This is a genomic window from Collinsella aerofaciens (assembly GCF_028209625.1).
In the GTDB taxonomy this organism is placed as follows: domain Bacteria; phylum Actinomycetota; class Coriobacteriia; order Coriobacteriales; family Coriobacteriaceae; genus Collinsella; species Collinsella aerofaciens_AM.
Window position 1 is genome coordinate 1 of sequence record NZ_JAQLDU010000015.1, and the last position, 57671, is coordinate 57671.

The 57671-nt window shown below is 56.3% G+C and carries 43 protein-coding genes and 3 tRNA genes (1 of these 46 running past the window's edge); 27 read left to right on the forward strand and 19 right to left on the reverse strand.

Going from position 1 to position 57671, the window contains the following annotated elements:
- Positions 1 to 190: 190 nt before the first annotated feature.
- Both PMW70_RS07930 and PMW70_RS07935 read right to left on the reverse strand, forming a co-directional pair.
- Positions 191 to 790, reverse strand: a complete 600-nt coding sequence (locus PMW70_RS07930; RefSeq protein ID WP_055252329.1) for an HD domain-containing protein — start codon at positions 788 to 790, stop codon at positions 191 to 193.
- A gap of 117 nt (positions 791 to 907) precedes the next feature.
- Positions 908 to 1393: a CarD family transcriptional regulator gene (locus tag PMW70_RS07935; protein WP_089572030.1), complete on the reverse strand. Its 486-nt coding sequence runs from the start codon at positions 1391 to 1393 to the stop codon at positions 908 to 910.
- Between the two features lie 342 nt (positions 1394 to 1735).
- Between PMW70_RS07935 and argS the strand changes: the two genes are divergently transcribed.
- The 6 genes from argS to PMW70_RS07965 all read left to right on the forward strand — a co-directional run bounded on the left by argS (position 1736) and on the right by PMW70_RS07965 (position 10547).
- Entirely contained in the window at positions 1736 to 3589 is a 1854-nt protein-coding gene (argS, locus tag PMW70_RS07940) for an arginine--tRNA ligase (RefSeq protein ID WP_117563961.1), read from the forward strand.
- A 111-nt stretch (positions 3590 to 3700) separates the two neighbouring features.
- Positions 3701 to 4192, forward strand: a complete 492-nt coding sequence (locus PMW70_RS07945; RefSeq protein ID WP_117736974.1) for a helix-turn-helix domain-containing protein — start codon at positions 3701 to 3703, stop codon at positions 4190 to 4192.
- A 29-nt stretch (positions 4193 to 4221) separates the two neighbouring features.
- Entirely contained in the window at positions 4222 to 5064 is an 843-nt protein-coding gene (locus tag PMW70_RS07950) for an IS3 family transposase (protein ID WP_271744557.1), read from the forward strand.
- 765 nt (positions 5065 to 5829) lie between these two features.
- Positions 5830 to 8376, forward strand: coding sequence for a transcription termination factor Rho (gene rho / locus PMW70_RS07955; protein WP_271744510.1), 2547 nt, complete (start codon positions 5830 to 5832; stop codon positions 8374 to 8376).
- A gap of 313 nt (positions 8377 to 8689) precedes the next feature.
- Positions 8690 to 10090, forward strand: a complete 1401-nt coding sequence (locus PMW70_RS07960; protein ID WP_117583743.1) for a hypothetical protein — start codon at positions 8690 to 8692, stop codon at positions 10088 to 10090.
- A 7-nt stretch (positions 10091 to 10097) separates the two neighbouring features.
- The gene (locus PMW70_RS07965; protein WP_117583742.1) at positions 10098 to 10547 is read left to right on the forward strand and encodes a VanZ family protein; all 450 of its coding nucleotides are present in this window, start codon (positions 10098 to 10100) and stop codon (positions 10545 to 10547) included.
- 115 nt (positions 10548 to 10662) lie between these two features.
- Here PMW70_RS07965 and PMW70_RS07970 read toward each other — a convergent pair whose 3' ends face one another.
- On the reverse strand, positions 10663 to 11550 hold the full coding sequence (locus tag PMW70_RS07970) for an ROK family protein (RefSeq protein WP_271744511.1): 888 nt from the start codon (positions 11548 to 11550) through the stop codon (positions 10663 to 10665).
- A gap of 137 nt (positions 11551 to 11687) precedes the next feature.
- Entirely contained in the window at positions 11688 to 12869 is a 1182-nt protein-coding gene (locus tag PMW70_RS07975; RefSeq protein ID WP_271744513.1) for a pyridoxal phosphate-dependent aminotransferase, read from the reverse strand.
- Between the two features lie 166 nt (positions 12870 to 13035).
- Between PMW70_RS07975 and PMW70_RS07980 the strand changes: the two genes are divergently transcribed.
- The 3 genes from PMW70_RS07980 to PMW70_RS07990 all read left to right on the forward strand — a co-directional run bounded on the left by PMW70_RS07980 (position 13036) and on the right by PMW70_RS07990 (position 13326).
- A tRNA-His gene (locus PMW70_RS07980) sits at positions 13036 to 13112 on the forward strand.
- A gap of 22 nt (positions 13113 to 13134) precedes the next feature.
- Positions 13135 to 13210, forward strand: a tRNA-Lys gene (locus PMW70_RS07985).
- Between the two features lie 43 nt (positions 13211 to 13253).
- Positions 13254 to 13326: transfer RNA gene (locus PMW70_RS07990), tRNA-Lys, on the forward strand.
- Between the two features lie 291 nt (positions 13327 to 13617).
- Here PMW70_RS07990 and PMW70_RS07995 read toward each other — a convergent pair.
- The 4 genes from PMW70_RS07995 to PMW70_RS08010 all read right to left on the reverse strand — a co-directional run bounded on the left by PMW70_RS07995 (position 13618) and on the right by PMW70_RS08010 (position 17682).
- Positions 13618 to 13980: a BRO family protein gene (locus PMW70_RS07995; protein ID WP_271744515.1), complete on the reverse strand. Its 363-nt coding sequence runs from the start codon at positions 13978 to 13980 to the stop codon at positions 13618 to 13620.
- Between the two features lie 161 nt (positions 13981 to 14141).
- The gene (locus PMW70_RS08000; RefSeq protein ID WP_271744517.1) at positions 14142 to 15668 is read right to left on the reverse strand and encodes an FAD-binding protein; all 1527 of its coding nucleotides are present in this window, start codon (positions 15666 to 15668) and stop codon (positions 14142 to 14144) included.
- A 256-nt stretch (positions 15669 to 15924) separates the two neighbouring features.
- Positions 15925 to 16929 (reverse strand): GGGtGRT protein, encoded by a 1005-nt coding sequence (locus PMW70_RS08005; protein ID WP_055252290.1) that lies wholly within the window; start codon positions 16927 to 16929, stop codon positions 15925 to 15927.
- 18 nt (positions 16930 to 16947) lie between these two features.
- On the reverse strand, positions 16948 to 17682 hold the full coding sequence (locus tag PMW70_RS08010) for an iron-sulfur cluster assembly scaffold protein (protein WP_006235554.1): 735 nt from the start codon (positions 17680 to 17682) through the stop codon (positions 16948 to 16950).
- Between the two features lie 403 nt (positions 17683 to 18085).
- Here PMW70_RS08010 and PMW70_RS08015 point away from each other — a divergent pair, with 403 nt between their 5' ends.
- Entirely contained in the window at positions 18086 to 18886 is an 801-nt protein-coding gene (locus tag PMW70_RS08015) for a transposase (protein ID WP_117583739.1), read from the forward strand.
- 65 nt (positions 18887 to 18951) lie between these two features.
- Here the strand turns inward: PMW70_RS08015 and sufU are convergent, their stop codons facing one another.
- The 5 genes from sufU to sufC are packed head-to-tail and all read right to left on the reverse strand — an operon-like array spanning position 18952 to position 24197.
- Positions 18952 to 19386 carry a Fe-S cluster assembly sulfur transfer protein SufU gene (gene sufU, locus PMW70_RS08020; RefSeq protein WP_271744519.1) on the reverse strand — a complete coding sequence of 145 codons (435 nt, stop codon included), beginning with the start codon at positions 19384 to 19386 and terminating at the stop codon, positions 18952 to 18954.
- On the reverse strand, positions 19379 to 20704 hold the full coding sequence (locus PMW70_RS08025) for an aminotransferase class V-fold PLP-dependent enzyme (RefSeq protein WP_197032756.1): 1326 nt from the start codon (positions 20702 to 20704) through the stop codon (positions 19379 to 19381). The genes sufU and PMW70_RS08025 overlap by 8 nt, the downstream gene beginning before the upstream one ends.
- The gene (locus PMW70_RS08030) at positions 20701 to 21972 is read right to left on the reverse strand and encodes a SufB/SufD family protein (RefSeq protein ID WP_271744522.1); all 1272 of its coding nucleotides are present in this window, start codon (positions 21970 to 21972) and stop codon (positions 20701 to 20703) included. The genes PMW70_RS08025 and PMW70_RS08030 overlap by 4 nt, the downstream gene beginning before the upstream one ends.
- A complete protein-coding gene (gene sufB, locus PMW70_RS08035; RefSeq protein ID WP_022094821.1) occupies positions 21972 to 23384 on the reverse strand; it encodes a Fe-S cluster assembly protein SufB in 1413 nt (470 codons plus the stop codon). Before sufB ends, PMW70_RS08030 begins: the two co-directional genes overlap by 1 nt.
- Before the next feature lie 12 nt (positions 23385 to 23396).
- Positions 23397 to 24197, reverse strand: a complete 801-nt coding sequence (gene sufC / locus PMW70_RS08040; protein ID WP_006235561.1) for a Fe-S cluster assembly ATPase SufC — start codon at positions 24195 to 24197, stop codon at positions 23397 to 23399.
- Positions 24198 to 24417: 220 nt separating this feature from the next.
- Between sufC and PMW70_RS08045 the strand changes: the two genes are divergently transcribed.
- The 5 genes from PMW70_RS08045 to PMW70_RS08065 all read left to right on the forward strand — a co-directional run bounded on the left by PMW70_RS08045 (position 24418) and on the right by PMW70_RS08065 (position 29313).
- Entirely contained in the window at positions 24418 to 24861 is a 444-nt protein-coding gene (locus PMW70_RS08045; RefSeq protein ID WP_271744524.1) for an RrF2 family transcriptional regulator, read from the forward strand.
- Positions 24858 to 25145, forward strand: coding sequence for a nucleotidyltransferase family protein (locus PMW70_RS08050; RefSeq protein ID WP_271744526.1), 288 nt, complete (start codon positions 24858 to 24860; stop codon positions 25143 to 25145). The genes PMW70_RS08045 and PMW70_RS08050 overlap by 4 nt, the downstream gene beginning before the upstream one ends.
- Positions 25132 to 25551, forward strand: a complete 420-nt coding sequence (locus PMW70_RS08055) for an HI0074 family nucleotidyltransferase substrate-binding subunit (protein ID WP_271744528.1) — start codon at positions 25132 to 25134, stop codon at positions 25549 to 25551. Before PMW70_RS08050 ends, PMW70_RS08055 begins: the two co-directional genes overlap by 14 nt.
- A gap of 126 nt (positions 25552 to 25677) precedes the next feature.
- Positions 25678 to 27303 (forward strand): VgrG-related protein, encoded by a 1626-nt coding sequence (locus PMW70_RS08060; protein ID WP_271744531.1) that lies wholly within the window; start codon positions 25678 to 25680, stop codon positions 27301 to 27303.
- Between the two features lie 201 nt (positions 27304 to 27504).
- Positions 27505 to 29313, forward strand: coding sequence for an AAA family ATPase (locus PMW70_RS08065; protein WP_158555302.1), 1809 nt, complete (start codon positions 27505 to 27507; stop codon positions 29311 to 29313).
- A gap of 748 nt (positions 29314 to 30061) precedes the next feature.
- Here PMW70_RS08065 and PMW70_RS08070 read toward each other — a convergent pair.
- From PMW70_RS08070 to PMW70_RS08085, 4 genes are all read right to left on the reverse strand, one after another.
- Positions 30062 to 30292: a hypothetical protein gene (locus PMW70_RS08070; RefSeq protein WP_271744534.1), complete on the reverse strand. Its 231-nt coding sequence runs from the start codon at positions 30290 to 30292 to the stop codon at positions 30062 to 30064.
- 2 nt (positions 30293 to 30294) lie between these two features.
- Positions 30295 to 31305, reverse strand: a complete 1011-nt coding sequence (locus PMW70_RS08075; RefSeq protein ID WP_271744536.1) for a zinc ribbon domain-containing protein — start codon at positions 31303 to 31305, stop codon at positions 30295 to 30297.
- Positions 31306 to 31611: 306 nt separating this feature from the next.
- Complete coding sequence (locus PMW70_RS08080) at positions 31612 to 32304, reverse strand: hypothetical protein (RefSeq protein ID WP_271744538.1); 693 nt, start codon at positions 32302 to 32304, stop codon at positions 31612 to 31614.
- Complete coding sequence (locus PMW70_RS08085) at positions 32294 to 33727, reverse strand: AAA family ATPase (protein ID WP_271744539.1); 1434 nt, start codon at positions 33725 to 33727, stop codon at positions 32294 to 32296. The genes PMW70_RS08080 and PMW70_RS08085 overlap by 11 nt, the downstream gene beginning before the upstream one ends.
- 350 nt (positions 33728 to 34077) lie before the next feature.
- Between PMW70_RS08085 and PMW70_RS08090 the strand changes: the two genes are divergently transcribed.
- The 6 genes from PMW70_RS08090 to PMW70_RS08115 all read left to right on the forward strand — a co-directional run bounded on the left by PMW70_RS08090 (position 34078) and on the right by PMW70_RS08115 (position 46955).
- Complete coding sequence (locus tag PMW70_RS08090) at positions 34078 to 34278, forward strand: hypothetical protein (protein ID WP_199411019.1); 201 nt, start codon at positions 34078 to 34080, stop codon at positions 34276 to 34278.
- Between the two features lie 357 nt (positions 34279 to 34635).
- Positions 34636 to 35391 (forward strand): dTDP-glucose 4,6-dehydratase, encoded by a 756-nt coding sequence (locus tag PMW70_RS08095; RefSeq protein WP_334203917.1) that lies wholly within the window; start codon positions 34636 to 34638, stop codon positions 35389 to 35391.
- Positions 35392 to 35703: 312 nt separating this feature from the next.
- Complete coding sequence (locus PMW70_RS08100) at positions 35704 to 39102, forward strand: RICIN domain-containing protein (RefSeq protein WP_271744542.1); 3399 nt, start codon at positions 35704 to 35706, stop codon at positions 39100 to 39102.
- A 544-nt stretch (positions 39103 to 39646) separates the two neighbouring features.
- Positions 39647 to 41029, forward strand: a complete 1383-nt coding sequence (locus PMW70_RS08105; protein WP_334203916.1) for an RICIN domain-containing protein — start codon at positions 39647 to 39649, stop codon at positions 41027 to 41029.
- 45 nt (positions 41030 to 41074) lie between these two features.
- Complete coding sequence (locus PMW70_RS08110; protein ID WP_271744544.1) at positions 41075 to 41611, forward strand: C39 family peptidase; 537 nt, start codon at positions 41075 to 41077, stop codon at positions 41609 to 41611.
- Positions 41612 to 41981: 370 nt separating this feature from the next.
- Positions 41982 to 46955: an RICIN domain-containing protein gene (locus tag PMW70_RS08115; protein WP_271744547.1), complete on the forward strand. Its 4974-nt coding sequence runs from the start codon at positions 41982 to 41984 to the stop codon at positions 46953 to 46955.
- 187 nt (positions 46956 to 47142) lie between these two features.
- Here the strand turns inward: PMW70_RS08115 and PMW70_RS08120 are convergent, their stop codons facing one another.
- On the reverse strand, positions 47143 to 48096 hold the full coding sequence (locus PMW70_RS08120) for a glycosyltransferase family 2 protein (RefSeq protein WP_233504181.1): 954 nt from the start codon (positions 48094 to 48096) through the stop codon (positions 47143 to 47145).
- A gap of 222 nt (positions 48097 to 48318) precedes the next feature.
- Here PMW70_RS08120 and PMW70_RS08125 point away from each other — a divergent pair, with 222 nt between their 5' ends.
- The 6 genes from PMW70_RS08125 (at position 48319) to PMW70_RS08150 (ending at position 56996) form a co-directional block, all read left to right on the forward strand.
- Positions 48319 to 50148 (forward strand): DUF6020 family protein, encoded by a 1830-nt coding sequence (locus tag PMW70_RS08125; RefSeq protein ID WP_117736709.1) that lies wholly within the window; start codon positions 48319 to 48321, stop codon positions 50146 to 50148.
- A 1-nt stretch (position 50149) separates the two neighbouring features.
- On the forward strand, positions 50150 to 51172 hold the full coding sequence (locus tag PMW70_RS08130) for an acyltransferase family protein (protein WP_117736708.1): 1023 nt from the start codon (positions 50150 to 50152) through the stop codon (positions 51170 to 51172).
- 18 nt (positions 51173 to 51190) lie between these two features.
- The gene (locus PMW70_RS08135; protein WP_271744551.1) at positions 51191 to 53335 is read left to right on the forward strand and encodes a hypothetical protein; all 2145 of its coding nucleotides are present in this window, start codon (positions 51191 to 51193) and stop codon (positions 53333 to 53335) included.
- A 66-nt stretch (positions 53336 to 53401) separates the two neighbouring features.
- Positions 53402 to 54421 (forward strand): dTDP-glucose 4,6-dehydratase, encoded by a 1020-nt coding sequence (rfbB, locus tag PMW70_RS08140; protein WP_271744554.1) that lies wholly within the window; start codon positions 53402 to 53404, stop codon positions 54419 to 54421.
- Between the two features lie 265 nt (positions 54422 to 54686).
- Positions 54687 to 55757, forward strand: coding sequence for a glycosyltransferase family 2 protein (locus PMW70_RS08145; protein WP_117736705.1), 1071 nt, complete (start codon positions 54687 to 54689; stop codon positions 55755 to 55757).
- 18 nt (positions 55758 to 55775) lie between these two features.
- Complete coding sequence (locus tag PMW70_RS08150; RefSeq protein WP_117736704.1) at positions 55776 to 56996, forward strand: glycosyltransferase family 2 protein; 1221 nt, start codon at positions 55776 to 55778, stop codon at positions 56994 to 56996.
- 133 nt (positions 56997 to 57129) lie between these two features.
- Here PMW70_RS08150 and PMW70_RS08155 read toward each other — a convergent pair whose 3' ends face one another.
- Positions 57130 to 57671 carry the final stretch of a LicD family protein gene (locus tag PMW70_RS08155; RefSeq protein ID WP_117736703.1) on the reverse strand. 589 nt of this gene lie beyond the right edge of the window, so the window shows 542 of its 1131 coding nt (coding positions 590-1131); the start codon falls outside the window, past its right edge; it ends in the stop codon at positions 57130 to 57132.

Sequence of the window (57671 nt, forward strand, 5' to 3'; positions counted from 1 at the left end):
ACGGACAGGGCCTCGGCCGCCGGCTTGCAGCCGACGCCGGCGTCGAAGAGCTCGACGGCCCGCCTCCTGGACTCCAGGTCGTGCTTCACCCTGAGGTCTATACTCATGGAAAACCTCCCATTTCCCGATGTCCAAGAAATGGGAGGCAGTTCACTGTCCCCTTTGTGGCGGTTTTAGGTGGCGTGGGCGGTTAGGCCTGGAAGGTATCGCGGTCGGGGGCGAAGGACTGCATGGCCGCTATGGTGCGGTCAAAGAGCTCGGGGAGCTCCCAGCCCAGCATCTCGGCACCCTGCGTAATCACGTCGCGCGAGCAGCCGGCGGCAAAGCGCTTGTCCTTGAACTTTTTCTTGAGCGACTTGGTCGTAAAGTCCATGACGCTCTTACTCGGACGCATGATGACGGCAGCACCGATCAAGCCGGTGAGCTCGTCGCAGGCAAACAGGATCTTTTCCATCTGCAGCTCGGGCTTGGGCAGCGAGGTGTTGAAGTCCGACGTGTGCGTCTGAATGGCGCGAATGAGATCGGGAGAGGCGCCCTCGCCTTCAAGGATCTCGGCCGCATAGATGGTGTGGTTCATGGGGTCGTCCTCATGCTCCTCCCAATCTAGGTCGTGCAGCAGACCGACGATGCCCCAAAACTCCTCGTTCTCGGGGTCGAACTCGCGCGCAAAGTAGCGCATGGTGCCCTCGACCGTTTCGCCGTGGGTGATGTGGAACGGGTCCTTATTGTGCTCGTTGAGCAATTCGAACGCACGGTCGCGGGTGATTCCGGCGGAAAGTGGCTCTGCCATAAAAGACTCCTTGTGCTCGCAGGTATCGCTAAGAATGAATACTACTAGAACGACTAGAACGAAAAAACCACCACAAAGGTGCCTGTCCCCTTTGTGGTGGTTTTTGGCGCGGATGGGTTAGTTGAGGGCGGCTTGGGCTAGGCGGGCTTCGGCGGCCTCCTCGGTGACGCCCAATGCCACGGCGAACTCCTCGATGGAGCGGCGCTTGGCTTCCTTGAGTACACGCATATAGTAAGAGCTGGGCTTTTTATCGGCTTCCTCGGCCTGGCGAATGCGGTGCATCATGGTCTTTGCCACGCGGACCGTCTCGGGCGCGCCCAGCTTGAGCTGCTGCTTAAAGTGTGTCTCTTCAAGCGAGCTGTTGCGCTCGGTAAAGGTGTCGCACTCCAGCTCGTCATAGTGGCTCAGCAGATGCTCGGCATCTTGCTGAGAGATGGCGGCATGCAGACGGTCGGCCTGCGCCACGGGGTACATAAGGATCGTCTGCGCATGCCCCTGCTTGGCCTCGAGCAACAACATGGGCTGCGGCGTGTCGTCCCTAAAACCGACGACGGTGCAGACTCCCTGACCCGGATGAATGACGTGTTGACCGATTGAGAACATGCTACCTCCAACTTATACGAATTTACGTATGTCTAGAATAACACGCTGACGTGCGCAAATCCTCGCTTTATGCAGGAAAAGCACACAACTCTGATAGGTAAGAGTATTCGATAAAAGACACAGCTCATTCACACCTTTATGCATTTTCAACGCGTGCATAATCTGCAGGCAGACCGGCATCTTTGAGTGACTCCATACAAGCTGTAGTCAATTTTGTGCATATGCAATTTCGATTGGCTTTACCCTGCGACAGTGCCCCTCGCTTGTGATAGAGTGCTACAAACTCTGGCTTTTGCCCTACGAGTGACCAAGAGCTCGGGGGCTTTAACACAAGGAGGATCTATGCCCGAGAAGATTGAAGAGCTGGTACGCGCTGCGCTTGCTGCGGCCCAGGAGGCCGGCGACCTTTCCGCATTTGAACTTGACGATTGCGCTATCGAGCGACCGGCTGACACTTCTCATGGCGAGTGGACCTCTACCATGGCCCTGAAGTCCGCCAAGCTGGCCCACTGCGCCCCGCGCAAGATCGCCGAGGCCATCGTTGCCCATATGCCCGAGGATCCCGCGATCGAGAAGGTTGAGATCGCAGGCCCCGGTTTCATCAACTTCTACCTCTCCGTTGCCGTCAAGAATGCCATCTTTGGCGAGGCTCGCGAGAAGGGCATGGACTTCGCTAAGTCCAACGTCGGTGGTGGCCTGAAGACCCAGGTCGAGTTCGTTTCCGCCAACCCCGTCGGCCCCATGCACATCGGCCACGGCCGCTGGGCCGCGCTGGGCGATTCGCTCTGCCGCGTTATGGACCACGCCGGCTATGAGATCCAGCGTGAGTTCTACATCAATGACCACGGCTCTCAGATGAACACCTTCGGCAACTCCATCAGCACGCGCTATATGCAGCTTGCCGACATCATCGCCAAGCAGGGCGTTGATATCGACGAGGCTCACAAGCTGCTGATCGCCGACCGTGACGCCTTTGTTGCCGACGAGAACGACGAGCACCCCGAGACCCATCCGTATCAGGACAACTTTGCCGAGACCTTGGGCAAGGACTCTTACGGCGGCGACTACATCATCGACGAGGCCGCCGAGTTCTGGCGCACCGACGGCGATAAGTGGGTCAACGCCGATCCTCAGGAGCGCATGGAGAGCTTCCGCGAGCGCGGCTATGTAAAGATGGTCGATAACATGCGCGACCTCTGCCACGCCGTCAACTGCGACTTCGATCGTTGGTACTCCGAGCGCTCGCTGTATGTGAAGGACACCGAGGGCGAGACCGCCGGCACCTCCGCCGTCGACCGCGCTTTTGAGAAGCTCGACAAGATGGGCTACCTCTACACCAAGGACGGCGCCCTGTGGTTCCGCTCCACCGATCTGGGCGACGACAAGGACCGCGTCCTGATCAAGTCCGACGGCGAGTACACCTACTTCGCCTCCGACGTCGCCTATCACTGGGATAAGTTCCAGCGCGTCGATCACGTCATCGACATCTGGGGCGCCGACCACCACGGTTACATCGAGCGCGTACGCTGCGTCTGCGACGCTCTGGGTTACCCCGGCAAGTTTGAGGTTCTGCTGGGCCAGCTCGTCAACCTGCTGCGTAACGGCAAGCCCGTCCGTATGTCCAAGCGCAAGGGCACCATGGTGACCCTGCAGGAGCTCGTCGACGAGGTCGGCTCCGATGCCGCTCGCTACACGCTCATCTCCAAGAGCTCCAACCAGATGGTCGACTTCGACATCGAGGCCGTTAAGAAGCGCGACAACTCCAACCCGGTCTATTACGTGCAGTATGCTCACGCCCGCGTGTGCTCCATCCTGCGCCGTGCCGCCGACGTTACCGCCGAGCAGGCCGACGAGATGGGCATGAAGGCCGTTGCCGCCAAGGCCATCGGTGAGAACGTCGATTACTCGCTGCTGACCGACCCGACCGAGCTCGCCCTTTCGCGCAAGCTCAACGAGCTCACCGACCTGATCGCCAGCTGTGCTCGCGATCGCGCTCCGTTCCGTCTGACCCACTTTGCCGAGGAGCTCGCCGGCGACTTCCACAGCTTCTACGCTGCCTGCCAGGTTCTGCCGAGCGAGGGCCGTCCCGTCGACCCCGAGCTTTCGCGCGCCCGTCTGGCAGCTTGCGACGCTGTCCGCGTGACGCTCGCCCTGGTGCTCACCCTCGTTGGTGTCTCCGCTCCCGAGCAGATGTAAGCTACGGGTCATTTGACCGCGCAGGTTTGGTTTAACTGAGCCTTGAAAGCCCGATCTCCCATATTGAACTGCCTCCCATTTCTTGGACATGAGAAATGGGAGGCTTTCTTTATGCGCGTTGATTTGAGAGTGAAGCATGATATCGAGGCCAGGAAGGCGGCCATAGGGCTCTTCGAGCTCGGGCACGGGTATAAATCTGCCGCGATTGCCCTTTCGCTTCCCGTGGAAGCCGTGAGAAGATGGCAGGAGATATACCGCGCATTCGGGAGCGAGGTGCTGCTGCGCATGGACGGAAAGCAGGGCAGGTACACATACGAGCAGAAGGTCGCCGCCGCCTCCGCCGTCGTCGACGGCGGCATGACGAAGACCGAGGCGATGGCGGCGTTCGGCATAATGTCGATGTCGCCGCTCAAGAAGTGGTGCGCGCTATACCGCCGGGGCGGCGCGGAGGCCCTGCGCCCGAGGCCCAAGGGCCGGCCGAAGGGTTCCAAGGCGAGGCCGCGGACCCGCGAGGAGGAGCTCGAGGAGCGGTGCCGTAGGCTCGAGGCCGAGGTGGCCTACCTAAAAAAATTACGCGCCCTGGTCGAGAGGGACGGGCTCTGACCAGGGCGAAGGCCGAAGCGGTCGCGGCCCTGCGCGCCGAGGGGCACGCGCTCGGGCACCTGCTCGCATGCGCCGAGCTCAAGCGGTCGACCTACTACTACGCCCTCGCGCACCCGCCGAGGCCCACGCGCCCCGAGCTCCGGGAGGCGGCCGCCGAGATCTTCTCGCGCACCGCCAACGGCTGCGGGCACCGGCAGATAGCGATGTGCCTCAGGGCGGAAGAGGGGGCCGTGATAGCCGACAAGACCGTGCTCAAGATGATGCGCGAGATGGGGATTCGCTGCGGTATCAGACGCGAGACGGCCTACCACAGGTACAACTCGTACAGGGGCGTCGTCGGCAGGACGTTCGAGAACGTGATCGCGAGGGATTTCGACGCCGGGGCCCCGTGGCGGAAGCTGGGAACGGACGTCACCGAGTTCAAGGTGGCGGGCGGCAAGGCCTACTGGGCCCCGACGCTGGACTTCTGCACCAAGGAGATCGTGGCGAGCGACATATCGACCACGCCCGACATGGCCCAGCAGGTCAGGATGCTCGACGAGCTGCTGTCCAAGATCCCCGAGGGCGCCGCCCCGACCATGCACTCGGACCGGGGCTGGCAGTACCAGCACGCCTCGTACACATCCAGGCTCGAGGCCGCCGGCATCGTCCAGAGCATGTCCAGGAAGGCGAACTGCATCGACAACGCCGCCACCGAGCAGCTCTTCGGCCACGTCAAGGACGAGTTCTACCGGGGCCGCGAGTGGGAGACGTTCGAGGATTTCAAACGCGACCCGGAGGAATACATAGTCCACTGGAACACGAGCCGGAGGCAGGTAAGATTGAAGGGCCTGACCCCGGAGGAGTTCCGGAATCAGGCCCTCGCGGCCTAGTCGCTATTTAGGGCGTCCAAGATTTGGGACGCAGTTCATATGGAGGTCGGGCTTTTTGCGTTTGGTGAGACTATTTGGTTTGCTGGGAAATGCTACCAAATCGCAACTATACCGGTTTACGGGGCTGAATCGCCAACTGGCGACCATGGTGCCAATGGCAAAATTAAACCCGCAGGTAGATGGCTTATTGTTTCTAGAAAATGCAGGGCATGGTTGGCTTGCAGCATTCTGGCCCCGTAATCCGGCGTAGTTTTGAAAATTGTCCCTTGGGGACGGAGGAAAATGGATCATTTTTGTCTCGCGGAGGGGTGGCGGGATACCGTCCGCCACGAATTGGGCTCATCTCCTACGTTTGGACGCATATCCCGAACCATGCCGAAAAGTACGATATTAAAACCGCAGGTAGCAGACTCGTTGTTTTTGAAAAAACAAGGGTATGGTCAGGGGCTCGGGTGCAAACGTAGTAGATGGGCGCGATTTGTGGCGCGGCTATTCCGGGTGCCACGGCTTCACTCCTCTGGCGTGACATTTCAAGGCGCTTTTGAGGAGGAGTGTCCCTGATGACTGGGCGTTTAAGAACGTCCAATGACTAAGTTGCAGGTGGTTGCGGTTGTGTTACACTAACGCTGCGTATATGACGCAATCATCTCGATACAGATCAATGATGTCCGTCGTTTTGAACGGAACTAGACTGTTTAGCCGCCCTGAAGGTTTATGCAGGGAGCATGTGATCACAGGGCTTGAAAAGAAAGTTGAGCAAACACTGTGTCTGATCAACAGCAAGAAAACGAAATAACGACGACGCAAGCCGCTCCCGCTGCACCGGTTGCGTCGGACCAGGTCGCGGCGCCCGCGCAAGCCTCGGCTCCCGAGACGCCTAAGGCTGCTTCGACGCCTGCGCCTGCAACTGGTGAGGAGGCTGCTCCGGCAAAGCCCAAGCTCGCGCGCCGCACGGCCAAGCCTGCCGCTGACGGCGAGGAGGTCACCAAGCCCAAGCGCCGTACCACGCGCACGACGCGCGCCAAGCGCACCGTTGCAGCTGACTCCTCGGCTCCAATTTCCGATGAGGTCGCGCAGGCACGTGCGTTGGCGCAGATTAGCGAGGCTCAGGTGGTGCGCGCCCGCCGTCGTGCTGCCGAGCGCGAGGCCGCGGCACAGACCGAGCTTGCAGCTCCGTCTGTGCCCGAGACGCCTGCCGCCATCGAGACCCCTGCCGCCGACCTGCCGACCGAGAAGCCGGCACCGCGCACACGCCGCCGCACGGCTGCTAAGGCCGAGCAAGTTGCGGAACAGGTAGCCCCCGAGCTCACTGAGGCTTCGGTCCGTTCCGCGGCAGGGGAGGGCACATTGCCTGTTGAGCCCGCTGCGCCTGTCGAGGCCAACGAAGTTCCCGTTGTCGATCCGGCTTTGCGCCCGCACCGTCGCGGTCGCAAGCCCAAGGCCTTTGTCGAGGCAGAGAAGGCCGCAGCAGCAGCCGCCGCCGCTCGGGATGCTGCGGCGACCGCCGAGTCTGCAACCGCTGCCGATGCACCCGTCCAGGATGCTACGACTTCCGAGGCCGCTCCCGCCGATGCCGAGCCCGCCGACGTCCGTCCCGGTCGCAGCCGTCGTACTGCTGCTAAGCGCACGTCAAAGGCCAAGGCTGCCAAGAAGGGTGCGTCCGAGGATTCTGCCGAGACGACCGCCGATGCGTCGACTGATGTCGCCAAGGCCCAGGACGTCGAACAGCCTGCGTCCGAGAAGCCCAAGCGCGGTCGTAAGAAGTCCGTTAAGGCCAAGGCGTCCGAGCAGCAGGATGTCGAAGCGCAGGTTGATTCTGGCGCCGAGGCCAATGACGCCGCCGCGGCCAATGTTGGCACCGCCGCAACCGATGGTGCCGCCCCCGCTGAGGGCGAAGACGGCACTCGTCCCAACCGTCGCCAGCACAAGCGCAACGACGAGCGCAACGAGCGTAAGGACGACCGCAACAACGACCGTCGCAACCGCCAGCGCGATCGCAAACAGCGCAACAAGGAGCGTAATGCCGCTCCCACCGAGCCCACGCTTTCGCGCGAGGAACTCGCGGCCATGAAGGTCGCTGAGCTGCGCGAGAAGGCTAAGGAGTTCGAGATCGAGACGACCGGCAAGAAGAAGGCCGAGCTCGTCGAGGAAATCTACGTCACCGCTGCGAAGGCCGAGGGCTTCCGCGACATCAAGGGCATTCTGCAGATTCGCCCGGACAGCTCCGGCATCATCCACGCCCATGGCTACATGAAGTCCAACGACGACGCCTTCGTGCCCGCCTACCTCATCCGCTCCGCGCGCCTGCGCACGGGCGACGTCATCGAGGGCTCGCTGCGTCCTTCGCGCGGCGGCGACAAGCGCGCCGGCCTCGCCAAAATCACGACCGTCAACGGTCTGGACCCCGAGCAGATTCGCAACCGTCCCAAGTTCGGCGACCTCACCCCGGTCTATCCCAACGAGCCGCTGCGCATGGAGCACGGCAAGGATTCCATCACCGGTCGCGCCATCGACATCGTGTCGCCGATCGGCAAGGGCCAGCGCGGCCTGATCGTGTCCCCGCCCAAGGCCGGCAAAACCACGATCCTCAAGAAGATCTGCCAGTCCATCTCGATTAACAACCCCGAGGTGCACCTCATCTGCCTGCTCGTCGACGAGCGTCCCGAAGAGGTCACCGATATGCAGCGTTCCATCAAGGGTGAGGTTGTGGCCTCGACCTTCGATATGCCTGCCGACAACCACACCCGCGTGGCCGAGCTCGTCATCGAGCGCGCCAAGCGCATCGTAGAGCTGGGTGGCGACGTCGTGGTGGTGCTCGACTCCATCACGCGCCTCGCCCGCGCTTACAACCTGGCGGCGCCCGCCTCGGGCCGCATCCTTTCGGGCGGCGTCGATTCGGCTGCACTGTATCCGCCCAAGCGCTTCCTGGGTGCAGCCCGCAATATCGAGAACGGCGGCTCGCTCACCATCCTGGCCTCTGCCCTCATCGACACCGGTTCCAAGATGGACGAAGTCATCTTTGAGGAGTTCAAGGGCACCGGCAACATGGAGCTTAAGCTCGACCGCGACCTGGCCGACCGCCGCATCTTCCCGGCTGTCGACCCCGTTGCCTCCGGTACGCGTAACGAGGACCTGTTGGTCGACGAGCAGATGCGTCCGTTTGTCTTTGGTCTGCGTCGCATTCTTGCCGGCATGAACAACACCGAGCGCGCAGCCGCATCGTTTATCAAGGGTCTTAAGGGCACCAACACCAACCAGGAGTTCCTGGTGCGTTCGGCCAAAAAACACAGCGACTACGAACAGACGTTCTAGGTTGTCATCCACACGCAGCGATAGTCATCAATGTGATAAAGGGTCGGGGCTTTGAGCCTCGGCCCTTTTCCATAGCGCCGCTCCGCGCTTATTTTTGACCGTAAGACCGACGAGCAGCAGGTTTCCCGTTTCAATCCTACATCGTCGCTTGCAATCGGCAGGGCGGTTTCGCATAATAGCTTTTAAGCTTCGCGACGGAAAACGCAGATGAAACGAACCATATACCGTTGCTTTGGGGCATAGCCCCGCTTCATCTTCTCTCGCGCAGCCAACTGAATGATGCGATTTGGGTGCTGGAAGATGGGGAGAGCTCATGGCTTCTTCTGATGCAACACAACGAGCAGTCCTTGCCGGACTTTCGTGCGGGATCGGCCTTGCCGCTCCCGTGGTTATGTATGCCGCGACGCTGCCGTTTTCGTCGGTGAACGAGACGGTCGTGGCGGGTGCAGTTCCCTTCGCCGTGGGCGCGGTGGCGGGCGTGGGTATCTATGCCGCCTCGCTGGGTATCTCCGAGTATCGTGCGCAGCGTGAAGAGCGTCTGTTCCAGCCCGATGCCATGGGCGGTGCCGCCAATCTCAATCAGCATCAAAGCGAGTTCAAGACCGCCTCGATTCCAGCTCAGCAGCAGGATGCGATTCCGTACGCTGCGGCTTCTGCTTCTCAGGCTCAGTCGGAGCAGTCTACCTCGGCATTCCTTTCCGGCCTGACTGGTGCGTTCCAGCGCCGTCATGCCGATGATGGTGTCCCTACCATCGCTCGAGCCGCAGATGCTATGGACGAGGCCGAGGCTTGGTCCATGATCGACAGCATGCTCGACGACGATTCGCCGGTGAGCTGCGACCCTGCACGCTCGCGCGACGTCTATCAAGTCGCCATCGACGAGCTCACCAACGGCGGGCAGACCGGCTCCTTCAATCGCGATGATATCGCCGCCGCGGCACGCGCCGTGTCGGGCTCCCAGGCCGCCCCTGCGGGCAGCACGGCGGCTTTCGTGGCACTCGTTGCCAATGCGGCGGTCAATAACGCCTACAGCGCTACCTCGGCGGACGCGAATGCTTCTGCCGATAATTCGTACGTTGATGAAGCCATGACCGCGGACGAGGAGGCTGTTGCCGCCCGCCGTGCCGCCGAAAGCTCGCTTTGGGGCGCTCCTGCCCAGCAGCAGGCGGCTGAGGCTGCGCCGTACAATGCAAACCTCGCCAGCATGCCTATCATCTCCGGTGCCGCGGGCATCGATCTCGATGACCTCGATGAGCCTGCAGCCATCACCGCATCGATTGATGCCCAAGATCGCATCGACACCGGCGACCTTCCGGACGCCTCGCTCGAGGTTGATGTCCCCATGGCCGATTACTCGGGCCACGAGGGTATGTGGGCCGCCGCCACCGCGATTCTGGATGAGATTGACGAGCCTGCTCCTGTTTCAGCCCCCGCTCCCGTCGCTGCCCCTCAGCCTGCTGCCCCCGCCTATGTCGGCCGTCACAGCGCTGTGTTCCCCGAGGATACTGCCCGTATCTCGCGTGAGAGCATCGAGCGGGCCGAGGCTATTGCCGCCGGCATTATGGAAAATCGTCGTCACGAGCGCGTCAATCAGATCCTCGAGGAAGAGATCGAGCGTCTTCAGTCCTCTACCGCCAAGCGTACGGGCCGTGCTTATCTGAGCGTTATCGAGGGCGGTACCGCCAGCTTCGCGCCGCTCCGTGCGGAGGCATAACTTCTGCATGGTTAAGATCAATCGAAAATGGGCGGTCGTAACCTGCCTGATGGCGCTCTTGATCTGGGGCAATTCGCTGGTTCCCGGCTCGGGGTCGGGCTCACTGAGCCTAACGGTCATGGAAGCTATCCGCGGTTTCCTGCACGGCGTGGGACTTCCATATGAATGGGTGACCAACTTTGTTGTTCGTAAGTGCGCGCATTTTACCGAGTATTTGGTGCTCGGCATCCTGGCAACGCACGCCTTTGATTTTGAGGGCCGACGCACCTTTGACGTGCTGCTGCCCACGGCAGTGTTTCTGCTGCTGATTCCCTCGATCGACGAGACGATTCAGCTCTTTGTGCCGGGACGCGCCGGCATGATCACTGATGTGATGATCGACTGCTGTGGAGCGGCAACGGGCGTTGTGCTCCGATATCTCTTACGGTCGCTGATGTGCGCCAAAAAGGCCGCCTAAGGACGCATTGTTTGGTCCTAGGCGGCCTTTTTTATTGGAGGGCTTATATGAGGTGTGGCGGCGTCGTTCCATAGGTCGGATTTGCCGGGTGCGCCACGCCCTGTGGGTGCGTCTGTTACTGAAGCGCCTGTGCGCCTAGGGCCAGGCAGCCCATGATGCCCTGCTTGCCCTCGAGGCTGTTGTTGACGATGTAGGTATCGATGTCGTTGACCTCGGGCGTGACGATATAGCCGTTGAGCATCTCGGCGCACTTCTTGCGCGCGAGCGGCACGATGGGGGTGTGGTCGGCCACGCCGCCGCCGATGACGATCTTCTGCGGCGCATAGCACAGGATGAAGGTCATGAGCGCCTGCGCCAGATAGCCGGCGAGCAGATCCATGGCCTCCGGGTCATCGGCCATGTCTCCGGCGCTCTTGCCATCCCAGCGCCTTTTAACGCCGGGGCCGGCGATGAGGCCCTCGAGGCAGTTGTCGTGGAAGGGGCAGGCGCTGTGCTCGCCAATGGTGTCGCGCGGGTCGCGCGTGACCAGGATGTGACCGGCCTCGGGATGCATCATGCCGTGCACGAGCTTACCGCCCGAGAGCACGCCAGCGCCCACGCCGGTACCGATGGTCAGATACACCACGTCAGTGAGGCCCTGGGCGCAACCAAAGGTGACCTCGCCCAGGCAGGCGACGTTGACGTCGGTGTCGTAGCCGCAGGGAATATTGAGCTCGTTTTGGATGGTGCCCAGCAGGTCAAAGTAGCGCCATGCCGTTTTGGGCGTCTCCAGGATCTTGCCGTATTGGGGCGAGGCGGGGTTGACTGCGGTGGGGCCAAAGGCGCCGATGCCCAGCGCGGCGATGCCCTTGTTCGCAAACCATGCGTTGACGGCCTCGACGGTCTCCTGCGGGGTCGTGGTCGCGATCTGCTCGCACTCCAGGACCATACCGTTTGCATAGCCCGTGGCGCAGACCATCTTGGTGCCGCCGGCCTCGAGCGCTCCGATAAGCTGCTCTGCCATAGTATTCCTCTCTGGGACGAGTTGCTCCGTGACTAAAGTATAGCGCTCAAAAAAATAAATGAGGTCGCTATAAAAAGAAACCTCGTGGCCCAACGGGTTCACGAGGTTTCTTTAGTGCCTTTAGTTACTGACCGTCCTTACCCGCGCGGTTCGATTTTATCACGCAGAGACTTGAGGTTCTCCAGTGCCGCGTTAAGCGTCTCGTCTCGTTTGGCAAAGTGGAAACGAATCAGATGGTTGACGGGCTCGCGGAAGAAGCTCGAGCCGGGCACGGCGCCCACGCCCACCTTGGAGGCCAAATCCTCGCAGAAGTCGAGGTCGCTGTTATAGCCAAACTCCGAGATATCCATCATCACGTAGTAGGCGCCCTGCGGCACGTTGTGCGTGAGTCCGATGCTGTCGAGTCCCTGACAGAATAGGTCGCGCTTGGCGGTGTAGAGGTCGAGGACCTCCTGGTAATAGCTGTCGTCGAAGTTGAGGGCGGTGACGACGGCCTCTTGCAGGGGAGCGGCGGCGCCCACGGTGAGGAAGTCGTGAACCTTTTTGATGCGCTCGGTGATTTCGGCAGGAGCGATGGTGTAGCCCAGGCGCCAGCCGGTGATGGAGTAGGTCTTGGATAGCGAGCTGCAGCTGATGGTGCGCTCAAACATGCCGGGCAGCGTGGCCATGTACACGTGCTCGTGGGGCGCGTAGACGATGTGCTCGTAGACCTCGTCGGTGATGCAGTAGGCGTCATGCTTTTTGCACAGGTCGGCGACAAGGGTGAGCTCCTCGCGGGTAAAGACCTTGCCGCAGGGGTTGGACGGGTTGCATAGAACGATCGCCTTGGGATCGTTGTCGCGGAAGGCCGCCTCCAGGACCTCACGGTCAAAGTCAAAGGTGGGCGGGTTGAGCGGCACGTAGATAGGCTCCGCACCCGAAAGGATCGTGTCGGCGCCGTAGTTCTCGTAGAATGGCGAGAAGATGACGACCTTGTCGCCGGGGTTCGTGACCGTCATCATGGCGGCCATCATGGCCTCGGTGGAGCCGCAGGTGACCACGATGTTCTCGTTGGGGTTGATCGGCATGCCCATAAAGTGCTCCTGCTTGGCGGCAAGCGCCTCACGCATGGCCTGGGAGCCCCAGGTGATGGAGTACTGGTGATAGAGCGGCTTGGGGTCGCTGGCGATGGCGCTCAGGCTGTTGAGCAGCTGCGCCGGGGGATCGAAGTCGGGGAAGCCCTGCGACAGGTTGACGGCGCCATACTTATTGGAGATGCGCGTCATGCGGCGGATGACCGAATCGGTAAACGTTGCCGTACGGTTGGAGAGTTCTTTCATGCTTGTCCTTTCGAGCATTTGCAGTGGGGCAAGTTTACTCCTATGAAACCGGTGGGAATTGCTCGAAATGGTCTCGAAAAACTCTTTTCAAAATTCTTGAAAATTGGGGCTTGCATCGCGTGGCGTTCCTTGCAATAATAGTCGAGCGCGAAGCGCACAGGACACGGTGGGTGTAGCTCAGTTGGCTAGAGCGACGGGTTGTGGTCCCGTAGGTCGAGGGTTCGAGTCCCTTTACCCACCCCAGTTCTTGCTTCGTGTTGATATCGGGTCGTTAGCTCAGTTGGTAGAGCAGGGGACTCTTAATCCCAAGGTCCAGGGTTCGACCCCCTGACGGCCCACCACACGATATCTCCTCTAAAGTCCGCTACGACGGACTTTAGCTTTGGGTCGTTAGCTCAGTTGGTAGAGCAGGGGACTCTTAATCCCAAGGTCCAGGGTTCGACCCCCTGACGGCCCACCCAAAGATGATTAAGACGGTCAACGAAGGTTGGCCGTCTTTTTTTGTTGACCTTTCATGGGGTCGAACCCGTCGGGGCGCGGAGCTGAGGAAATGCGTGAGCATTTACCAGCGCAGCGCGCAAGGCGCGAAGCGCCGCAGCGGCCGCCTGCAAAGCAGGCTGACCCCCTGACGGCCCACCAAAGCAAGTTAAGACGGTCAACGAAAGTTGGCCGTCTTTTTTGTTGACCTCGCTTGGGGTCGAACCCGAAAGGGCACAGCCGCTTTCACAGATCGAGTCTACCCTGGGGATCAGTAAAACCGGCGCGTCTGCACGGCGAAGTACGCCTGTGCGAGCGCGATTTCTTGCTTGTTTGAATCTCCGTTCTGGGCGATTAAATAGCATGCATAGCGCGTAAGCTTGTAGTCTTTAACCGCACGAGCGGCGACACCGGCAGTTACCATTTTCGTGGTGTCACGAAAATGGGAATCAACTGGAGTTTTATTTGTTTCGCACGAGACTTTTGCCCTCTTAACAACTTCGGCGAAGTTCTCCCATCGAGTGTATCCCATGGGTTCCATTAAATCGCGTGCGAGCCAATACTCAACGCCGTCTTCCACATTGGCGTAGCTATCAAGTTTGACACGCCACTTCTCGATATCTCTACTGTCCATATCTCCTCCTCGCTGGTCTATTGTCTATGCAGGCTTTGCACGCTCTGTATTCGGAATAAGGATACGCTGCCGTGCGGACACGAATGGGCCCCGTGCCACTTCGAGCTCACGGGGCCCATAGATATCGATTAGTTGTGTTCTGCTTTAGATAGGTGTCCAGTTTAATTCGCTCGATAGTGCGAGCCCAGGCTTTCGGTTCGGTTGCGCATGGCTTTGACCATTTCCTGTGCTAGTTGAATCTGCGACTGTATGCGGGCGAGCGCAGCGATTTCGCTGTCGTTGGCATGCGGCTTATTTAGAGCTGTGGCATCATCTTGAATGTTTTCAAGCTCGTGTAGTGCCTCGGATAGGCCTGTTTCGGTCCTGTTGATCATGCAATAGGTGCTCATCGTGTGCCTTAGGCTGTGTGTCAGGCGTTCGGCATCTGTTGCGGCTATGCCGTACTGGGGGAGGGCGATATCCGCCTTCAGGGCTGTCTCGGGCTCTTTCTGTGCTGCTTGGGCTGCCGATGCGCCTGCGATGCGCCCGAACACGATGCCGTTGGCGCTTGACAAGCCACCAATGCGGTCGGCGCCGTGCATGCCGCCTGTCGCCTCGCCGCAAGCGTAGAGGCCCTCAACGCCCGTTTGCGCGGTCTTATCGATCTTGATGCCGCCGTTAGCGGCGTGGGCATACATCGCAACGCGCATCTCGTCAGTCGGGGCGATGCCGTGCTCGTCTTGCAGCCAGGTGGCAAAGGTCTGCACAAACTCTGGGACATCCTCGCGGGGAAAGTCGTAGTGGAGTGCCAGGCCTTCGACACCTGCCTGATCGATGACGAGATCGATGGCGCTGGAAGCCAGGCGCGAAGTGAAGGGACCGTATCCGGAGCGTTGCTCAAGCAGGTCGTCCAGCTTGTCGTCGGCAATATCTACCGGCTGGTCTACATGTACATAGCGCCAGGTTTTCTCGTTGAAGACCAGGTTGCGCTTGGGCTCGATGAAACCGGGCATCATCTGCATGAACTCTATATTAGTAAGTGTTGCGCCGTGCGCCAGCGCGATGGCCTGCGAGGAGCTGAGCACATCAGCCGACGTAAGGCTGCGCTCGAACAGGCCGCCTGTGCCACCGGTTGCGATGATCGTGGCCTTGGCAGCAAAGGGCACGATTCGATTTTCGGTGAGGTCGTAGAGCACGGTTCCGGTTATTCTACCGTTCGTGTCCTCAACAAGGTCGATAAGCTCATAGCGGGGGAGCAGGCGAATGCCGAGTGACTCGATTCGGGTCGTCAGAGCGTCCTCAAGGGGCTTGCGGGTGAGGCCGCGCCACATGCGCGTCTTGTGGTCAAAGCAGGGGATAAACTGCTTTTGCTGGGCGCTCTCGGCATTTTGTGGGCGTTGAAGTTCAACACCCAGATCCCGTTCGAGCCATGTAATTGCCTGGTGAATGCCGCGGACAAACGTCTGGACAAGCTCGGGGTCGGCGACGCCGCCACCAACGGTCTGGATGGTGTCGATGAGGTCTTGTTCGTCGTCTTCGTTAACGGGTCCGATAAGCCCCAGGCCCCAGGTTCCGGGGAAGAAGCTCGATCCACTCATAGTCTTGCCGGCGCTTGCCACAGTGACGGTTGCACCCGTGCGTGCCGCTTCGATGGCGGCGCAAAGTCCCGCAATGCCAGATCCAATTACCAGTACATCAGTCGATTCCATCGGATTCCTTTCTCGTCCGGCGCATTGTCGCACGGGTGATCGGCAATGGGGCCGCAAAGACTCGGCAAATCGGTAAAGGGCACATATGGCAGGTGGGCGTCATGGGCGTTCTGATGCTCCATTTCATCACATCTCGTATATCGCCCCAACTGATATATTGGCGTTAGCCACCCTGCAGCAGCGCAAACAAAAAGAGCCGCTACCTCGAAAGGTAGCGGCTCCAAAGCTCAACTATATGAGCATCGCGCGGGCGCGATTAGGCCTTGAGGGCCTCCTCGACGGCGACAGCGCAGGCGACGGTGGCACCGACCATGGGGTTGTTGCCCATGCCGATGAGACCCATCATGTCGACGTGCGCAGGCACGGAGGAAGAACCGGCGAACTGGGCGTCGGAGTGCATGCGACCCATGGTGTCGGTCATGCCGTAAGAGGCAGGGCCGGCGCCCATGTTGTCCGGGTGCAGGGTACGGCCAGTGCCGCCACCAGAAGCGACGGAGAAGTACTTCTTGCCAGCCTCGAGGCGCTCCTTCTTGTAGGTGCCAGCGACGGGGTGCTGGAAGCGCGTGGGGTTGGTGGAGTTACCGGTGATCGAGATGTCGACGTTCTCGTGCCACATGATGGCAACGCCCTCGCGGACGTCGTCGGAGCCGTAGCAGTTAACGGCAGCGCGGGGACCATCGGAGTAGGGGATGGTCTCGACGACCTTGAGCTCGCCCGTGTAGTAGTCGAACTGGGTCTTCACGTAGGTGAAGCCGTTGATGCGGGCGATGATCTGAGCAGCGTCCTTGCCCAGACCGTTGAGGATGACGCGCAGCGGCTTCTTGCGAGCCTTGTTGGCGTTCAGAGCCAGGCCGATAGCACCCTCAGCGGCAGCGAAGGACTCGTGGCCAGCCAGGAAGGCGAAGCACTCGGTGTCGTCGGAGAGCAGCATAGCGCCCAGGTTGCCGTGGCCCAGACCGACCTTGCGGTCCTCGGCGACGGAGCCGGGAACGGTGAAGGCCTGGATGCCCTCGCCGATGATGGCGGCAGCCTCAGAAGCGGTCTTGGCGCCACGCTTGACAGCGAGAGCGCAACCGAGGGTGTAGGCCCACTCGGCGTTCTGGAAGGCGATGGACTGGGTGTTGTTGACGATCTCACGCGGGTTGAAGCCCTTGTCGGTGCAGATCTGCAGAGCTTCCTCGAGGGAGGCGATGCCGTTGTCGGCGAGGCACTTGTTGATCTTGTCAGCGCGGCGCTCGTAACCTTCGAACGTAACAGTCATAGTTATTTCCCTCCCTTTCTACTCGTGAACCGGGAACACGCTGGCGACGGAGTGAGTCTCCTCGTCGGTGCGCGGGTCGATGTACTTGGCAGCGTTCTCCCACTGACCATAGTGGCCCATAGCGCCAGCGATGGCCTCCTCGGGGGTCTTGCCGGCCTTGACGGCGTCGGTGAACTTGCCGAGGTTCAGGAACTCGAATGCGATGATCTCGTTCTTGTCGTTGAGAGCCATGCGGGTGACGTAGCCCTGAGCGAGCTCAAGGTAACGAGCGCCCTTGGCCTTGGTGCCGAACATGGTGCCGACCTGAGAGCGAAGGCCCTTGCCGAGGTCGTCGAGGGAGGCGCCCACGGGCAGGCCGCCCTCGGAGAACGCGGTCTGGCTGCGGCCGTAAACGATCTGCAGGAAGATCTCGCGCATAGCAACGTTGATGGCGTCGCAGACGAGGTCGGTGTTGAGGGCCTCGAGGATGGTTTTACCGGGAAGGATCTCGGAAGCCATGGCAGCAGAGTGGGTCATGCCCGAGCAGCCGATGGTCTCAACGAGGGCCTCCTCGATGATGCCGTCCTTGACGTTCAGCGTGAGCTTGCAGGCGCCCTGCTGAGGTGCGCACCAACCCACACCGTGCGTAAGACCGGAGATGTCGGAAATCTCCTTAGCCTGGACCCACTTGCCCTCCTCGGGGATGGGTGCGGGGCCGTGGTATGCACCCTTGGCAACGGGGCACATGTTCTCCACTTCCTGTGAGTACTGCATGCCTCTCCTCTCTATCGTGTTGGCGTCCCGTCTGGGGGTCGTGGCTGGCGATTGCCGGGCGACCCTTCGAAAGGGACATGACATGCAGCCCCTATAATACCGCGAAATACACGGAATATTCGGCGAACGGCTCAGTTTTCGTAGCGAGAAGTCCGGAAGTTTTAATTGAAACGGTTTAACTATATGTTCTGTGGTCGCGAATTTCCGTAGAGGGGGTTCGTCTTGGGCAAGCTTTTGGTCAGCTCTTGTAAGCGTTGCAGGGGTTGACCTGTTGCAACGGTGCCGTTCGCCGCCCGTTTACCGCCTTTGGCCGCGCGAGTGTATTGTTTTGCGTGAATGTTTTGATGGCACGCTTCAATCGTGCTGTATTGGATGGCAATCAGATCCCGGCGAAGGGAGCGCCATGCAGCGCGTTTGGAGAACGGTTACCGGCTTTTACCATGTCTGTGCCCGCGGTGTGGGCAAGCAGCTCATCTTTGAGGGCGATGAAGACCGGTGGGAGTTTTTGGAGCTGATGCGCGAGTGCTGCCGCGAGGCGGGCGTGACGGTTATCGCCTGGTGCCTTATGGGCAATCACGTGCATCTGGTGCTTGCAGATTACGAGGACGCGATGAGCGCGGCGATGCACCGGCTGCTTTTGACGTACGCGCGGCGGTTCAATAAGCGCACGGGGCGCACGGGTCATCTGTTCCAGAACCGTTTTGACCGGCGCTCGCTCGATACCGACCGTTATCTAATGGCTGCCATTCGCTATGTTCACGCTAATCCGCAGGAGGCGGGTATCGCCCTGATCGAGCGTTATCCCTGGAGCAGCTTTGCCGAGTATCTGAGAGCGTATGACAACGATACGACGAGGGGATTTTCGGACCCTTCTTGTGTGCTTGAGCTCTTTGAGTCTGCCAAGGGGTTTCTGGATTATTCTCTGTCGATGCCCGATGGTTCCGATCCGGTGATTCACGATATGGATGAGACAGAGTGGGAGCGGCGTGCGTTTGCCGACAAGATGGCGAAGCGCCTGGGCGTGCCGCTCAACGAACTCAAGACCGTAGCGCCCTCGCGGCGAGATGGAATCATTTTCGCCCTGCACGATGTCGGCTACACGGTGCGCGAGATCGAACGATATACGGGAATCAGCAAGAGTACCGTCTCTCGTATCGTGCGCGCTTATGTTCGGGTGAATGCTCAGGCTGAGGGCTCGGAATAGAAAATGGCCGAACCACTCTTGTCAAGCGATTCGGCCAACAAAAGTCTTAAGATTTGGGACAAATACTACTGATTATTTTGTCCCGTGAGCATGCCGTCGAGGGTGCGCCAGGCGAGCTCGGCGCATTTGACGCGGGCGGGCATGTGCGAGATGTCCTGGAGCTGGGCGGCCTCGTCCAGGTCTTCCAAGTCCTCCTCGGAGAGCTGCTCGCCGCGGATCATGGCGAGGAAGAGCTCTGCCAAGCGGCGAGCTTCCTCGACGGTCTCGCCGGTGATGAGGTCGGCCATGATGTCGGCGCTTGCCTGGCTGATGGCGCAGCCGTGGCCGGTAAAGGAGGCCTCCTCGATCACGTTGTTCTCGACACGTAGCTGCAAGGTGAGCTCGTCTCCGCAGCTGGGGTGGATGCCGTCGTGCTCGTGCGTGGGGGCGTCCATCTCGTACTTGTAGTCGGGGTGCGAGTTGTGCTCCATAAACGTGGTGGAGGTGTACAGATTACCCATTGAACGTGCTCCAAACGTGATGCAGGCCGGCGATGAACTTGTCGATATCGGCCTTGTCGTTGTAGAAGGCCACGCTGGCGCGACAGCAGGCAAGGTTCTCGACGCCCAGCCAGGTGAGCAGCGGCTGCGCACAGTGGTGGCCGGCGCGAATGCAGACGCCGTCCATGTCCATGATGCTCGCTACGTCGTGCGGGTGGATGCCCTTGACGTTAAAGCTCACGACGCCGTGGTGGTTGTCCCAATAGATGGAGCCGATGATCTGGACAAAGTCGAGCTGCATGAGTTCGCCCATCAGATAGTGGACGAGTGCCTGCTCGCGGGCCTGGATGTTCTCGTAACCCACCGTGTTGACCAGGTAATCGAGTGCGGCGCCCGTGGCGAAGATGCCGGCGGCGTCCTGCGTGCCGGCCTCGAACTTCTCGGGGACGGGAGCCCAGACAGCGTTCTGCTCGGTGACCGAATCGATCATCTCGCCGCCGGTAAGCATGGGCGGCATGGCGTTGAGCAGGTCCATCTTGCCCCACAGCACGCCGATGCCCATGGGGCCCATGGCCTTGTGCGCACTAAAGGCAAAGAAGTCGGCGCCCAGGTCGGCCACATCGACCGGCATGTGCGGCAGCGACTGCGCGCCGTCGACGACCAGGTAGCCGCCGTACTTGTGCACGAGTTTGCCGAGGTTCTTGACCGGGTTCTCGACGCCCAGCACGTTGGAGACCTGTCCCACGGCTAGGATCTTGGTCTTGGGACCCACCTTGGCAAGAACCTCCTCGGTGGTGAGCTGGCCGGTCTTGGTGGGGTAGAGGTAGACGAGCTTGGCGCCGGTCTCGCGGCAGACCTGCTGCCACGGAATCAGGTTGGAGTGGTGCTCCATGATGGTGATGACGACCTCGTCGCCCGGTTCGAGCACTGTGGGCGCAAAGCTCTTAGCGACCAGGTTGAGCGACTCGCTCGTGTTGCGGGTGAAGACGACCTCGTTGGCCTGTGAGGCGCCGATGAGGTCAGCGATCTGCTGGCGGACCTTCGCGATGGCGTCGGTGGCCTCGACGGACAGCGAGTACAGGCCGCGCAGGGGGTTGGCGTTCATGCGCTGGTAGAAGTCGCGTTCGGCGTCGAGCACACGGGCAGGGCGCTGCGCGGTGGCGGCGCTATCGAGGAAAGCGATCTCGGGGTGCTGCTGGAACAGCGGGAACTGGCCCTTGTAGGGGTTGGTCTCGATGTCCACGGTGGGCCAGCCGCGCGAGGCCTCGTCGCTGGCGTCGAGCTCCATAGGCTCCGGTGCGGTACAGGTATCGCATTTAACGTGCTCGGTGTCGATCATGCGAGCTCCTCTTCAAAGTTGTCGATCAGGTTGTTGCCCAGGCGGACGACGGCGGCGCGGGTGCGCTCGTCGGTGGCGGAAAGCGCGACGTCCTCCAGCTTGGCACGGACGAACAGGTCCTCGGCGGCGTTTTGGTCAAGGCCGCGGCAGGCGAGGTAGAACAGCTGCTCGTCGCGGACGTGGCCGATGGTGGCTCCGTGGTTGCCGGCGACGTCGTCCTCGTCGCACAGGATGACGGGGACGGTCTTGTTGTCGACGCCCTTGTTGGCCAAAAGCACCGTCTCGCGCTCGGTGCCGGTTGCACCCTTGCAGCCGTGCACGAGGTCGATGGTGCCGCGGTAGACCTTCTTGGACGTGCCGGTCAGTACGCCGTTGGCGTCGATCTCGCACTCGGTCTTGCGACCGCGGTGGCGCAGCTCGTAGTTAAAGTCGCGCACCTGCTCGCGGGCGCCCAGGTAGTCAGTATCGACGGTGACCTTGGCGGTATCGCCCAGCAGGTCGCCGGCAAGGCCGGTGGCACTGGCGCCGGCACCCAGGACGCTGTGCTGCACGTTGACGCGCGCGCCCTCGTCTAGGAACAGGCCGGTGTCGTCGAGCGCGATCCAGCTATCGTCGAGCGTCTGCGTGCAGGTCACGTTGACGGTGGCGTACTCGTGGGCGCACACGCGTAGCACGGAGCCCACGACACCCTCGCCGGTAACGGGGGAGTCTAGGGCAATATGTAGATCGAGCGTCGACTGGGGACGGGCGACGACGTCGATGGCGGCGATGGCCGCGGCGGCATCGACAGCGCTCACGCGCACGGTAACCGTGGCGTGCTTGTATGCGGGCACATCGATGACGATGCGCTTGGTAGCGTGGTCGGCCAGGTAGGTGTAGGCAGCCTCGCCCATGCCAGTCTCGAAGGCCTCGGCAGGGGAGAGCTTCTCCTCGAGCTTGATGGCGCCGGCCTGGTAGACGGAGGTCGCAGGCACGTCGAGCTCGGTCTCGGGCGTGATACGGGCGCGGTCGGCGGCATCGCCGGGGGCGGAGGCGCGGCGCTCGGGGAAACGCTCGGCCATAGCGTCCATGGCGGCTTCAAACGCGTCTGCCACGCCGGTAAACTGCTCGTCCAAGCCCTCGACCTCAACGGCCTCGGTGGGAGCGGCGGCAAGCTCGTCAGAGAGCTCGAGCTTGGTCTGGTTCATCTTGAGCCAACCCCAAGTGGCAGCCGGCATCGCGTTGACCTGCTCAAGGGTGGTAGCAGCGGTGTTGGTTTCCTGTTTCATTATCCGATCGCTCCTTCCATCTCGAGCTTGATCAGGTTGTTCATCTCGACGGCGTACTCCAGCGGCAGCTCCTTGGAGACCGGGTTGGCAAAGCCGTTGACGATCATGGTGCGGGCCTCTTCCTCCGAGATGCCGCGGCTCATCAGGTAGAACACCTTGTCGTCGCCGATGCGGCCGATGGTGGCCTCGTGGCCGATGTCGACGTTCTTGGCGCGGATGTCCATGGCGGGGATGGTGTCGGAGCGGCTCTGGTCGTCGAGCATGAGCGACTGGCAGCTCACGGTTGCCTTGGAACCCTCGGCCTTGGGCGTGGCCACGATGGAGCTGCGGAAGGTCTGAATGCCGCCGCTCTTGGAGATGCCCTTGGTCTCGACGGTTGCCGAGGTCTCGGGGGCGTTGAGCACGACCTTACAGCCGGTATCGAGGTTCTGCCCGGCGCCGGCAAAGGTGATGCCGGTAAAGCTCGACCGGGCGCGGCGGCCGTTGAGCACACTCATGGGGTAGAGGTAGCCCACGTGGCTGCCGAAGGAGCCACTGATCCACTCTATGTCGCCATCCTCGTCCACGCGCGCACGCTTGGTGTTGAGGTTGTACATGTTTTTGGACCAGTTCTCGATGGTCGAGTAGCGCAGGTGCGCACGCTTGCCCACAAAGAGCTCGACGGCGCCGGCGTGGAGGTTGGCAACGTTGTACTTGGGCGCGGAGCAACCCTCGATGAAGTGCAGGTCGGCGTCGTCCTCGACGATGATGAGCGTGTGCTCAAACTGGCCGGCGCCCTTGGCGTTAAGGCGGAAGTAGCTCTGCAGCGGGAAGTCCAACTTGGTGCCCTTGGGCACGTAGACAAACGAGCCGCCCGACCATACGGCGCCGTGCAGGGCCGCAAACTTGTGGTCGGTGGGCGGGATGAGCGTCATAAACTTCTCGTGGATGAGCGGCTCCCACTGCGGGTCGTGCAGGGCCTCCTCGATGCCGGAATAGACGATACCCATCTTGGACGCGGTGTCCTGCATGTTGTGGTAGACCAGCTCGGAGTCGTACTGCGCGCCGACGCCCGCCAGGTAGCTGCGCTCGGCCTCGGGGATGCCCAGGCGCTCAAAGGTGTTCTTGATGTCGTCGGGCACCGACTCCCAGTCGTGCTTTTGGTCGGTGTTGGGCTTGACGTAGGTGACGATGTTGTCCATGTCCAGGCCCTCGATGGAGGGGCCCCACGTCGGGTCGGGAAAACGATTGAAGATCTCGAGGGACTTTAAGCGCAGATCGAGCATCCACTGTGGCTCGTCCTTCTTGGCGCTGATCTCGCGCACGATGTCGGGCGTGATGCCGGCGTCGAGGCGCTCGAATCCCTCCTCGCCGTAGGTGAAGTCGTAGAGGCTGCGGTCGATGTCCGCGACCTCGGTGCGGTTCTTGGTCATTGCGTCGCCCCTTTACGCCTGCTGCTCGGCAGCGGCGGCCTCGGCCTGGGCGCGCTGCTCGGCGGCCTCGCGCTCGAAGGTCTCAAAGCCGTTCTTGTCGATCCAGGGGATCAGCGAGGCATCGTCCTCGCGCACGATGTGGCCCTTGACCATAACGTGGACGCGGTCGACATCCAGGTGCTCCAGGATGCGCGTGTTGTGCGTGATGATGAGCATGGAGCCGTCGCAGCTCTTGCGGTAGGCGTCCATACCGTGGCTGACGGTGGACAGGGCGTCGACGTCCAGGCCGGAGTCGGTCTCGTCCAAGATGGCGAGCTTGGGCTGCAGCAGCAGAAGCTGGAGCATCTCGACCTTCTTTTTCTCGCCGCCCGAGAAGCCCACGCCCAGCTCACGGTTGAGGTAGGCGGTATCCATGTTAAGCTCGGCCGCGAGCTCCTTGACGCGACGGCGGAACTCCTTGCCCTTCATCTCCAGGCCGGGGCGGCCGGCGATGCTGGCGCGCAAAAAGCTCGACAGCGGCACGCCGGGGATCTCGACCGGGGCCTGGAAGCTCAGAAACAGGCCGGCGCGCGAACGCTTGTCGGTGGTGAGCTCGGTGATGTCCTGGCCGTCAAAGACGATGCGTCCGTCGTTGACCGTGTAGACGGGGTCGCCCATGACCAGGTGGCCGAGGGTGGACTTGCCGGCGCCGTTGGGGCCCATCAGCACGTGGGTCTCGCCGGCGGCGACGTTGAGGTTGACGTTGTGGAGGATGGTCTTCTCGTCCACGGAGGCGGTCAGACCTTCGATGGAAAGCAGCGGATTTGCGCTCATGCTGTCCCTCTCTGTATATGGTGTACTCATAGGTGTGCTAAACCCTAGGAATCTTCTCGGAATAAAGTTACTATGGGTTCGGCGTTAGTCAAGGGAAAACCCGACTAATCCACTCGACTTTTTAGATGAGGGACATAATAATCAGGTTTGTTTGTTCCGCTTGCATAGGATTTGGGACAAACAAGCCTGGTTTTGTCCCAGTAACGATGGGAGGGTAGGTATGCTCATTTCTTCTAAGGGCCGCTATGCCCTCCGACTGATGATCTATATCGCGGCGCTCGGTGACGCCGAGGGCAAGATTGCTCTGCGCGAGGTTGCCGACCGCGAACATATCTCGCAAAAGTATTTGGAGCAGCTGGTTCGTCCGCTTATGAAGGCTGGCCTGCTTAAGAGTGTGCGCGGCAAAGGCGGTGGCTACATGATGGACAAGGAACCGGCCGAGGTGCGTGCTGGCGACATCCTGCGCGCCGTCGAGGGCAGCACGGCTCCGGTGGCGTGCGATGGCATCGACAACAGCTGCGCCCGCAGCGATCTCTGCTCGACCGTCAAATTCTGGCGCGGTTTGGACGACGTGATCGAAAAGTACGTCGACGGCGTGACGTTGGCAGACCTAGCCGCCGTCCCCGAAATCAACTTCGACATTAAGCTGCAGGGCTGCAAATGACATCTCTCGACAAGGTGTACAAGCAAATCGAAGTTTTTGCTCGGGAATGTGACGCCGAGAAGGTCGTACTGTTTGGGTCTCGCGCTCGAGGCGACAACTTGCCTAAGAGCGATATTGACATCGCCGTAGCAGGTTGCCGGGATTTTGGCCGTTTCTCATATTTAATCGAGGAGCGTCTTGATACTCTTTTGGATGTAGGCGTCGTCAATCTCGATGAGCCCTTATCGCAGCAATTGCTCGATGAAATTGACAGGGATGGTGTGATTCTGTATGAAAAAATATGAGATCTTTGCCAGCGCCTTGGCGAATCTTGAGGATGCGCCCAATCAGGATCTTAACAATGATTTTGTTCAGAGCGGATTGATTAATAAGTTCAATCTTCAATTTGAACTGACCTGGAAGCTCCTTAAGCGTCTACTCGAGTATGAGGGTGCCACGCTTGCTGCATCGGGGTCTCCTCGTGCCATCTTAAAGGAGGCCTACCGATTCTTTGACTTCATTGATGAGGCAGCCTGGCTAGATATGCTCAGAGACCGTAACACGAACGTCCATATCTATGACAACAAGCTCGCTCAAGATTTGATTCAGCGCATCTTGAGCGTCTATATCCCTGCTTTCTGCCAGTTGAGGGACGGGCTGATGGAGCGTTACGGCGAGCTTCTGTTGGCGCCCGACGACCAGTTTGTTTAATTCCTTAAGATTCCGCGGAGGGTTGTTGCCGTTTACCGATGGATTGTTGTGCAACAACGGGCGAGCTGCAATACTAAATCCATCTTTGCAAACCGCACTTTATCTACACTCATGCAGGGAGGACGTATGCAGCCCAAGCATTCTGCTATTGTCGCCGGTCTGACGCTGGCGCTTTCGTTTGGCGCCGTTGCCGCGCCCGCGACCGCTATGGCCGAGGAGCCCACGCCGGGCGTCGCCTCGGATGTCACCGATATCGATAAGGGCCTTTACACCCAGCAGTCCTTCTCGGGCGTGCTGAGGTCGGTCCAGGGCGTTTCGTTTGTCAACGTGACCGACGAGATGAAGTACTTCACCAAATATGAGAGCCACGGTAATTATAACCAGGGCTTTTCGTATGGCGATGGCTATAACGCGCTGGGCTATTACCAGTTTGACCGCCGGTGGTCGCTCATTCCGTTTATGAGGCAGGTCTACAACTACGATTCTGCTAAGTACAGCATGCTCAAGGACGCGATCGATCGCGGCGGTGAGATTTCTAACGCGAACAACCCCATGTATGCGAACGGACAGCTCACCGAGCTGGGCCGCATTGCGCAAGAGGCCTTCCTGGGTGCGTATAACACCGATCCGGCTGAGTTCTCTGCTCTGCAGGATGCATACGCGTACAACTCGTACTATGCGGTGACGGAGTCGTGGCTTAAGAACGCTTTGGGCATTGACATTTCCGGGCGCGCCGATTGCGTCAAGGGCATGGTGTGGAGCATCACCAACATGTGCGGCACCGGTGGCTGCCAGGACTTTTTCCGTTGGGCGAATCTTTCCAGCAGCATGACCGACCGCGAGTTTGTGACGGCGCTGTCTGATAGCGTGGTCAATAACGTTGCGAAGAAGTACTCGAGCCAGCCCCAGTACCACGAGGGCTGGAAGAACCGCTATCGCAACGAGCTCAAGGACTGCTTGGTCTATATCGCCGAGGACGAGGCTGCCGCGGCAACGCCTGTGGAGCCTGAACCCACGCCGGCGCCCGGCCCGAGCATGGCGCCGGCCGCCCCCGCTGCACCAACGCCTGATGCCGATGGCGATGCGGGCGATAGCGGCGATACGGATACGCCCTCGACCGGTACGGGCAGCGATGATGCCGGTAACGGTGGAGCAACGTCTGGTGGCGCTGCGGCCGGCGATACTTCTGGCTCCACCGATGCGGGAACTTCCAACGGCTCCGGTGGCTCCTCTGCCGATGATGGCTCCTCTAACGGTTCTGGCTCCGATGCTTCTGAGGGTGGTTCGAGCAAGGGTTCCGATGCGGGCAGTTCTTCCACCGAGAACAAGCCCTCCGTTGGTGAGCAGCTTGGATCCGTGCTGGGCTCTCTGACAGCCGGTATTACGAGCGGCTCGCCCTCTGATGAGAATGTTTCTGGCGAGGCTTCTAAATCCGAGACGGTCGGCGAGGCTTCGACTGATGATGGCGCTAAGCAGGCAAAAGCTGAGCATAAGGACGGTGACGCTAAGCGGGCCAAAGCTGATCCTAAGGAGGACGACGAGAAGAACGTCGTTACGACCTCGACGACTACCACCACGACCACGACGTCCAAGTCTTCGGGTGGCAACATGCCCAAGACGGGCGACCTCATCGTTATGGCAAGCCTTGCCAGCGCGAGCTTGGCCACACTGGGTGCCACGTCTATCGTGAGCGGCAAGCATAAGCTCGACCAGCAGAACAAGGCTACCGGCGAGGATGGCTCCGAAGAGTAGCCTTTTGAGTCGTTTTTATAAGAGTTTTGGATGGGGCTCGGTGCGTTTGCATCGGGCCCCATTTTTGTTGTGCAACGATTTATTGCGTTCCTTTGGGGTATCTGTTGCTACCGTTGCCCGAAACGTTTGCGCGGAGATAACGTTGATGCTATGGCTGCTCGGTACAATGGGCATCGTGTTGCGTTTAAGGGAGAAGCTACGGTGTCTGAACAGGCGATTTATGGTGCGGGCACCAACGTTGGTGTACAGTTGCTCAATCGTTTGGATGATGGGCGGCTACCGGTCGACGTGCATGATTTTGCAGAGGCCATAAACCGATGTGTTCTGGTCGACAAGACCATGTTTATTGCCGATGTGCTAGATTGCGACGCGTCCGTCGTGGTGTGCTGCCGGCCCAAGGGTTTTGGCAAGAGCATGAATCTGTCGATGCTCAGGGCTTTTCTGGAGCGTCCCGCGGTCGGTCCTGCGGTCGATCGTGCTGGTCGGAGTTTGTTTGCCGATGCTCAGATTTGGGATGCGGGCGGTGGGCGCTATCGGGATGAGTGCGCGTGCTATCCGGTGATATCGCTGGATTTTTCTGGCGCTGCGAGGCGTGGCGCCACTGTTACCGGTGTGGTGCGTGATGCGTTTATGGGCGAGTGCGCTCGGCTGTTGGCATATCTGGAAGCTCCTGATTTGCCTCGAGGCAAGCTGCGCCACATCGAGCGCGTTGCGCGTGGCGTGGCAAGCGAGGACGAGATTGGCTTGGTGCTCGGTGTGCTTATTGAGTTGCTGGAGATGGCCTGCGATGAACAGGTTGTATTGCTTGTTGACGGGTACGACGTGGCGTGGTTGGGCTATGTGGGCGCGACGGACAATCGCGGCGCCGGTTTGACGGAGCGACTCGGTCGCGTGCTGTTCGATGCCATTGCCGCTGCGGGCGATTCGTTGCGACTGGCGTGCATGATGGGGGAGTGTCCCGGCCCTGCCGAGGCAGCGCTATCTGCGCGCAGTTGCTCGTATCGCCTGGCGACGCCGCTCTCGACATGGTGTGACCGGTGGTTTGGCTTTTCAGATGCCGAGGTTCGGGCTCTGTTGAGCCATGCTGGATGCGAGGAATGCTTGGATGATGCGCGTGAATGGCTCGAGGGATACCGGTTTGGCGGGGCATATTGCTCGAGTCCGGCGCGTGTGATCGGCTTTCTGGACCGTGGCTGCACGCCGCCCATGCGTGCCGACCTGTATGGGTATGCCGATTGCCTGAGTGAGGTAGTTGCCGGGTGGAATCTCGACCGCCTTTCGGCCTTGTTCGATTTGCTCGAAGCCCATGGATGCGTTGAGGTTCCGCTTCGTTTGGACGCCGCGGGGCCAGATGCCTTGCCTGACGACGACCCGTGGACGGCACTGTACCTGTCCGGTTTTCTGACGACGGATATGACCGAGGAGCCGGTAAACGGTGATCTGCGCCGCGCTCTGCGGCTGCCCAATAACGAGCTTCGCTATGTGCTGCGCTTGGTAATAATTGAGTGGTTTGAGTGCGCTGCCGAGGACGTTCGAGACATCGACGCGTTTCGCGACGGGCTGTGCCGTGGGGACGAGGATGCGGTGAGGCGGGCGCTGGGCCGTGTACTTGGAGATGCGGGAATCGGTGCGACTGACCCAGATGCGCCGTTGCCATATCACCTGCTCTTGCAGGGGCTCTGTTTTGGCTTGCCGGGCTATGCCAATCCTGCCTCGAGACGAACGTGCGGCGCGGATCGCTGGGATATCCAGGTATTCCCTACGGGTAATGTGTTCGATGTGGCCGACACGATCGGCATGCTCGACGAGCGCCCGCTGATAACGATCAACATGATTTACGACCCCGGTGTGGACGCGCTGGGCCTGGAGCTGCTGGCGGTGCACGCACTGCTCGAGATCGAGCGCAACGGCATCGACGAGATTCGAGTGCCACGACCCGGCGTTGGCCGCATGCGCTGGGGATTCGGGTTTGACGGGCAGCGTGTGGCCGCAGTGTGCCAACGGCTGTAGGGGGCGATGAGGTTCCTGCTACTTGTTAACCGCTGCCAGACGAATGAACCGTGCCCGTGCCGTCCTTCCACGACGTCGCCGGGCTCGACGAGCAGCCGCTCGCCGAGCCGCTCGAGTTATCCGACGGGCGCCGCTGCCGCCTGGACATCCCGCAGCCCGGGCTGCTCGAGGACGACTGTGCCGCGTTGCTGCCGCTGCCCACCGGTACAACGCCGGGCCCGCGCTCGCCGGCCGCGAGGTCGCCGTGGGACTGGGTGCCTTCGGCGTCACGCCGGTCGACCCCTCGACCGACGAGGTCGTGGCGACCTGCCCCCCGCGAGCGGGGCGACGCCCCGATGGACAGCGCCGACCCGACGCTGCAGCTCAGACTGCTGTGCATGCGCCCAGGCGGGCGCGGTTGCTCAGGCAGGCAAGGGTCCCCGTGCGCAAGTCGGCCTAGGGGTTCGACTGGTCGCACGTGCGGTTCCCCGAGGGCTGGGGCCGCGACGACATGCACGTTCCTCTCGGACATCGCGATGAACATCGCGAGCATGGACTACTAGTTCTACTGCTTCGCTGGCTGCAGGAACCTCGTTACGATCTACGTGGACTCCACCTGAGCGCTGCCGAGCGGTGCGAGTGGCCTGTACACGTTCTACAACTGCACCCTGATCGTGGGCGGCTGCGGCACGGTGTACAGCAGCTCAAACACGAGCTATGCGTACATGAGGATTGACTCGGCAAGCGTGGCTGGTTATTTGACAGTGGCCTAGTGTTTAAGAATTGTACCCACGGCTTTCTTCGCCACTGGCACAGCCTTGTCTTTAACGATTGGGCCTATCGTGTCTTTCGCCATTACCAGTGCGCCGACGCCTAATGCTGCCATACCGACGCCTGCCAGCTTGGCCTTTTCGGCGGCTACGCCCTTGTGGTATTCGCAAATGGGCAGCTTAGAGCCTTCTGGCAGTTCCTTCTTGCAGACGATGCATCTAGCAGCCATATCTACCCCTGCCCTTCTTCTGCCTGATTTTCAGGGGCATCTTCTCCAACCACCAGATGCACCTCATCAGGTTCTTGCGCCACTTTCCGCAGGGATTCGAGAACGCCGCCCTCAATCAAGCCGGCGCGCTCCTCGCGGCCCCCAATCTGCAGTCCAACAACGGAACCCGATAACTGAACGAAGCCTCTCACTATGTCGCCTCTGTTGCCCTTGCTGTATGAGTTGAGCAAGCGCAGGGTGTCCTTCTGCTCGAGTTTGTTTTCCAGGATGAATTGCTTGAACTGTTCGAGCGCGGCATCTGCAGCTGCTGGCTCCTCAAGGACGCGATAAGCTGCATACTCTGTCTTGGCCATAAGAGCAATCACCGTGAGGTCGACCATGGCAGTGTTTGCTGCCTTGCCCCAGTCCCTGGCCTTGCCCTGCTTGCCCATCGCCAGAGAGAGTTCTGCCTGGAAGTTGCCCTGCAGGGTGCAGCGCGCCTGCGTGGCCGATGACGCGATGTCCATTATCTTGATCTCGCGCAGCCGCGAATCTTCGATGAGCATGGCCTGCTGCAGTTGTTGCCAGGCGCTCTCGGCCAATGCGATACGGTCTGCCTGGTTCTCGATGCGCAGCGCCTCAACGTTGGCGGCGACGGCCTCGATGGCATCCATGACGTTCGCCATCATCACTTGCATCTGCACATCCACGATTGACTGCGTCATATCTTGCGGAAACTGTTCGGCCTTAATCCTTGCCTTCTCGTATATCTGGCCCGTCTTCACGCTCCTGAGTTGTGGCAGCAGGTCACCGGTCTTCTTCTCGACCGAAAAAACCAGCTCCCCACTCTTCATAAGCTCTTCAGCTGCCGCACTAAAATCAGCGACATACTTCGTGTCTCCTCGATTGGCGAGCTTCTTGATGATGTCATAGATGGCTGGCGCGAACTTAGCCATGGTGTCGGCGTCCGAGAGGAATTTCACGAGCGATTCGTTCGTTTGAGCGGGTATCAGATTCATGCCATTGTCGAACACCGTCGCCTCCAGCACCGTTACCCTAGGAGGAAGCTTTGCTGGAGACAAAGAGCTAATCGGTACGATTGCCGCCTCATCGCTTTGTGTCGCCGTAAAGCCACAATGCGGGCAGGTTGATGCGCTCGAGGATATCTTCGCGTGGCACTCTGGGCAGAAGATTAACGACACAAGGTCATCCTCCCTAAGGTTAAATAATCAAAACCCGTGAGCAATCATGACGCCACAGGCCCATTTACGGGAAATGGAATCCTCGGCGCCGCTGCCTCACATGTGTGCAAATCCTACCACCATCATGCGACGCCAAACTTATTCATCGTTCGCCGTCGGAAAGCATAGGCCAAGATTCGTGTGCCTATCTATGGAATTAAGACCCTGTCTGATGTATCCCCACGTTTCCTTACGATCACCCGCCACCGAGAAATCTGAGTCATTGATGAATGAGATGAATGCCTCGATATCGTTCCGGTACTTGTGGGCAAACGCTAACGAATCCTTACGCTTATCTGAGTCATGGCTATTGAGCTTGTTGTACAAGACGTGGTCTAGATTGCACGACATGTAGATTGCAAGGTACGGTATGCCGCCTATGGCAGGCTCTAACGCTAGCCTGTCCATGTTCGCGCTCTTTCGTCTATTCCGATCGATTATTTGCTGCCGGTTGGCTGCGATGATCTGCCCTGGATTGTAAACGGTCTTCGGAACCGTAGCCAGCTCTGTCACCGCATTGTCTGAAACGTAGGCGCCGTCGGTGTCCATGAGGTGCACGACCTGTAGCATGTCTGCTTTGCGAAGACGGTACGTGCTCATGTGGTCCTTGATGAAAGCGTTGACCTTGCGCACGATGTTTTGAGGTGTGGCGCCATTTTCCGCGGTTACATCGCCGTGGACCACATAGACGTAGACCTCATCTTGGTCGAAGACCTTTGATAAGATCACGGATAATGCGGACTGATCGGATGGACCCTCGACGATGAAGAGGACGACCTTCTTACTCTCCACTAGTAACACCCGCCTCAATGAACGCGAGTTCGATCTCGCCGTTGTGTGTCGGCTCGTAGAGTTGCTCCTTTTGTCCGCCGAGAACGATATCCCTGTAGTAGAAGTCCCTTAGGTTGTTGGAGGACTTTACGTTGGCCATCCTGGCATACCTCTTTGCCGGGTTAGCGGTGGTGAAGGCAATGAAGCCACGATCGATGGTTTCAAGTGGCCTCAGGTTGTGGCAGGTGAATATGAGCTGGCCCTGACCGTGTTCGGACACGATGCTGAGCAACTCGCCCAAAAGGTACTCAAACACGCCAGAATCAATCTCATCGATCACAACCGTCACAGAGGGATCGTTGAACATGAGTATGAGGAGGTGGAGGAAGGACACGATGCGCTTGATGCCCTCAGACTCGCAGCTGAGGGGGATGGTCTTGCCGTTGCGCACAGAGACGAGCTGGACATTAACCCCAGTATCACCGCTCTTCATAACCTCCGCGCCAAGCTTAAGAAGTGAGACCTCAAGACCTGGAATGAGTTCGCGAAGGACGATGTTCATGTTCTCTATGGCAGTGTTCACTGGCTCATAAATACGCTCGGGTATTGTCTGTGCGCCACTCATAGGCAGTATGGCTCCACCGCCCGTTATCTTCTTTCCCCCAACAACACGGAATGGAAAGGGCAGCGCATCGAGAGCAAGCATTCCTACATCACGAGTATTCAGCACGAACATTTGAACTGCCGCAAACCTCTCCAGGGCGTTCAGTGCGTTCATAGCATCTTTGACCGTCTGAGAGGGGGCTCCCTCATCCTTATTCTTTTCACGGATGGTCTGTTTTAGCTTTTTTGAAAAGATGAATGAGCGAGACTCACGATACGCCAGCCTCTTCTCGACCGTCAGCTCGACGCCCTCTTCTGAGTCTTTACCTATGAGCTGTTTGTATTTGGCAGCGGGACCAAAAGCACCGTTGCCAGACGTGTCAATCAGTGTTGTCATACGGGACTTCTTGCCAGGCGTGTCATTAGCCACGGCAAGCCGCTCGTCAAACACTAGAAGCACGAATTTCTCGCCTTCTTCAGGTTGGTCTTCGGTTTCGCTTAGCTCCGCAACATCGCTTTTCACTTTAAATGAATAGACCACGCGATAGGCATTGCTGCCGTCAGGCTGGCGGACGCTCAGCTCGCATTCCACGATACCAAAATCCGCGTCAACACTTACCAGTTGCGCGAAACGCCTATCGAGCCTGCGCCCCATCATGCACTGTTGAGCCATCTGAAGGGCGTCGACAAGCGTAGACTTGCCAGAGCCGTTCTGCCCGTACATTCCGAGCACGCTGGCCCCTTCCGGACGACGGGAGTTGGAGAAAGACACCTCCCCATGCCCAACGTTCTTGAGGTTATCTATTGAAATCCGTTCGAAGCGGATAATTGGAGCAGCCATGAGTTCTCCTTTCTGTGCCATATAAACAGTCTAGGGAAAACTCAATTCAAACACAAGATTCGAAATATATAATATCGTTTATCAATTTGATAGCCTCTTCTTCGGCAGACGAGCAACTGAGTAAAGCCTACTTATCTAGACGAGCTCTACAAACCGATAAACGCAGGCCCTAAGACAATCGTAGAGGGCTAATTATGGAAACACTGCGAGCTCGATATTGAGGGATGCGAGAGGGCCTCCAGCATTCGCGCTGGAGGCTGCGAGCGCAACCACGTCGAGATAAGGAAGCTGCTGCCCAAGGCGCCGGCCTCAGGTTCGACCGGCTCTCCCCGGCCGACCCGGCGTTCCCGATGCCGCACGTGAACTCCGAGCCCCGCGGCGCGCTCGGCTTCGCGACGCCCGCCCGCGCCTTCAGGGCGATGCTCGGTGACGACGCGGCGGCGCTGCCGGGCGCCTACGGCGTGGAGGACGTGCCGCTCGGCGAGCTCGATCTGACGCCGGGGCTGATAGGGTGGGCGCGCGCGGAGAGGGGCGATGCCCCGCTGTCCTAGCCTAAGGGGAAACTGAATAGACAGACCGGCCGTCCGGCTGAGTCTGGGAAGAGGTGCCGGGCGGAGGGCGGGGACGGCCGCCGGACCCATCGAAACACATCTCCACTTTTCCTTCAACTGGGAAAATGCCGCCCCCCGGGGCCCGGGAGGGGCCTCGGGGGCGTTCGGCTTACTGCGGGAACGGCCTATCCGTTCAATGTGTTCGGCTGAGATCGGAAATCAACCGGCTCGATACGTGTTTTACCGCATTGCTGTAGCGCTCTGGGCCCGCATGCGAATTGGGTCGCGGCTGCCGGCCAAGTTGCTCTCCGCGATGTCACTGAATTGTGGGAGAATTGGTCAACAATAGCTGGGGGGATGGCGGTGCGTATAGCGTCACCATATAAAAATATTCTTGTGACGGGTGGTTGCGGTTTTTGCGGATCCGCCTTCGTCTGTTTTGTCGTGGACAGCGCTCCCGATGTGCACGTTACCGTTTTGGATAAGCTTGCCTACGCTGCAGACCTCGATAGCATCGCCGGGTTGTCTAAAGATGGGGTTGAGCTTGTCGTGGGGGACGTTTGCGATTCGAATCTTCTCGAGCGATTGGTTCCGGGCCATGATGCCATCGTTCACTATGCTGCCGAGTCTCATAACGACAATTCAATTGCCGACCCCGCGCCGTTTATTGCGACGAACATTGAGGGCACGTATACGCTCCTTCAGGCGGCCCGTGCATTCAATGTTCGCTTTCATCACATCTCGACCGATGAAGTGTTTGGTGATCTGGCGCTTGACGACCCTCGTAAGTTTACCGAGGAATCGCCGTATCGGCCTAGCAGTCCGTACTCCAGCTCTAAGGCCGCATCTGATATGTTGGTAAGGGCCTGGTCACGCACGTATGGCCTTAAAGCGACAATCTCAAATTGCTGCAATAACTACGGCCCACACCAGCATTCTGAGAAGTTCATCCCGCATTCGATTGCATGCATTCAGCGCGGCGAGCGTCCTAAGTTGTACGGCGATGGCTTGAATGTACGCGACTGGATTCACGTGGAGGATCATGCTCGCGCCGTTTGGTCCATTTTGACTAAAGGAGCGGTGGGGGAGACGTATCTTATCGGTGCTAATTGAGAGCATAGCAACCTCGAGGTTCTTAGGACCATTCTTAAGGCAATGGGGCAGAGTGAGGATTACGTTGACTGGGTGAGGGATCGCCCGGGGCACGATCGGCGTTACGCAATAGATGCGAGCAAGCTTTGGCGCGAGTTTGGCTGGACTCCTATTCATAATGACTTTACAGCAGAGGTTTCACGGCTATGTTGCGAAACGCCTCTTTAATTTGGTTGACCTTTCGGGGCCTAGCCCTTGCTATTCACGAATCCTTTGACGACGAAGAAGGCTTCTTGCCATAAAGTGTAATTAACTTTGCGAGAGGGGACGGCTATGGGCAATTGGAAAGCCTTATTTGTTTCGGTGTTTAGCACGCTACTGTTGGGATGCTGCCTTGTTCCTGCGTTTGCAGAAGATGCTGCAATTACTAATCAAAATGGAAGCTCTGCTATAGCTATGGAGCAGTTGAACGTTCCTGACGATGCTTCTGGCGTTCATTCGGCCTTGGATGACGTATCTGATTCCGAGGCATCGGATACGACCGATGTTGTGACACCAGAAATGCCCGGGTCCGTTTACGACCTCGCCTCTGAGCATGCCGATGATCTTGTGGATGGACTTTATACCTTTGGGTCTTCGGTTGACAGCAAGTTTATGCTGGATGTTCCTGGTGGAACGGCAGGTGCCGGTAAGAAGTTGCAACTGTACGGAGCCAACAATACGAATGCCCAGATCTGGCATGTGTCTCACGATCAGAATGGCTTCGTTGTTATCTCTTCTGTCAAGGGCTGCACGCTGGATGTTTCGGGCGGAAGAGACAGTAACAGAAATCCTATTCAGCTTTGGTCCGATAACGGGACCCTTGCGCAACGCTGGATTGCAATCAAGGAAACCGACGGCAGCTATACATTGATTTCGGCGCTCAACCAGTCGTTTGCCATTGATGTTTCGGGCGGAGTTGCCGCTAATGGCTCTGCCGTGCAGTTGTATGAGACAAACGGTACGGCGGCTCAGCGATGGGTGCTAACCCCCGCCAAAACTGAGCGGCAGCAACTCGATGATCGAGCGGCGGCGCACCTTGCCGACCTTCCCGATGGAACATACGCTATGTTGGCCTCGAGCGATTCGTTTGCGCTAATTGCAGGCGGCGGATCACTGTCCTTCGATAGGTTCGGGTATTCCGGTGTTCAAACGTTCGATGTTTCGACAACGGAGAACGGGTATCGCACCATTGCGATTCATGGTGCTGGGGCGGTTCTAGATGCGACGGGCGGCAATGACGCCAACGGCACGAAGCTGCAGACCTATGCCGCCAATGGAACCAAGGCTCAAAAGTGGATCATTGAGAAAGATGGCGAGCACTTTCGTATTGTGTCGGCTCTGAACGGGCAAAAGGTCGCAGACGTCCCCGGTGGCTCTATTGCATCTGGTGCCGGGCTTCAGCTGTATAGTGCAAATGGAACGGCTGCCCAATCCTTCTACTTTGTGGATCCGACGGTCGTGCGTTCTGAGCTCGATAAGCTCGCTTCCGTTAACCGAGAAGTCGTCAAAGACGGGGAATATGCAATTACTGCCGGTCCAGATTTGTCTCGTATGGTTCTCGATGTTGCTGGTGGTTCAACTTCTAGCGGCGCAAACGTGCAGATCTTTCAATCGAATACGACTGCCGCTCAGCGTTGGCGTGTTTCTCATGACGATGATGGCTACCTCACGATAACGAATGTAAAGTCCGGCAAGGTACTTGATGCTTCCGCGGGTTCAACTTCTTTGGGAACGAACGTCCAACAATACGCGGCTTGTGGCGATGCGAACTATGCACAAAAGTGGATTGCGGTACCGAATAACGATGGAAGCGTTCGACTTCTTTCTGCTGTCTGGCAACAGCGCACGCTTGACGTTGCCGGTGGCTCTCTGAACTCTCAGACAAACGTGCAGTTGTATGCTTCGAATGGAACTGCCGCGCAGCGCTTCACTTTTATTGCCGCAAACCCTGCGTCAGTTGACCCATGCGATGACATTTTGAAAGACAAGGGTTGGTGCGTTATTTCGCCCTCCTCAAATGGCTCTGTTGCCTTTGACGTTGCTGGTGGCTCATTAAAGAACGGGGGCAACGTTCAGGCATATTCCTGCAACGGCACGCTGTCCCAGCTATTTAAGGCTGAGTACCGAGACGGTTATTATGTTCTTCGTAATGCTGGCTCCGGTAAGGTGCTCGATGTCGCAGCGGGCGACGTTGTCCCCGGAACGAATGTCCAACAGTGGGATGAAAGCCCCAACGACAATCAGCTCTTTAGCGTCGTTGTCAATAAAGACGGAAGCTATTCGTTCATAAATAAGGCTACGGGGCTCATGCTCGCGGTGTCCGGTTCAAATTTGGTTGCTGCTATTGTGGGAGATTCCGTCCAGACATCGTTTGTTTTTGCCGAGCAAGAAGACTTGCTGAGCGAAGGCCTTTATGAGATCTATCCGTCTGCAAATTCCTCCTATGTGCTTGATGTCGCGAGCGCATCTGCTGACTCCGGAGCCAACGTTCAGCTCTATTCCAACAATGGTTCCTTCGCCCAAAAATGGCTGCTTAAAAAGGTGGATGGAGCGAAGAATACCTATACGTTTGAATCTGTTTGCTCAACTAATAGACTTGCTGTTTCCGGTACCAATGTTTGCACGATGGCACCGGCAGATGTGAAGGCGCAGCAATGGGTGGCGCGAATCGATAGCAATGGTATTGAGTTTGTCTCTGCGGATGACCAAGATCTCTCGCTTGATGTGAAGGGCGGTAATTTTGCATCGACTTCCAATGTTCAAGTCCACTCCTCCAATGGTTCCGCTGCGCAGAGATTCCGCTTGCGCGCTACTTCCGCAACCATCGACAATGGTACGTATTTCATTCGAATGGCTTCTCACGCGGGTTCGGTCTTAGATGTTTCCGGTGGATCGTCTGCTGACGGTGCGAATGTGCAGATTTGGCAAAATAACGATACGGGTGCTCAAAAATGGAATTTCTCACGCAACGTTGATGGCTCTTATACAATCGTCAACGCCGCCAGTGGCAAAGCTCTTGATGTAAAAGATGCCGCTGCCTCCTCTGGGACAAATATCCAACAATGGTCCAGAAACGGCAGTGCTACCCAGTGTTGGTATATTGAGTACGTATCCGGTGGCTTTAGATTGTCTTCCGCCCTTAACGCGGCATTTGTTATTGATGTCTCTGGAGGAAATGCGGCAAACGGTACGAATGTTGCGCTATATGCGAGCAATGATTCAAAGGCGCAGCGGTTTACGTTCAAGGCAACTACGTATGTTCAGCCCTTGCCTGCGGATCAACAGGCAATGTATAACCGTGCGCAGTGGTACAACAGCAACACGGAGTGGTTGATCTTGACTGACACCGTCGGCTGCCGTACGGGTATTTTTAGGGGCTCTCGAGGCAACTGGAAGTTATGGTCTTTCTGGCAGTGCGCTCCTGGCAAAAATGAGTCGCCGACCGTGCTGGGCGAGTATTCCGTCTATGGAAAGGGACTTTCGTTTGGGCATGGATATACCTGCTGGTATTACACGCAGTTCTACGGTGACTATTTGTTCCACACGCAGCCTTGCTATACGGGGACGTTTAACGTGATGGACCCCACCATGGGACAACGTGCGTCCGCGGGATGCATCAGGCTTACGACCGACCATGCCAAATGGATTTACGACAATATTCCCTATGGAACGAAGGTCGTTAATTACTAAGCTCAAAGTAATTATTAAGCTCAAAGGCGGCTCGCTTACGGCGGCCGCCTTTTTGCGCAAAGATTTGCATGATGCGCATAACCGCGATTAAATGAATCTTGAGTACGGCAGTTTTGCTATGTGCAACTCGCATGATTTGATGGTCGAGTCATGCGAGTTATTTGTGGCAACAGATGTTGTGTTACTGGAATTGGCGAGGCTGTCTGGGGGATGTCATGCGTCATAAAAAGCGCGTTTGCATGCATTGCAAACAGGGCTCTTGTTGGGCCTACTTCTAATATTGCCCGTCGTTCTTAAATCGGGTTCGACTGCCTTTGCTGAAGTCTCTCCGGCTGGTCCATCGGTGGAAGAGGCTGTGAAAGCTGAAGACGTGAATGATTCTTTTCGGGATTCGTCTTTGGGCGATTCTGCTCATGACGACAGCGCGACCGATGAAGACGCGGGCGTCGAGTCTTAATCTTCTGCCGAGGCAGCTGATCTGTCCAGCTACTCGACCCTCGATACGGGCACCTATTTCTTAACCTCGACTTTGTCGGGGCATCGCGTGCTCGACGTCGCCGGTGGATCGATGGGTGCCGGCGTGGCTATACAGCTGTATGGAAGAAATGAGACGGCTGCTCAAAACATTCGTTTTGTTTCAACTGCGCCCGATGTGCCTCCGTGCGATGATTTTGGCCTTGATGGCTGGTTTACCATTTCGCCGATGGCTGATTCGGCTTGCGTCTTCGACATTGCTGGAGGCTCATCTTCCAACGGGGCTAATGTCCAGACCTATGCCGCTAACGGCACGTTTGCGCAGGACTTTAAGTTTGTCTACGACAACGGGTATTACTGCATTGTCAATGCTCAATCTGGTAAGGTCCTCGATGTTGAAGGCGGCAACCTGTGCCCGGGAACCAATGTTCAGCAATGGAGTGAAAATACCAACAACTCTAATCAATTGTTTTCTATCGTGCGTAACGATGATGGCTCGTATACGGCGACCAACAAGGCAACGGGTCTGGTTTTGACCGCAAATAACGCTAACGTATATGGCGACGTCCCGTCTGATTCATCGTCCCAGCGTTTGGCGATCACCAAGGTGACCTCGCTCTTGCCACAGGGCTTCTTTACCATCTCGAGCGCGTCTTCCGCTTCAGCCGTTCTAGACGTTTCGGGCGGCTCGGTGAGCGATGGCGCCAACGTGCAGTTCTATGTATCCAATAGCTCGGTCGCGCAAAAGTGGAAGGTTGCCAAGGTCCCCGATCGCGACAACACCTATACCGTTGAAAGCTTGCTTTCGGGCAGGGTGCTTACCGAGGATGCCAACGGCAACGTGTGCGTGCGCTCTTTTAACAATAGCGATTCCCAGTTTTGGACGGCGCGGATTTACAACGGCGGTGCCGTTTTTGTAAACGTTGCAAGTGGCAATGTGCTCGGTACGGCATCTGGATCCAGCAACAAAGGGACTAATATTTGCGTAATGCCTTTCAATGGTGTTTCTGATCGGTCGCTAATGTTGTGGAGTTGCTATCTGGTTGATTCGGGCACCTATACCATTACTGCTTCCTCGGACCGTTCCAAAGTGCTGGATGTTGCAAGCGGCTCGCGTTCCAATGGTGCCAATGTTCGCTTGTGGTCATCGAATAATACCGGAGCGCAAAAATGGGCCATTACAGCGAACCCGGGCGGAACCGTTTCGATTCAAAACTGCAAAAGTAAAAAATACCTCGATGTCGCTAACGCTCAGGCTGTTTCGGGTGCCAACGTTCAGCAGTGGCAGGGAAACGGTAGCGCCGCTCAGCGTTGGCGCGTTGCGTATACGGGCGGCGGCTCCTTTACCATTTATTCCGCACTCAGCGATAGTCTCGCCTTGGACATAAGCGGGGGAGTGCTAAGCGATGGTGCAAATATCCAGATCTTCACCTCTAACGGCAGCGAGGCGTAGGGGTTTGCTTTTAGGCAAACCACGTATGTGCCTGAAGCGGTGGATTTGGCCGTTCCTGTCTATAACCAGTATGCTGCTGGCCTGCCCAAAGGCTGTGAGTCCGCCGCCCTCACTAACGTGCTTAACTACTACGGATTTGGCGTCGGGCCGTGTGAGATGGCTGATCGTTGGATTCCGCGGAGCTCTTGGGACTATGTCTGGTGCTTCTGGGGCAATCTCCATAGCTACAACAATGGCAACGAAATCTGCGCGCCCGGTCTCAACAGGGCTGCGAACAACTTTCTGGCGAGTAGGGGTAGCAAGCTGAGGTCATACGATGTTTCGGGTGAATCTCTCTACGATCTCTGTAAGTATTTGGACGATGGCTATCCCGTCATTATTTGGACGACCGTTCATCAGGGCAACGTGGGCAATATCTATGCACGGCAGGGTGGCTATTTCGCTTGCTCAAATTCGCACACGGTGGTTCTGAAAGGCTATGACCCCCAAATGAATAAGGTTATGCTGTCCGACACGATTGACGGCTGCACCACGTATGATTTGGATTGGATTGCTTGGGTCTACAAACAGCGAGGAGCGTAGGCAGTCGTCATTAAGTAATCAACCACCACTTTTTTGTTGATCATATGAACTATCATAGATTCAATGGTAATTTGGATTGGGAGTCCGATATGAGCTGCAGTCGATATGCCCGTGGCCTGGCCGCTTTATCAGTTGCGGTTTTGGCTACGGGTCTTTTGTTTTCGCCGTTGGCGACGTCTCAACTTTTTCCCGAGGATGCACCTTTTGCAAGCGGAGGCACTCGACAGCTCGCTGAGCCCGGTAATGGACGTATGATTGATTTATGGCCTAATCAGGGCGTTGGTGTACATGGCGTTTGCGAGCGCGGAAACCCAATTGGAGCCGGTCGTCCCTATGTGTAATTGTGTGTGTAGCGGAATGGATTGATTTTATGTTTAGCAAAACCCGCCTTGCATCGTCTCTTCTGGTTGCTCTCGGGCTGCTTTACAGCCTGGGGGCAGCTCCTGTTTTTGCCGACGATGCTACGCTTCCCGTCGATGCAACTCTCGAGGAGCGTCTTGCCTATGGTGAGGCGCATCCCGATGATGACCTTGGTACCCATACTGCCGGTAGCTCGATGGAAGGTGAGCCGCTTGCCGCGGCACTCGATGCTCGCTCGGCTAATCGCTCCCCGTATTGGGGCGGTTCTAGCGCTTCTAAAACGTTCTATAACGGCTACGACGAGGTGTTTGCATCTCCTGCCCTTAAGGTCATTGACGTCTCGGAGTGGCAGGGGACGATCGATTGGAATAGGGTCAAAAACTCAGGCGTGGATGCTGTCATTTTGCGTTTCGCGCATTCAACGAGTCATTTTGACAAACAGTTTGAGCGCAATTTGAGCGAGGTTCGCCGTCTGGGAATTCCGTTTGGCCTGTATATCTTTAGTACTGCCCAGAATTCGAATGACGCTACAAGTGAGGCGTACTTCACCCAGCAAATCGTAAGCAAATACGGTCTATACGATTTGTCGTTACCGATATTTTATGACCTCGAGTCGTTCTACGACAGCAACGGAAATACAATATCGCCCAATAGCGCTTTGGCATACGAGGGCATTGTGAATGCGTACTTTAATACGCTGTCTGGTTTTGGGGTCAACAACGTTTCAATTTATTCCGGACGTTGGTATACAGATACCTATTTAAAAGCCGCCAGCGTGCGTCCCCGTGTATCTTGGATTGCGGAGTACGGTCCTAAGTTCAACACCACGTTTAGCTGCGCCGGTCAGTTTGGGTGGCAGTATACGTCGCAAGTCCGCATCGATGGGATCACTGCCAACACGGTTGACATGAGCGCTTTTTCTTCTGCTGATTTTATCAATGTGCTCAATCTGCCCGATTTTTCTCTTTCTGATGGAACTTATTACATCGACTCGATTGGAAAAGATTCCTCGAGCGTTACCGTTTGCGAAGATGGAAGCCTTTCTTTGTATGGTGCCCAGGGAACGGCTGACCAGCGCTTCATCCTTGAGTCAGCTGGTTCGGGGGCGTATCGAATCAAGAATGAGTCAACTGAGCAGTATCTCACCGTGGCTGATGGAAACGCACAGAGTGGCTCTTTGGTTGTCCAGGCGGCTTATGCTCAAGACGATAGTCAGCTTTGGCACGTTCGCGCTTCCGATAATGGGTTCTATATCCAGTCCGCATTGGGCAATTGGGTGCTCGATTTGAGTGGCGGAAGCACGACGGATGGCACTCCGATTCGTATCTGGGCTCCGAATAAATCGACCGCGCAGCGTTTTACGTTCGCTTCCGCATCGGCCGTAACAACTGATACAGCTTTTGCCATAAAGAGCGTTCTCGATCCGCAGCTTGTCATGGATATCTACGGCGGTTCATCTGATAACCGAGCGCGGCTACAGATCTATAACGCCAATAATAGTCAGGCTCAGATGTTTACGTTTAAACAGGTTGGCAATGGCTTGTACGAAATCGTAAACGTTAACTCTGACAAGCCCTTTGAGGCTCAAGGCGGATCTGTCTCCAATGGTGGAGCAGTTTCCCAGTATTCATCCAACGGCACTTGCGCGCAGCATTGGTCCATTGTTGATTGCGGTAATGGCGAATACTCGTTCATAAATTCGAAATCCGGTAAAGCCATTGACGTTCCGGGCGGTAATGGCGTGAGTGGGTCTGCGCTTCAGATTTATACGTACAACGGATCTGATGCACAGAAATGGACGCTTGCGCCAGCGCGCACTATTCGCCAGGAGCTCAATGATCTCGCTGCTTCGGGCAAGGGTCTTGTAAATGAGGGCGTTGAATATGCCATCGGCTCTGTCTCTGAGCGTCAGGTATTCGATATTGCCGGCGGATCTATAAATTCCGGTTCCAATCTTCAGCTATATGCATCTAACGCAACTAAGGCTCAGCGTTGGACGTTTTCCTATGACAAGAATGGTTATGTGACCATTACGAATGTGAAGTCGGGAAAAGTCTTAGATGTTTTTGCCGGCAGCAAAAAAGCAGGTGCCAATGTTCAGCAGTACGCGTCCAATGGCTCTTGGGCTCAGAAATGGATCCTTGTCGATTGCGGTGACGGCTCTTTCAAGATTTGCTCTGCGATTAGGACTGGCTTTGTCTTGGACCTTGCCGGAGGCTCCACTGCAAATGGAGCGAATGTCCAGGTTTATGACGATAACGGTACCGCTGCGCAGCGATTCCGTCTGTATACGGCCGGAGAAGTTTCTAAGGCTCAGACAATCGATTCTCAGTCTGCTGTTGTAACGGCTTCTGATGGTCGCGTATTTGATGTACCTGGCGGCAACGTGGATAGCGGAGCTGCCATTCAGCTGTATAGCGCTAATGGTACTATTGCGCAGTCGTTTGGCTTTGAATTTGATGATGAAGCGGGCCTTTATGCTATAAAGTCTGCGAAATCCTATCGCTACCTATATGCTCAGGATGGGGATATTGTTCCTGGGGCCGCGGTTAAGCAAGGGAGTCCGTCGCCCTCGTCGCAGATTTATGATTGGGCTGTCGAAGATGCGGGTAACGGCTTATATCGTATCGTTAACGCTGCAACGGGTTGTGCTTTGGGTGTAAGTGATTCTGGCAAGCTTGTAACGGTTTCCAGGGGCGATGCGCGCGAGCTATCGGTTGCATTTGCACCATCCGACTTTAAATGTTTGCGCTCCGAACAGGATGCTGATGCTGCGGCTCATATGTCTGATTTGCCGGATGGCGAGTATATCGTCAGCTCGAGCAGGAACTATTCCTTTGTACTGGATGTTTCTGGTGGGTCAAAAGATAACAGTGCCAACATCCAGTTGCACACGTCGAATATGAGCAATGCTCAGCGTTGGATCGTTTCCCATGACGATAAGGGCTATGTTACGTTTACGAACGTTGGCTCCAATAAGGTGATTGATGTCGCCGGCGGAAACGCCTCGTCTGGTACGAATGTTGCTCAGTATGGTTCCAACGGCACGTTTGCTCAAAAGTGGATTGTTTCCAAGCAATCCGATGGCTCATATCTCATTGAGAGTGCTCTTAGGCCCGGATTCTATCTTGGATCCAAGGGAGGCGGTGCGTCCAATGGTGTAAATGTTGAGTTGAGCGTCAATGATAACAATTCGCACTTTGCGTTGTTTAGTACTTCTCCATCAGTTGCTAAATGCGAGGATATTCTTCCTGCTGGGTATTTCACTCTGAGTCCCGCCTGCAATTCCACCGGTAAGGTCCTTGATATTGCCGGTGGTTCAAGCTCCAGTGGGGCAAATGTCCAGCTTTACAGTAGCAACGGTACGCTTGCTCAGCTGTTTAGCTTTGAATATCACGACGGTTACTATGTAATCCGTAATGTAAAGTCTCAAAAAGCGCTTGACGTGGATGGCGGCAAGCTCGTTCCGGGCACTAATGTCCAACAGTGGGAATGTGATTCGGCCAATGCTAATCAGTTGTTTTCTGTAGTCGACAACGGCGATGGGACGCTCTCTTTTATTAATAAGGCGACTGGCCTGTTTTTGGATATTGTTGGAGCTTCTGACAGTGTTCAGGCGAATTTGGACGCATATCTCCCCAATGGAAGCGCTGCTCAAAAGTTTACGCTTCATCAGGTTACAGAGTTTTTGAGTGAAGGTGCTTTTTCCTTTGAGTCGGCCACGGCCTCGAAAGTCTTGGATGTTGCTGGCGGATCCGTGGAGGACGGCGCTCCGGTCCAGCTATATACATCGAACGATACGCTTGCGCAAAAATGGTATGTAAGCAAAGTGGCAGGGTTGGACAACACGTTTGAGATTGAGTGCATCGGCTCTGCGAAGGTTCTCTCCCTTGCTGATGACGGGAAGCTTGTCCAGCAGACATCAAGCGGCGCCGATTCTCAGCGGTGGCACAGTGCGCTGTCTGGCGGCAAGGTTGCGTTGCAAAATGTAGCTACAGGTTATTATCTCTGTGTTTCGGGCTCTTCCTCGACATTGGGCGTGGTTGATTCGTTGGAGCTGCCCGGTGTTCGATTTAACGTAAAGAGCGTCGGGGTTCTTTCTGAGGGGTCATATACCATCCAGCTTATGGCGAACCGGTCGTATGTATTCGATGTGTCTGGTGGATCAACGGCTACCGGAACGTCAGTTGGATTTTATGGTTCGAACGGAACGGCGGCTCAGATTTGGGATGTTCGCAAGAATTCCGATGGAACATATGAGATATCTAGCGCTAAATCCTGCAAGCCTCTCGATATCAAGGGCGGCAATCAGTCGGCTGGTAATGGTGTCCAAATTTGGACCCGTAACGAAGGCAACGCTCAAAAATGGAATTTGGTTTACAACAGGGGAGAGGGCTATACGATTCGGTCGACCAGTGGACTTGTCTTGGCTTCTTCTGGCGGCGCGCTTGCCCTTTCTGAAGATAATGGTACCGCCAATCAGCGTTTTGCCTTTGAAAAGGCTACCTATATTCCACCTGCTTTAACTGGAGTTCAATGGAAGGGTTGTGCCCATTATTCGTCGTCTCGCTACGGCGAAGACTGGAGCGTGATTGTGATTCACATCTCTGAGTGCACAGCGCTTTCCCAGATTGATAATACTTTTTGGGGTACACGCGAAGCCTCGGCTCATTATGGCGTGGCACCAGGGCAGATTCACCAGTATGTCGGTCTCAATGACACGGCTTGGGCCGTTGGCGACTGGGAGTGGAATAAACGCTCGGTGTCTATCGAGCATGTGGGAACTACGGCAAATCCGCCTTCGTATGCTACCCTTGATACAAGTGCACAGCTCATGGCTGCACTTGCAAGATCTAAGGGTTGGAGACATTTGACGATGGGGGATAACGTTGGGATACATAAGTGGTATTCATCAACAAGTTGCCCCGCCGGAACAGACGTCAATTGGCTTGTTGCGAAGGCAAATCAGTATTTGGGCAACTAGCCTGTTATTTGAACGCCAATGTAATTGGCTACGTCTCCAATTATCATATATCCGCAAGCTTAGGAGAGATTGGTATGTCAGCAAGTGGTATCCATCCTGGCTGTTGCGCGTTCGTTTGTGTAGAGGGGTAAATGAAAAGGCCTGAAACCATCTGGTTTCAGGCCTTTTCCTATTCTTAATTGAACGGTTAATTTTTTCTGCCCTCTTGGAATACTCGGTAGACCTGAAGCTCCCATTCTTTTCGCTCAGTTTTGGCGACGTTGTCAAGGATGAGGCCGGTAGCAAGCGAGAGCCCGCACAGGAACATGAAGGCTACCGCAAGCACTGCAGTGGGGAGCCGTGGAACAAGACCGGTTGCGAAGAATTCTCCAATGACTGGAAGGCCGAGAATCAGGCCAACGAGAGCGAGTACCAATGCGATAAGGCTGAAAAACTTGAGAGGACGATAGTTCTTAAATAGGCTGGCGATGGCACACACAACTTTAACACCATCTCCAACGGTATCGAGCTTGGACTCCGAACCTTCTGGGCGGTCGCGATAATCGATGGGGACGTCGGCAATCCTCCAGCGTCGATCGACCGCATGAATGGAGAGTTCCGTCTCAATCTGAAAGCCTTCGGAGAGGACTGGGAAAGTCTTTACGAAGGGGCGAGACATGGCCCGGTAGCCGGTCATGACATCGTCGAAGGAATAACCATAGATCCAGCGAATCATTGTGCGGACGAGGTCGTTACCAAAGCCATGAAAGGCGCGTTTGTTCTGCTCTGCGTAGGTACCGTTAGAGAGTCGATCGCCCACGGTCATATCCGCTTCACCAGAGAGGATTGGGGCGGCGAGCGCTGCGGCAGCTTCCGCCGGATAGGTGTCATCCCCATCGACCATGAGGTAGCAATCTGCGTCAATATCGCGGAACATCTGCCTCACGACGTTGCCCTTGCCTTGCCTGGGTTCGTGGCGAACGATTGCGCCCGATTCCTTCGCAAGTTTTGCGGTTTCATCGCTTGAGTTGTTGTCGTAGACGTAGATGGGTGCGCCTGGCAATGCGGAGCGGAAGTCGGCTACTACCTTAGCGATAGTGACGGCTTCGTTATAACAGGGGATGATGACGGCAACGCGTGATGCGTCGATAGAGATAGTCAAGGAGGTACCTTTCAGAGTGGAACAAACCTGCTTAAGAATATACCGTTATTTCGCCTTGCATGCTATCTGCGTAATTACGTCACGCCTCTCGGTCTTGTTCCATGATGATGTGAATCCGAGCTGGATTATAATTCTGGAGACTTCGTCATATTGATTGAAAGGGCTGATCGTCGGATGCGACTGTGTCTGACATCAAGAAGTTCTATATGCATGTGGAGGCTTATGTTTTTTAAGGAGCGCATTCGCGAAATCGATGTTGCTGCGTTGGTTGCAGCGTTTCTGATTGCAGTTTGCTTTGTTGTCGGGCTTCAGGTCTATCATTCCGTATATTTAAATGAGTCCTTGATTCAGGGTGTCGGCTCTATCGTCTTTTGCATTATCGTGATGTCCTTGCTCGTCCTTGCTCTATATGTCTTGATCGTTTGCGTCTTTACTTGGGTCGACGCTCACTCAGGAAAATCTCTGGATGAGGACGAGGTTCGCGGTCGCTCTTCGTTTTCTTGTGTACTTAAAGCAAACTTGCTTCGTTACTCTTTAATTGTGCTGGCATGCTGGCTCCCGGTCATGCTCATTCGTTTTCCTGGAAATATAGATCCGGATACGTTTTGGCAGCTCCTCCAGACCCGAGGCCTCGCTTTGACAAGCGATCACCATCCTTGGTTTGACACTGTCTTGTTTGGCCTTTTTTGGTCTATCGGGGATGTTTTTGGCAGTCATGCCTTCTCGCTCTTGGCGTATTCTGTGTCGCAGGCTGTGCTCACTGCGATTTCGTTTGCTGTCTGTTTTTGTTATTTTAGATGGCTGGAAGTACACAGTATTTTGCGGAGGGGTATTGTTGCACTCGTGTCTCTTCTCCCGTTTTTCCCAATGTTTGCACAAACAATGGCGAAGGACACGTTATTTGCTGCGGTTTGGGTTCTTTTCCTTCTGTTCTACTTTGAGACCGTTCGCACAAAGGGGGAAGTGCTTAAGAACTTTCGTGTGGTTGCTGGTGGGTTTTTGCTCTTGGGTCTTATTGTGCTTACGAAAAAGACCGGAATATATTTGCTCGCGCTTTCTCTGGTGCCCCTGATTCTTATCTGTCGGGCTAATAAGGCTCGGCTTCTTCTGCTCACGGGTTCCGTGGTGTGCCTGTTTTTTGTTTGGACTAACATCGCACTGCCTGCTTGGGGCGTTGTGAAAGGCAGCTCTGCTGAGATGATGTCGATTCCATCGCAGCAGGTGGGGTATTACCTGTCTAGATATTCGGACGAAGTGACGCAGGATGACTGGCGGGTTCTTGAAGGCGTTTATGCTTCACCCGAAGTACTTGGGACTGTGTATCAGCCTGCGCGTGCTGATGCAACGAAGATGTACTGGAAAGGGTCGTCGACCACTGAGACAAAGATTGAATTTCTAAGTTGGTATTTCAGGACGGCGCTCAAGCATCCGAAGACATTTCTCGATGGTGCTCTGGCAACAATGCTTCCCCTGTTCTATCCAGATGGGGTTACCGAGGGTGATGAGAGCTTCATTTTCTATCGAGATAACCTTGCGTCGGCCGCTACCGGGGATCCGGGGCTAGTGGGGGCTATCCAGTCTTATTCTGGCGGTTCGGCTTCCGCGAGCGATATGGATTCTTTGTTCGCCGGCTCGTTCCGTATTCCGGTAGTTGCTCGAATTTCCGACATTTTTGATAACCTTTACCTCAAGATCGCCGAGCTGGTTCCACTGCTATTTCATAAGGTTACGTATGCCTTGTATATTCCAATAATCGTGCTCTGCTACTGCATGTCTAGAGCAAGAATGACGACTGAGCGATCTCCTCTGGAGGTCCTCCTCTCTTTTGCGCCGGTTATTGCTGTGTACTTGTCTCTGCTCGCAGGTCCAATTGCGTTACCTCGTTACATGGCAACCCCGGTATACGCTACGCCGTTGTTGTTGGCGCTGCCTTGGGTTCTCGGGATGGCGAATTCTGGGAAGAGCGGTCATGATGATGAAGTCGCCGATGCGGAAGCGAAATTAATTTTTAGAATGGTTGATCCTGGTTTGAGCGAGAACGTTGGTGAATGATATGGCGAAACGACTTACCTCTTTTGATATCGCGAAGGCGGTCGCTTTGATTGCAGTTGTCGTTGGGCACTGCAGCTTTGCCGGTGTGCCCCAAGGCGTTGTAAAAGCGTGCTACTCCTTTCACATGCCGCTGTTCTTTATTGTGAGCGGCTACTTTTTTAAACAGCAGGAAGACGAGAGAGCCCTGCTTCGGAAGAGTGTGAGTGGGTTGCTAGTTCCATATCTGGGGACAAGCCTCATCCTGATTGTTTTAATGGTATTTAGAACCATATTTGACGGTGGGCTAGTTGTCGAAACTGTCCGCTCCTGGACCGTGGCGGCTTTATACGGATCCGGGGCTGTTCTTGACTCTATGCCAGAAGGGGTAATGGCTATTGGGGCTATTTGGTTTCTACTTGCGTTATTCTGGTCGCGGTTGTTGCTAAATGCGGCGTTGAAGACTGACTATCCAGCCTTGGTATGCCTCGCCCTCTTTATCGTTGGCATTGGTTCTGCGGACTCCATCTGGTTGCCCTTGGCTGTTCAGCCCGCAATGTGCGCCGTTCTGTTCTTATATATTGGGTTCAAGATCAAGGAATCGTCTCTTTTGAGGCGGGGTGGCATGTCTCCAATTCTATGGGGCTTTTCCTTCTGTATTTGGTTGTATTGCGCTAGATACCATGGTGTTCTGTACATGGTTTCCAACACGTATGCTGCAGGGGCAATGGATGTTATTGGTGGAGTGTGTGGCTCCATCTGCCTCCTAAAGTTTTCTGAGGTATACATTTCTAAAATTCCCGTCTTGTCCAGCATGTTAAAGTTCGTGGGAAAGAACTCTCTTGCCTTTTTCTGCATGCATCTCGTTGAGTTAGATGTGATTCGGTGGGATCTGATTTGGGAGATCATGTCTCAGATTCCGCATGCATGGGTTCTTATGGTGTTGATGCAGGTTGCGTGCACGGGGCTGTTCGCTGGCGTGGTTTATTGTTTGCCGCCTTTCCTGTCTGGTTTGTTTTATCCGGCCAGACGTGCGAAGTCCGCATAGTTTAGTTTGGAGAACTTGATGACTCCTATAGAGTGCGCGAGAAATAACATTGAGCCTGTTAGCCACGATGGTTCCAGCATTTTGCAGAAGATTCTTCGGTATTTTGCTATTTCACTTATGATTGCAATGGCCTTGGAGATTCTCGTATTCAATTTCCCGTTCTGGGAATCTTTGCTATTTGGGAACGCGAAAGAAGTGGATTGGAGCCTTGGTCCTGGATTGGAGATTCAGGATGACAGGACGATTAAGGTCGTAGATCCCGAAACCGCCTATATTGAATTCGATGCCGATGGATGTCGTGTCGAGAATCTTTACCTTGATATCGCTGTTCCAGGCTGGACATCTTCGTCATGGAGAACGTCGACTGGCCCTTATTTAGCAATAAAGGTTCTTGCTACTGACGAAGCGAACTCATCTTTCTTTGAACTTCCTTCTTACAATTACTGCGGCGGTATGGAAAGCTCGAAATACCTTCGCCTGCATCTTTCTGGGGTTTCACATAAGATGCGGGTGCTTATTCAAGAAGAATCGGGGTTCAGCTTTGATTTTCGAGGCGCGTCTATTAATGCCATGAGGCCGTTTTGCTTCGAGCTCATCCGATTTGGGATTGTTGCATTATTGGCTTGTGCGCTCCTTGCTTTCCGACCCTCATCTAGTCTTTACAGGACTAGATTGTTTCCAATTCGCCCTGTTGTTATCGGATGCATTGTCGCGTTAATGACCGTTGAGATGGCGGGATCTGTTGTTGTCAGCCGATTGTCTGGGGTTGTTGACAATCCAGCTAACGGTCCAACAATTAGCGGGCCGGTTGCATTTGACTTCAATCAATACAATCATCTTGCGGATGCGTTTTTGTCGGGCAAGGTTTCCTTAGACCTTCCCGTGTCCGCCGTTCTCTCTGATATGGAAAACCCGTACGATACTTCAGCTCGAGCTCAGGAATTATCTCAGGCTGGTGAGTATTACTACCTCGACTATGCTTTTTATAACGGGCATTACTACTCGTATTTCGGTGCGCTTCCGGCATTGGTTGCGTTTGTTCCCTTCAAGTTGTTAACTGGCCGTGATCTTAGAACGGATCAAGTCGTTCTCGCTTTGGGGGTGATCTTCATTTGCGCTTTCAATGCGTTGCTGTATTGCTTGGCAAAGCGCTATCGACAAGATGTCTCCCTTGGTCTGTTCGCACTTTCTTCAGTGTCATTTTTTGTTGCGAGTGGACTGCTGTACCTTGTTTTTCTCCCACAGATTTATTCTGTCCCTATTTTATCTGGCTTAATTGTTGTGTTCTTGGGCTTGTCGTGTTGGATATCTGCGGAGCGTTTGGATGGAGACCACGGGGGCTTCAAGAAGAGCTACCTCATCCTTGGTTCATTTCTGATTGCCCTGTCATTGGGCTGCCGGCCCCAATACGTGCTGGTCTCTTTGCTTGCCTTCCCGATTTTTTGGAATGCGATATTTCGGGAACGTCTGTTTTTCTCAAAAAAGGGCGTTGGCAACACGGCGTCGGTAATTGCGCCATTTATTCTCGTTGCAATTCCCGTCATGCTGTATAACGGCATGAGGTTTGAATCGGTCTTTGATTTTGGTGCCGCATACAACCTGACTGGTAGCGATATGACTTCGCGAGGAATTGACCTATCGCGGTCCCTTCCCGCTTTGTTCCAGTATTTGGTTCAGCCTTTGAGTATTTGCGCACGGTACCCGTATGTTTTCGGTGTAGACATGGCTGTTGATTTCCAGGGCTATTGGTTTTATGAGCCTTATCTTGGAGGATTGCTGCCCATCGCTCCGTTCTTGCTCGTGGGCCTTGCTTGCATTCCGCCCGTGTTCTCCAAGAGTAAGCAGGGTCAGAAGGCTGCCATCATCTTTTCGCTCATTGTCGCATCGGTAATCCTTTTTGCGGATTTCCAGATTGCGAGTATTACAATGCGGTACTTCAGTGACTTCTCATGGTTATTGATTTTGCTTGTGTTTGGAGTGCTGCTTCAGACTCCTGGTTTTGTGGAAGGTAAAGGTGTGATTTTTAGGATTACGGTTGCACTTATCGGACTGACAATCCTCTTGGGGTTTTGGATCTTGTTGTCTCCCGATCGTTATGGCGCTCTGGTGAGCACATGTCCGTCCGTGTTCTATGGTGTGGCTCAGATGCTATGTCTTGTTTGATTTCATTTCGCAAACAAGGAAAGTCTAAGTCTCGTTATAAGCTCGGGCGATAGGGAAAGGCGTACCTTGTCCGAGAACTTCGAACCCACCAACATCATCGTCACGGGCGGCTGCGGCTTCATCGGCAGCAACTTCGTGCACTACGTCGTGAACAACCACCCCGACGTGTGCGTCGCCGTCCTGGACAAGCTGACCTACGCCGGCAACCCCGAGAACATCGCCGGGCTGCCCGCCGACCGCGTGGAGCTCGTGGTGGGTGACATCTGCGATGCCGCGCTGCTGGACGAGCTCGTCCCCGGCCACGACGCGATCGTCCACTACGCCGCCGAGAGCCACAACGACAACTCCATCGACGACCCCACGCCGTTCCTGCGCACCAACGTGGAGGGCACCTTCTGCCTGCTGCAGGCCGCGCGCAAGTTCGGCGTGCGCTACCACCACGTCTCCACCGACGAGGTCTACGGCGACCTGGCCTTGGACGACCCCGCGCGCTTCACCGAGGAGACGCCCTACCGCCCCAGCTCCCCCTACAGCTCCACCAAGGCGGCCTCCGACCACCTGGTGCGCGCCTGGCACCGCACCTTCGGCGTGAGGGCGACCATCTCCAACTGCTCCAACAACTACGGCCCCTACCAGCACGTGGAGAAGTTCATCCCGCGCCAGATCACCAACATCCTGGACGGCGTGCGCCCCAAGCTCTACGGCGACGGCCGCAACGTGCGCGACTGGATCCACACCGACGACCACTCGAGCGCCGTGTGGACCATCCTCACCAAGGGCGAGATGGGGGAGACCTACCTCATCGGCGCCGACGGCGAGCGCTCCAACATCGACGTGCTGCGCGCGATACTCACGCGCTTGGGAAAGCCGGCCGACGACTTCGACTGGGTGCGCGACCGCCCCGGCCACGACCGCCGCTACGCCATCGACTCCACCAAGCTCCGCCGCGAGCTGGGCTGGGAGCCCAAGCACACGGACTTCTCCGAGGGGCTCGACCAGACCATCGCCTGGTACACCGAGAACCGCGCCTGGTGGGAGCCCGTCAAGGCCGCTACCGAGGCACGCTACAAGGCCCAGGGCCAGTAAGTTACCACTGATTGAGGGCGCCGTTGCGAACCACTCGCGGTGCCCGAGTACGAGAGACGCCTTCTCGGCCCGTGCGCGCCCTTGCGGACCTGGGGATGACCCCCGGGGAAGCTCACCGCGCACGGGCCGGGGCTTCGATAAGATATCGATGTTATTGTTGCGAAGGTCGCTTATGCGCGGCACTTGAAATGCGAGAAGTGGCGCCGAGTGCTTATATTCCTGCTAACATAAATACGTTGGTTCAGATTAAAGGATGGTCGTTTGAATGGCTGAAGCCCCTGCAGTCTCATTGTTGGTTCCAATTTGTAATGTCGAAAAGTATCTTCGCCAGTGCCTTGAGTCGGCTCGCGAACAATCACTTTCGAACATCGAGATTATATGCATAAACGATGGGTCGACGGATAGCTCCCTCGATATCATCAATGAATATGTCGAAGCCGATCCTCGCTTCCGAGTTCTTGACAAGCCTAATTCTGGCTATGGCGACTCCATGAACAAGGGTCTCTCGATGTGCACCGGTGAGTACGTCGGCATTCTTGAGTCGGACGATTTCTTGGACTCAGGTGCATTGGAAACAATGTATCGAGCAGCCAAGCAATGCGACGCCCAGGTGGTTAAGTGCGACTTTTATCTGTACTGGTCTCTTCCCGAAGAGCGCAATGAGAAGTTCGGCTGGGTCGATGCGCTTCTTGAAGGCCATGTGAACCCCCAAGTGGAGCGAGAGGTGTTTTATCGAAAGCCATCGATATGGTCGGCTATCTATCGAAGGGATTTCTTGGAGAAGAACGATATTTCGTTCCTGCCTTCGCCGGGCGCTTCGTATCAAGATGCTGGCTTTAACTTCAAGGTATGGGCTTCGTGCGATAACGCGGTCTTGCTTAATGAGGCCTTCCTACACTATCGCCAGGATAATGAAAAGTCCTCGGTCAATTCTCCTGGCAAGGTTTTCTGCGTCTGCGACGAATACGAGGAGATGCATCGATACCTCGATTCGCATTGTCAGGCCAGGATATATCTGCGATCCGTCCTAGCAAAAATGCGCTTCGATAGCTATGAGTGGAACTATGACCGGCTGTCTCCTGAGCTTCGAGAGCAATTTGTTCCTCGGATGGTTGAGGATGTGAATTCTGATCTACAGCAAGGCTATAGTGATCTCAACATTTTCGAGCCCTCCAAGCGGCTTAATCTAATTCTTCTGCTTCACGATTCCAAGTTGTATGGAGTGCTTCGGTCTTCGGATGGCTCACGTACTCGAAAAGAGCGCTTTGTTAGGCTGATGCGGGCGGGGGGATTGCTGTCTGCAATTCGATTGGCTTTGTTCCGATTGACCCACTAACTAATTCCGGAGAAGTGAATGACCAAGCTGAGTATCATTGTTCCCGTCTATAACGTTGAACGGTATCTCCCTGTCTGCCTTGATTCTATTCGAAACCAGACATTTAGGGATATCGAAATAATCTGTGTCGATGATGGGTCAACCGATAGATCTTCGAACATTCTGGAGATGTATTCGAAGGTCGAACCTAGAATGCGAATCATCAGTAAAGAGAACGGGGGGCTGTCTTCCGCGCGCAACGCTGGTATTCGCTGTGCCACGGGTGACATTGTTTGCTTTGTTGATTCTGACGACTTCTTGGACAAGACGGCTGCAAAGCGTATAACTGACGCCTTTGATTCCACGCATGCTGATTTGATTACGTTCGGTGGGCGCGTGTATCCTCAATTCCTTTCTAATTGGTGGCTGGATAAAGTACTTTCTCCTCGCGACACAATGTATGCGTCATTCGATCCGTCTCTTTTTGCTCTCGAGGCTGCTGAGCCGTTCGCTTGGAGAACGGCTTGTCGTCGCGAATTTCTAATTGAAGAGCGACTGTGGTTTGATGAGGAACTTCGGTTTGGAGAGGACAAGTTATTTCATTACATGGCTTATCCTCGGTCTCGGAAAACCGTGTTTCTGTCTGACAAACTGTATGACTATCGGGTGAATCGAGCCGATTCCCTTATGGCAACCAGAAATGACGATAAGGTCTTGAGGATATATGACCATCTACGAATCTCGGATCGTATATGCTCGGATTGGAAACAGTCTGGGAATGCTGAGCGCTTTGGATCTCAATTGCTCAGTTTAATTGGTGAGTTTGTGTTCATGGATGTCATGACAGCTCCTGTTCAGGATAGGACAATGCTCGCCAATTTTCTAAAGTCGATCTTGGAGACGTACTTTTCGGACGTTCAATTAAAAGCGCTCCTCCATGATAGAGAGTACGGTGCGATGGCTCGTGCGATACTAATCGATCGACGTCGCCTATTTGGACCACGTCGAAAGATGATGTTCTATCTTGGAACTCTTAGGAATAATCCCATTGACTTTTTGCGACGGGGTCGAGAGAGGCTCGCTTCATTGGGCGCTGTTCTTAAGATGCGCCAGATGGCGGGTCGGATTTTTCCTCCGTCGTCTCGGACTGTCGCGCTACGTCATCTTGAATCAGAATTTGTCCAGAAGGAAAGCGTCGCGCTTCTGAACTCTATCGAGCTTCTACGTATTGAGCTAGGGAATGTTGAGTCGGAGAAGTAGCGTATCAGGTACCAGGCCGTATCTCTTTGGCTGTGAGGCTGCGGCAATCGGAGGCTCCGTCAGGATCTGACGGAGCCTCCGTGTTTCTTCTAGCTCGTTTGTTGTCCTATGAGAAAGACGGGTATTTCATTGGCTAAACGGTATCTGGATTCTCAAGATGAAGAGATTCCAAATTGCTGTCAGTTAAATCGACGTGAGCAAAGTGCGTTGAGATATCGTCAGGTAATGAGTAGATGTTCCCATACACTTCAGTTAATAACTTTTCAATATTTGCCGGTGCTTCACATGGCGCACCTTCAAACGCGATGCGTTGAGTTGGAAGAACGTCGCCTTTCGAGCATATCCAATCATATCCATTGAGATCGGTCAGATTGTCGATTCCCCAAATGAGCCCACTGCCGTTGGCGGAGATGATTCCATCATCTTCCGCTTGGTTTAAATAGGCATCAAAGATGGCTGCGGCCTTTTCTCCTAATATTGAATTTTCGGAAACATACCCCGCTGCTTGCCACTCTTGATACCAATCCTGAGAGATGAAATGTTCGATCATTTCGCCTCTCAGGGCAGCCTGCTTCTCAAACGTTGCATGTGTGACGTCGCTGACCTCGTCAAAGAGAAAAAGGTCAAGGAAACAGGGAATATTCTCGTTGGAGTATTTGAAGCGAATCTGTCGGC

What these genes read in the sequence shown, in the direction of transcription:
- PMW70_RS07945 (WP_117736974.1), top strand. Translation starts at nt 3,701, where the DNA reads ATGCGCGTTGATTTGAGAGTGAAGCATGATATCGAGGCCAGGAAGGCG.
- PMW70_RS07970 (WP_271744511.1), bottom strand. Translation starts at nt 11,550, where the DNA reads ATGGCAGAGCAGCTTATCGGAGCGCTCGAGGCCGGCGGCACCAAGATG.
- PMW70_RS08050 (WP_271744526.1), top strand. Translation starts at nt 24,858, where the DNA reads ATGACATCTCTCGACAAGGTGTACAAGCAAATCGAAGTTTTTGCTCGG.
- PMW70_RS08130 (WP_117736708.1), top strand. Translation starts at nt 50,150, where the DNA reads ATGGCGAAACGACTTACCTCTTTTGATATCGCGAAGGCGGTCGCTTTG.
- PMW70_RS08135 (WP_271744551.1), top strand. Translation starts at nt 51,191, where the DNA reads ATGACTCCTATAGAGTGCGCGAGAAATAACATTGAGCCTGTTAGCCAC.
- PMW70_RS08125 (WP_117736709.1), top strand. Translation starts at nt 48,319, where the DNA reads ATGTTTTTTAAGGAGCGCATTCGCGAAATCGATGTTGCTGCGTTGGTT.
- PMW70_RS08090 (WP_199411019.1), top strand. Translation starts at nt 34,078, where the DNA reads ATGCCGCACGTGAACTCCGAGCCCCGCGGCGCGCTCGGCTTCGCGACG.
- PMW70_RS08005 (WP_055252290.1), bottom strand. Translation starts at nt 16,929, where the DNA reads ATGACTGTTACGTTCGAAGGTTACGAGCGCCGCGCTGACAAGATCAAC.
- PMW70_RS08045 (WP_271744524.1), top strand. Translation starts at nt 24,418, where the DNA reads ATGCTCATTTCTTCTAAGGGCCGCTATGCCCTCCGACTGATGATCTAT.
- PMW70_RS07930 (WP_055252329.1), bottom strand. Translation starts at nt 790, where the DNA reads ATGGCAGAGCCACTTTCCGCCGGAATCACCCGCGACCGTGCGTTCGAA.
- sufU (WP_271744519.1), bottom strand. Translation starts at nt 19,386, where the DNA reads ATGGGTAATCTGTACACCTCCACCACGTTTATGGAGCACAACTCGCAC.
- PMW70_RS08000 (WP_271744517.1), bottom strand. Translation starts at nt 15,668, where the DNA reads ATGGAATCGACTGATGTACTGGTAATTGGATCTGGCATTGCGGGACTT.
- PMW70_RS08060 (WP_271744531.1), top strand. Translation starts at nt 25,678, where the DNA reads ATGCAGCCCAAGCATTCTGCTATTGTCGCCGGTCTGACGCTGGCGCTT.
- PMW70_RS08150 (WP_117736704.1), top strand. Translation starts at nt 55,776, where the DNA reads ATGACCAAGCTGAGTATCATTGTTCCCGTCTATAACGTTGAACGGTAT.
- sufC (WP_006235561.1), bottom strand. Translation starts at nt 24,197, where the DNA reads ATGAGCGCAAATCCGCTGCTTTCCATCGAAGGTCTGACCGCCTCCGTG.
- PMW70_RS08145 (WP_117736705.1), top strand. Translation starts at nt 54,687, where the DNA reads ATGGCTGAAGCCCCTGCAGTCTCATTGTTGGTTCCAATTTGTAATGTC.
- PMW70_RS07995 (WP_271744515.1), bottom strand. Translation starts at nt 13,980, where the DNA reads ATGGACAGTAGAGATATCGAGAAGTGGCGTGTCAAACTTGATAGCTAC.
- sufB (WP_022094821.1), bottom strand. Translation starts at nt 23,384, where the DNA reads ATGACCAAGAACCGCACCGAGGTCGCGGACATCGACCGCAGCCTCTAC.
- PMW70_RS08100 (WP_271744542.1), top strand. Translation starts at nt 35,704, where the DNA reads ATGGGCAATTGGAAAGCCTTATTTGTTTCGGTGTTTAGCACGCTACTG.
- argS (WP_117563961.1), top strand. Translation starts at nt 1,736, where the DNA reads ATGCCCGAGAAGATTGAAGAGCTGGTACGCGCTGCGCTTGCTGCGGCC.
- PMW70_RS08115 (WP_271744547.1), top strand. Translation starts at nt 41,982, where the DNA reads ATGTTTAGCAAAACCCGCCTTGCATCGTCTCTTCTGGTTGCTCTCGGG.
- PMW70_RS07975 (WP_271744513.1), bottom strand. Translation starts at nt 12,869, where the DNA reads ATGAAAGAACTCTCCAACCGTACGGCAACGTTTACCGATTCGGTCATC.
- PMW70_RS07960 (WP_117583743.1), top strand. Translation starts at nt 8,690, where the DNA reads ATGGCTTCTTCTGATGCAACACAACGAGCAGTCCTTGCCGGACTTTCG.
- PMW70_RS08095 (WP_334203917.1), top strand. Translation starts at nt 34,636, where the DNA reads ATGGCGGTGCGTATAGCGTCACCATATAAAAATATTCTTGTGACGGGT.
- PMW70_RS08055 (WP_271744528.1), top strand. Translation starts at nt 25,132, where the DNA reads ATGAAAAAATATGAGATCTTTGCCAGCGCCTTGGCGAATCTTGAGGAT.
- PMW70_RS08085 (WP_271744539.1), bottom strand. Translation starts at nt 33,727, where the DNA reads ATGGCTGCTCCAATTATCCGCTTCGAACGGATTTCAATAGATAACCTC.
- PMW70_RS08015 (WP_117583739.1), top strand. Translation starts at nt 18,086, where the DNA reads ATGCAGCGCGTTTGGAGAACGGTTACCGGCTTTTACCATGTCTGTGCC.
- PMW70_RS07965 (WP_117583742.1), top strand. Translation starts at nt 10,098, where the DNA reads ATGGTTAAGATCAATCGAAAATGGGCGGTCGTAACCTGCCTGATGGCG.
- PMW70_RS07935 (WP_089572030.1), bottom strand. Translation starts at nt 1,393, where the DNA reads ATGTTCTCAATCGGTCAACACGTCATTCATCCGGGTCAGGGAGTCTGC.
- PMW70_RS08070 (WP_271744534.1), bottom strand. Translation starts at nt 30,292, where the DNA reads ATGGCTGCTAGATGCATCGTCTGCAAGAAGGAACTGCCAGAAGGCTCT.
- PMW70_RS08025 (WP_197032756.1), bottom strand. Translation starts at nt 20,704, where the DNA reads ATGATCGACACCGAGCACGTTAAATGCGATACCTGTACCGCACCGGAG.
- PMW70_RS08030 (WP_271744522.1), bottom strand. Translation starts at nt 21,972, where the DNA reads ATGAAACAGGAAACCAACACCGCTGCTACCACCCTTGAGCAGGTCAAC.
- PMW70_RS08010 (WP_006235554.1), bottom strand. Translation starts at nt 17,682, where the DNA reads ATGCAGTACTCACAGGAAGTGGAGAACATGTGCCCCGTTGCCAAGGGT.